The 57,671-nt window shown below is 71.9% G+C and carries 50 protein-coding genes (2 of these 50 cut by a window edge); 33 read left to right on the top strand and 17 right to left on the bottom strand.

Going from position 1 to position 57,671, the window contains the following annotated elements:
• Positions 1 to 967: the 5' portion of a 4-hydroxy-3-methylbut-2-enyl diphosphate reductase gene (locus CIB93_RS08600; RefSeq protein ID WP_096625700.1), read on the bottom strand. Its footprint begins 206 nt before the window's first position; the window shows 967 of its 1,173 coding nt (coding positions 1–967); it begins with the start codon at positions 965 to 967; its stop codon lies off the left edge, out of view.
• A 211-nt stretch (positions 968 to 1,178) separates the two neighbouring features.
• On the bottom strand, positions 1,179 to 2,552 hold the full coding sequence (locus CIB93_RS08595) for a hypothetical protein (protein WP_257002095.1): 1,374 nt from the start codon (positions 2,550 to 2,552) through the stop codon (positions 1,179 to 1,181).
• 341 nt (positions 2,553 to 2,893) lie between these two features.
• On the opposite strand from CIB93_RS08595, the gene CIB93_RS08590 reads away from it, so the two are divergent.
• The 8 genes from CIB93_RS08590 (at position 2,894) to CIB93_RS08555 (ending at position 12,370) form a co-directional block, all read left to right on the top strand.
• The gene (locus tag CIB93_RS08590) at positions 2,894 to 3,856 is read left to right on the top strand and encodes an ACP S-malonyltransferase (RefSeq protein WP_096625696.1); all 963 of its coding nucleotides are present in this window, start codon (positions 2,894 to 2,896) and stop codon (positions 3,854 to 3,856) included.
• A gap of 171 nt (positions 3,857 to 4,027) precedes the next feature.
• Positions 4,028 to 5,860 carry an acyl-CoA oxidase gene (locus CIB93_RS08585; RefSeq protein ID WP_096625694.1) on the top strand — a complete coding sequence of 611 codons (1,833 nt, stop codon included), beginning with the start codon at positions 4,028 to 4,030 and terminating at the stop codon, positions 5,858 to 5,860.
• Complete coding sequence (locus CIB93_RS08580; protein ID WP_096625692.1) at positions 5,857 to 6,930, top strand: 3-oxoacyl-ACP synthase III family protein; 1,074 nt, start codon at positions 5,857 to 5,859, stop codon at positions 6,928 to 6,930. The genes CIB93_RS08585 and CIB93_RS08580 overlap by 4 nt, the downstream gene beginning before the upstream one ends.
• A complete protein-coding gene (locus tag CIB93_RS08575) occupies positions 6,927 to 7,769 on the top strand; it encodes an SDR family NAD(P)-dependent oxidoreductase (RefSeq protein WP_096625690.1) in 843 nt (280 codons plus the stop codon). The genes CIB93_RS08580 and CIB93_RS08575 overlap by 4 nt, the downstream gene beginning before the upstream one ends.
• A 16-nt stretch (positions 7,770 to 7,785) precedes the next feature.
• Entirely contained in the window at positions 7,786 to 8,862 is a 1,077-nt protein-coding gene (locus CIB93_RS08570) for a beta-ketoacyl-ACP synthase 3 (RefSeq protein ID WP_096625688.1), read from the top strand.
• A gap of 10 nt (positions 8,863 to 8,872) precedes the next feature.
• Positions 8,873 to 9,133: an acyl carrier protein gene (locus tag CIB93_RS08565; RefSeq protein WP_096625686.1), complete on the top strand. Its 261-nt coding sequence runs from the start codon at positions 8,873 to 8,875 to the stop codon at positions 9,131 to 9,133.
• On the top strand, positions 9,130 to 10,353 hold the full coding sequence (locus CIB93_RS08560) for a beta-ketoacyl-[acyl-carrier-protein] synthase family protein (RefSeq protein WP_096625684.1): 1,224 nt from the start codon (positions 9,130 to 9,132) through the stop codon (positions 10,351 to 10,353). Before CIB93_RS08565 ends, CIB93_RS08560 begins: the two co-directional genes overlap by 4 nt.
• Before the next feature lie 145 nt (positions 10,354 to 10,498).
• Complete coding sequence (locus CIB93_RS08555; RefSeq protein WP_096625682.1) at positions 10,499 to 12,370, top strand: glycoside hydrolase family 3 protein; 1,872 nt, start codon at positions 10,499 to 10,501, stop codon at positions 12,368 to 12,370.
• A 111-nt stretch (positions 12,371 to 12,481) separates the two neighbouring features.
• On the opposite strand, the gene CIB93_RS08550 is transcribed toward CIB93_RS08555, so the two are convergent.
• The 3 genes from CIB93_RS08550 to CIB93_RS08540 all read right to left on the bottom strand — a co-directional run bounded on the left by CIB93_RS08550 (position 12,482) and on the right by CIB93_RS08540 (position 18,359).
• On the bottom strand, positions 12,482 to 13,966 hold the full coding sequence (locus CIB93_RS08550; RefSeq protein ID WP_096625680.1) for a S28 family serine protease: 1,485 nt from the start codon (positions 13,964 to 13,966) through the stop codon (positions 12,482 to 12,484).
• A 97-nt stretch (positions 13,967 to 14,063) separates the two neighbouring features.
• Positions 14,064 to 14,429 carry a hypothetical protein gene (locus CIB93_RS08545; RefSeq protein WP_096625750.1) on the bottom strand — a complete coding sequence of 122 codons (366 nt, stop codon included), beginning with the start codon at positions 14,427 to 14,429 and terminating at the stop codon, positions 14,064 to 14,066.
• A 150-nt stretch (positions 14,430 to 14,579) separates the two neighbouring features.
• Entirely contained in the window at positions 14,580 to 18,359 is a 3,780-nt protein-coding gene (locus CIB93_RS08540; protein WP_096625678.1) for an ABC transporter ATP-binding protein, read from the bottom strand.
• A gap of 183 nt (positions 18,360 to 18,542) precedes the next feature.
• Between CIB93_RS08540 and CIB93_RS08535 the strand changes: the two genes are divergently transcribed.
• Positions 18,543 to 18,911 carry a type II toxin-antitoxin system RelE/ParE family toxin gene (locus tag CIB93_RS08535; RefSeq protein WP_096625676.1) on the top strand — a complete coding sequence of 123 codons (369 nt, stop codon included), beginning with the start codon at positions 18,543 to 18,545 and terminating at the stop codon, positions 18,909 to 18,911.
• Positions 18,912 to 18,938: 27 nt separating this feature from the next.
• Entirely contained in the window at positions 18,939 to 19,391 is a 453-nt protein-coding gene (locus CIB93_RS08530; protein WP_096625674.1) for a helix-turn-helix domain-containing protein, read from the top strand.
• A gap of 11 nt (positions 19,392 to 19,402) precedes the next feature.
• Here CIB93_RS08530 and CIB93_RS08525 read toward each other — a convergent pair whose 3' ends face one another.
• Together CIB93_RS08525 and speB are read right to left on the bottom strand one after the other, a co-directional pair.
• Positions 19,403 to 21,085 (bottom strand): thiamine pyrophosphate-binding protein, encoded by a 1,683-nt coding sequence (locus tag CIB93_RS08525; RefSeq protein ID WP_096625672.1) that lies wholly within the window; start codon positions 21,083 to 21,085, stop codon positions 19,403 to 19,405.
• Positions 21,082 to 22,062, bottom strand: a complete 981-nt coding sequence (gene speB / locus CIB93_RS08520; protein ID WP_096625670.1) for an agmatinase — start codon at positions 22,060 to 22,062, stop codon at positions 21,082 to 21,084. The genes CIB93_RS08525 and speB overlap by 4 nt, the downstream gene beginning before the upstream one ends.
• 300 nt (positions 22,063 to 22,362) lie before the next feature.
• Here speB and CIB93_RS08515 point away from each other — a divergent pair, with 300 nt between their 5' ends.
• The 15 genes from CIB93_RS08515 to CIB93_RS37785 all read left to right on the top strand — a co-directional run bounded on the left by CIB93_RS08515 (position 22,363) and on the right by CIB93_RS37785 (position 41,348).
• Positions 22,363 to 23,988 (top strand): PucR family transcriptional regulator, encoded by a 1,626-nt coding sequence (locus CIB93_RS08515; RefSeq protein WP_096625668.1) that lies wholly within the window; start codon positions 22,363 to 22,365, stop codon positions 23,986 to 23,988.
• Positions 23,989 to 24,079: 91 nt separating this feature from the next.
• Positions 24,080 to 24,346 (top strand): hypothetical protein, encoded by a 267-nt coding sequence (locus CIB93_RS08510; protein WP_096625666.1) that lies wholly within the window; start codon positions 24,080 to 24,082, stop codon positions 24,344 to 24,346.
• A gap of 99 nt (positions 24,347 to 24,445) precedes the next feature.
• A complete protein-coding gene (eccD, locus tag CIB93_RS08505) occupies positions 24,446 to 25,789 on the top strand; it encodes a type VII secretion integral membrane protein EccD (RefSeq protein ID WP_096625748.1) in 1,344 nt (447 codons plus the stop codon).
• Between the two features lie 55 nt (positions 25,790 to 25,844).
• Positions 25,845 to 27,038, top strand: a complete 1,194-nt coding sequence (locus CIB93_RS08500; RefSeq protein WP_257002094.1) for a MinD/ParA family protein — start codon at positions 25,845 to 25,847, stop codon at positions 27,036 to 27,038.
• A 5-nt stretch (positions 27,039 to 27,043) separates the two neighbouring features.
• Entirely contained in the window at positions 27,044 to 31,036 is a 3,993-nt protein-coding gene (eccCa, locus tag CIB93_RS08495; protein WP_096625664.1) for a type VII secretion protein EccCa, read from the top strand.
• Between the two features lie 135 nt (positions 31,037 to 31,171).
• Positions 31,172 to 32,590 (top strand): DUF6177 family protein, encoded by a 1,419-nt coding sequence (locus CIB93_RS08490; protein WP_096625662.1) that lies wholly within the window; start codon positions 31,172 to 31,174, stop codon positions 32,588 to 32,590.
• Positions 32,591 to 32,731: 141 nt separating this feature from the next.
• A complete protein-coding gene (locus CIB93_RS08485; RefSeq protein WP_096625660.1) occupies positions 32,732 to 33,064 on the top strand; it encodes a hypothetical protein in 333 nt (110 codons plus the stop codon).
• Between the two features lie 55 nt (positions 33,065 to 33,119).
• Complete coding sequence (locus CIB93_RS08480) at positions 33,120 to 33,431, top strand: pore-forming ESAT-6 family protein (RefSeq protein WP_096625658.1); 312 nt, start codon at positions 33,120 to 33,122, stop codon at positions 33,429 to 33,431.
• Positions 33,432 to 33,489: 58 nt separating this feature from the next.
• Entirely contained in the window at positions 33,490 to 33,915 is a 426-nt protein-coding gene (locus CIB93_RS08475) for a DUF6507 family protein (protein WP_096625744.1), read from the top strand.
• Positions 33,912 to 36,884, top strand: a complete 2,973-nt coding sequence (locus CIB93_RS08470; protein WP_096625656.1) for a hypothetical protein — start codon at positions 33,912 to 33,914, stop codon at positions 36,882 to 36,884. The genes CIB93_RS08475 and CIB93_RS08470 overlap by 4 nt, the downstream gene beginning before the upstream one ends.
• Before the next feature lie 11 nt (positions 36,885 to 36,895).
• Positions 36,896 to 37,753 (top strand): immunity 49 family protein, encoded by an 858-nt coding sequence (locus tag CIB93_RS08465; protein WP_096625654.1) that lies wholly within the window; start codon positions 36,896 to 36,898, stop codon positions 37,751 to 37,753.
• Between the two features lie 230 nt (positions 37,754 to 37,983).
• Positions 37,984 to 38,694: an immunity 49 family protein gene (locus CIB93_RS08460; RefSeq protein ID WP_096625742.1), complete on the top strand. Its 711-nt coding sequence runs from the start codon at positions 37,984 to 37,986 to the stop codon at positions 38,692 to 38,694.
• Positions 38,695 to 38,757: 63 nt separating this feature from the next.
• Positions 38,758 to 39,399, top strand: coding sequence for a hypothetical protein (locus CIB93_RS08455; RefSeq protein ID WP_096625652.1), 642 nt, complete (start codon positions 38,758 to 38,760; stop codon positions 39,397 to 39,399).
• Positions 39,400 to 39,767: 368 nt separating this feature from the next.
• On the top strand, positions 39,768 to 40,685 hold the full coding sequence (locus tag CIB93_RS08445) for an alpha/beta hydrolase (protein WP_096625740.1): 918 nt from the start codon (positions 39,768 to 39,770) through the stop codon (positions 40,683 to 40,685).
• A gap of 510 nt (positions 40,686 to 41,195) precedes the next feature.
• Entirely contained in the window at positions 41,196 to 41,348 is a 153-nt protein-coding gene (locus tag CIB93_RS37785; RefSeq protein ID WP_179500028.1) for a hypothetical protein, read from the top strand.
• Between the two features lie 10 nt (positions 41,349 to 41,358).
• Here the strand turns inward: CIB93_RS37785 and CIB93_RS08430 are convergent, their stop codons facing one another.
• A complete protein-coding gene (locus CIB93_RS08430) occupies positions 41,359 to 41,703 on the bottom strand; it encodes a hypothetical protein (protein ID WP_096625650.1) in 345 nt (114 codons plus the stop codon).
• A gap of 133 nt (positions 41,704 to 41,836) precedes the next feature.
• Between CIB93_RS08430 and CIB93_RS08425 the strand changes: the two genes are divergently transcribed.
• Positions 41,837 to 42,697, top strand: coding sequence for a helix-turn-helix transcriptional regulator (locus CIB93_RS08425; RefSeq protein ID WP_096625738.1), 861 nt, complete (start codon positions 41,837 to 41,839; stop codon positions 42,695 to 42,697).
• A complete protein-coding gene (locus CIB93_RS08420) occupies positions 42,630 to 42,851 on the top strand; it encodes a DUF397 domain-containing protein (protein ID WP_096625648.1) in 222 nt (73 codons plus the stop codon). Before CIB93_RS08425 ends, CIB93_RS08420 begins: the two co-directional genes overlap by 68 nt.
• Positions 42,852 to 42,905: 54 nt before the next feature.
• On the opposite strand, the gene CIB93_RS08415 is transcribed toward CIB93_RS08420, so the two are convergent.
• From CIB93_RS08415 to CIB93_RS08400, 4 genes are all read right to left on the bottom strand, one after another.
• Complete coding sequence (locus CIB93_RS08415) at positions 42,906 to 45,293, bottom strand: excinuclease ABC subunit UvrA (RefSeq protein ID WP_096625646.1); 2,388 nt, start codon at positions 45,291 to 45,293, stop codon at positions 42,906 to 42,908.
• A 79-nt stretch (positions 45,294 to 45,372) separates the two neighbouring features.
• Positions 45,373 to 45,789 carry a VOC family protein gene (locus CIB93_RS08410; protein ID WP_096625736.1) on the bottom strand — a complete coding sequence of 139 codons (417 nt, stop codon included), beginning with the start codon at positions 45,787 to 45,789 and terminating at the stop codon, positions 45,373 to 45,375.
• 10 nt (positions 45,790 to 45,799) lie between these two features.
• On the bottom strand, positions 45,800 to 46,219 hold the full coding sequence (locus CIB93_RS08405; protein WP_096625644.1) for a helix-turn-helix transcriptional regulator: 420 nt from the start codon (positions 46,217 to 46,219) through the stop codon (positions 45,800 to 45,802).
• Positions 46,220 to 46,270: 51 nt separating this feature from the next.
• Positions 46,271 to 46,612 (bottom strand): DUF5713 family protein, encoded by a 342-nt coding sequence (locus CIB93_RS08400; RefSeq protein WP_096625642.1) that lies wholly within the window; start codon positions 46,610 to 46,612, stop codon positions 46,271 to 46,273.
• Positions 46,613 to 46,821: 209 nt separating this feature from the next.
• Between CIB93_RS08400 and CIB93_RS08395 the strand changes: the two genes are divergently transcribed.
• The 3 genes from CIB93_RS08395 (at position 46,822) to CIB93_RS08385 (ending at position 49,991) form a co-directional block, all read left to right on the top strand.
• Positions 46,822 to 47,979 carry an acyl-CoA dehydrogenase family protein gene (locus tag CIB93_RS08395; RefSeq protein WP_096625640.1) on the top strand — a complete coding sequence of 386 codons (1,158 nt, stop codon included), beginning with the start codon at positions 46,822 to 46,824 and terminating at the stop codon, positions 47,977 to 47,979.
• Positions 47,980 to 48,056: 77 nt separating this feature from the next.
• Positions 48,057 to 48,950 (top strand): acyl-CoA thioesterase II, encoded by an 894-nt coding sequence (locus CIB93_RS08390; protein ID WP_096625638.1) that lies wholly within the window; start codon positions 48,057 to 48,059, stop codon positions 48,948 to 48,950.
• A gap of 27 nt (positions 48,951 to 48,977) precedes the next feature.
• Positions 48,978 to 49,991 carry a cation diffusion facilitator family transporter gene (locus CIB93_RS08385; RefSeq protein ID WP_096625636.1) on the top strand — a complete coding sequence of 338 codons (1,014 nt, stop codon included), beginning with the start codon at positions 48,978 to 48,980 and terminating at the stop codon, positions 49,989 to 49,991.
• A 41-nt stretch (positions 49,992 to 50,032) separates the two neighbouring features.
• Here the strand turns inward: CIB93_RS08385 and CIB93_RS08380 are convergent, their stop codons facing one another.
• Positions 50,033 to 50,287, bottom strand: coding sequence for a YdeI/OmpD-associated family protein (locus tag CIB93_RS08380; protein ID WP_107470952.1), 255 nt, complete (start codon positions 50,285 to 50,287; stop codon positions 50,033 to 50,035).
• A gap of 40 nt (positions 50,288 to 50,327) precedes the next feature.
• Entirely contained in the window at positions 50,328 to 51,179 is an 852-nt protein-coding gene (locus CIB93_RS08375) for a phosphatase (RefSeq protein WP_096625634.1), read from the bottom strand.
• Between the two features lie 418 nt (positions 51,180 to 51,597).
• On the opposite strand from CIB93_RS08375, the gene CIB93_RS08370 reads away from it, so the two are divergent.
• Positions 51,598 to 53,283 carry a glycosyltransferase family 2 protein gene (locus CIB93_RS08370; protein ID WP_096625632.1) on the top strand — a complete coding sequence of 562 codons (1,686 nt, stop codon included), beginning with the start codon at positions 51,598 to 51,600 and terminating at the stop codon, positions 53,281 to 53,283.
• A 14-nt stretch (positions 53,284 to 53,297) separates the two neighbouring features.
• On the top strand, positions 53,298 to 55,472 hold the full coding sequence (locus tag CIB93_RS08365) for an acyltransferase family protein (RefSeq protein WP_096625630.1): 2,175 nt from the start codon (positions 53,298 to 53,300) through the stop codon (positions 55,470 to 55,472).
• Here CIB93_RS08365 and CIB93_RS38735 read toward each other — a convergent pair whose 3' ends face one another.
• The 3 genes from CIB93_RS38735 to CIB93_RS08350 form a co-directional block, all read right to left on the bottom strand.
• Positions 55,473 to 55,709, bottom strand: coding sequence for a hypothetical protein (locus tag CIB93_RS38735; RefSeq protein WP_096625628.1), 237 nt, complete (start codon positions 55,707 to 55,709; stop codon positions 55,473 to 55,475).
• A 149-nt stretch (positions 55,710 to 55,858) separates the two neighbouring features.
• Positions 55,859 to 56,524, bottom strand: coding sequence for a GPP34 family phosphoprotein (locus tag CIB93_RS08355; RefSeq protein ID WP_096625626.1), 666 nt, complete (start codon positions 56,522 to 56,524; stop codon positions 55,859 to 55,861).
• Between the two features lie 93 nt (positions 56,525 to 56,617).
• A complete protein-coding gene (locus CIB93_RS08350; RefSeq protein ID WP_096625624.1) occupies positions 56,618 to 57,238 on the bottom strand; it encodes a TetR/AcrR family transcriptional regulator in 621 nt (206 codons plus the stop codon).
• 123 nt (positions 57,239 to 57,361) lie between these two features.
• Here CIB93_RS08350 and CIB93_RS08345 point away from each other — a divergent pair, with 123 nt between their 5' ends.
• Positions 57,362 to 57,671: the start of a carboxyl transferase domain-containing protein gene (locus tag CIB93_RS08345; RefSeq protein WP_096625622.1), read on the top strand. The gene runs 1,313 nt beyond the window's last position; 310 of the gene's 1,623 nt are visible here — the first part of the coding sequence; its start codon is at positions 57,362 to 57,364; its stop codon lies off the right edge, out of view.

The following is a 57,671-nucleotide window of genomic DNA, read 5'->3' as shown; positions in this document are numbered from 1 at the left end:
TTCCCGGGCCCGTCTCCGGGGCCGCCGTGTCCAGGACCGTGACCGTAGCCCCGTCGATGTCCTGCGGGCCGAGGCGGTCCAGGCTGGTCAGCTCCCGCACCCTGACCCCCGTGCGGGCCGCCCGCACCAGGGCTGTGCTGGCCAGCGGGCCACCGCTCCGACCGGTGACGAGGAGCGCGTCGGACTGGGCGAGGACGGAGCCGACCGCCGTGTCCAGGTCGTCCATCGTGTAGCACCACTCCCCCGGGTGCTGTCCGCGCAGCCGCGGAAAGCGCCGGCGCAGCACTCCGAGGATCCCCACCGCCTCGGAGACCACCGCCCCGGGAGCGACGACGAACGCGAGCCGGTCCGGGTCCCTCACCCAAAGCGCCTCGGCCTGCCGTAAGGTCGCCGCCCGCATCACCTGGCCGGCGGGCATGCGGCGCGGCCACGTACCGGAGCCGGTGACCGGCTCGCCCACGACGACGACCTCGTCCCCCCGGTCCGCCGAGCGGTGGAGCGAGCGCTCCGCGTACCCGGCCGACGGGCAGTCCCGGCCGACGGGGCACCCGCACGCCAGCCGCCCGCCGTCACCGGCCGCCGCCTCACTGACGTGCAGAACCCGCCGGGTCCGCAGTACCGCGCCCCAGGACTCGATCTGGTGGCGCGCGAAGGCCAGGGCCGCGGCCTCGTCGCTGCGGGCCGCGACGGCGAGGCCGCGGTGTCCGCCCTCCGGGCTCGCGTAGGAGACCGCGAAGACCGTCGTCGGCGGTGCCGGCTCCTGCCGCCCGCCGGGTCCCGACGCGGGCCACGGCAGCGTCGCCACCGCGAACCCGGCCCGGAGGGCATGGGCCGAGAGCAACGGGTGGGCGGGGCAGTCCATCCAGCCTCGCCGGGGATGCCGCCATGTCGTCGCGACGGAGAGCGCCCCCGGGGCGATCCGGAGAGACGTGGAGGAGAAGACGTCGGAGCGTTTGCTTCGGTTCATACGATCCTGCCGATGGTCCGCGAGGTCTGCGGGAGAAGGGGCGAGAGGGGAGAGAGTGGTGATGGGGGTGATGGGGGTGATGGGGGTGATGGGGGTGATGGGGGAGGGAGGTAGATGAAGGTTGTGGGAGGCGGGGGACACAGCTTGACGAAGATCGTCAAGGCCATCCAACCGAGCGGCCCCGCCCCGGTATTCCTGCGACGCCCGCCACTCACTCCCCTGGCGCAGCGCTCCGCCCGCGCCGCAGCTCGTGCGCGCGTGCGTGGAGCGCGGCCACCGCCGCACTCGTGGTGTACGGACGGCTCTTGGCGATCATCAGGCGCACCCGGTCGTCGGCCCGCGCGCTGTGGATGCGAGGGTAGACGTCGAGGAACCTGTGCCAGGCATGGCACGCCTGTTCCAGGTGACCGATGGCCAGTCGGTTCTCCGCGAGCTCCGCGAGCCCCAGGGCGCGGGAGCGGCGCTCGTCGGCGGGGCGGTGGCGCAGGGAGATGTCGAGCGCCGCGGCCGCGGTGCGGCGGTCGCCCCTGCTCACCGCCACGGAGGCGCGCTGGAGCGCGAGCGAACCGGGGTGGAACGCGCCGACGGGTGAGTCACCGTTCGACGACCTCTCCAGGCAGCGGTCGGCCGCCGAGAGGTGACGGGTGTGCCGGACGTCCCCCCGGGCGGCCAGGGCGACGGCCAGCTGACCGTGGAAGAAGGCCTGTTGGTGGGGCGGGGCGTACCGGAGGCTTTCCTGTACGGCCTGTTCGGCGAGGTGGTGGGCCTCACCGAAGTGCCCCAACGCGTGTGCCTGCACGCTCAGTCCGCGCAGCGCGAGGCCGTGCCCGATCCGGTCACCCGCCTCCCGGGCGAGCTCGGCTGCGGTGAGGTAGAGGCGTTGGGCTGCGGCGTGGTGGTTCATGTCGAAGTGGGTGAACGCGCACAGGTAGGTGAGCCGGGAGGCGACGGTGAGCAGTTCGCGCCGGACTCCCGGGGTCATCTCGCGCTTCAGCCAGGGCAGCACGGTGACCGACAGGTACTGGCGCAGCGGCTCGTGGACCCGGCCCGCGCCGAAGACGACGTCCCCCTGGGAGAAGAGGGCGAGCATCTCCCGGGCGGACGTGACATGGACCGTGCCCACCTGCCTGGCCATGCCTACCTGCCTGACCGGGGCGGGCCCGGCGGGCGGGGTGACCGGCGGTCCGGCCGATGTCGCCAGGGCGGCGAGCGAGTAGGCGCCGACGAGAGTGACGCCGCGCCGGTCGACGGCGTTCAGCACGTGCTCCAGGCGTGCCACGGCGCCTTCCTCGTCGGCCGGCGCCACGGGGGCGCGGCCGGGGCTCCGGGGGGCGCTCAGCCCGGTGTCCTGCTCCCGCACCGTCCGGCCCAGTCGTCGGGAGAGGGCTTCGGCGACCAGGGAGGGCACGGGGCGGCGCGGGCGGCTGCCCGCGAGCCAGTGGGCCACCGCGGTGCGGTCGTAGTGCAGTACGTTCCCCTGCGCGGCGCCGAGCGCGTTGACCTCGCGCGCAAGCCGCGCACCGCTCCACCCGGCCTCGCCCAGGAGGATGCGCAGCGCCTGGTTCGGTGTACGGCGTGCTCGCACGCTCTCCACCCTCCCCCCATCGGCCGCCGAGGAGGCGCGGCCGTTCAACATCGTTCTGTTTTCAACATGCTGGCTGCCCGCCCCCGGCGGCACGGGCAGCCGTCTGCCGCAGACTCAGCGTGAAGGCCCTTCCCGGCCGCGCACAGTGCCCATCCGGGGCGCATGCCCTGCCGACCGTGCGCTCCTTCGCCCGGCGAACTCGCCGAACGGGGTTCCCGCCGCCCCTGTCACCGTCCCCTTCGTCGCCGTGCGCCCTCCGCGCCGGTCCGCGATCCGTCCTCTCCTTTCCGCTCCCCTTCCGTCCCCGAGCCTCATCGGCCGTCTCCGATCGGAGGAACGCCATGAACACCGGCCCGTCCGTCCGGCCCGTCCATCTGTTTCCGGGCCAGGGCGACTTCTCCGTCAGCGCGCTGGTGAACGCCGCCCGCGCCGGTGACGAGCTGCGCACCGCCGTCCGCGAGGTCTTCGAACAGGTCGACCCGGTCGCGGAGGAGTGCGGGCTGCCGCCCCTCGGCCCCCGGCTGCTGGGGCCTGAGCCACCGAGCGGGCGCGACCTGGCGCTCGCCGCGCCGGGGGTCTCCCAACTGGCCCAGTTCGGTGCCTCGGTGGCCGTGCACCGGGCGCTGTGCCGGGCGTACGGGGAGCCGGTCGCGGCGGTCGGGGTGAGCTTCGGCGAGATCGCCGCGCTGACCGCCGCCGGGGTGTTCTCGGTCGGCGACGGCGCGCGCGCCGCCCACGACCTCGCACTCGTCCTGACGTCGTGCCCCGGCGGGCTGACGGTCCTGGCCTGCTCGGAACGGTCCGCACACGTCCTGCTGGACCGGGCGGGGGCCGGGGACACGGTGGTGGCCGTGGTCAACGACGAGGCGTCGGTGGTGGTCTCGGGACCGGTGGCGGCGCTGGCCCGGGTCGAGAAGGCGGCCGCGGACCGGCAGGTGGCCGCGGTGCGTCTGCGGCTGCCGTTCTCCTCGCACCACCCGTCGCTCGGTGCGGCGGCCGGGTCCTTCACCGCCGCGCTCCGGGCCTACCCCCGGTCCGAGGCCCGCTTCCCGGTCCACTCGGCGGTGGCGGGCCGCCGCTACCGCCCCGGGGACGATCTGGCGGCGTGCCTGGCCGACTGCCTGATCCGACCGGCCGCCGTACCCGCCGTACTGCGCCAGCTGTCCGCGTACCGGCCGGGCGTCCTCTACGAGGCGGGCACGGGGGGCGCGCTCGCGTCCAGCGCCCGCAAGGTGCTGGACGCGCTGCCGTCCCCGGCTCCGCCGGTGCACGCCCCGCTCGCGGAACCCGGCTTCCCCTGGTGACCGGCCCCGCCACGGCCGTCCCCGGGCAGCAGCGCCCCGCCCGCCTGCCCGCACCGCAGGACCAGCACGACCGGCATCGCCCGCCCTCGAACCGGCCCATCCGCCCAGGCAACGAGCCCACCCGCGAACCGGCCCATCCGCCCAGGAAACCCCCCGCCCACCGGAGAACCCATGCCGCTGCTCACCTCCCTGCCCGACAGCGCCCGTGACGAAGTGCGCCGACTGATCGAGGGCTTCTGCGATCCGCCGTCCCTCGCCGCCCTGTCCGCTCTGCGCAAAGCGCTCGCCGACGACCCCGGTCCGGTCCACGGGCCCGGCCGGGGTGAGGTGCTGCTGCGGCGGCTGCGGGCGATGAGCGAGGCGCTGCCGCCCGGCGCGGGCATCCTCGACGACCCCGCCCGGCTCGCCGCCGTCCACGCCTGCGCCGCCGTCGCCGACCCGCCCCTCTGCCTGGCGGGCCTGGTCCACCATCTGCTCTGCCTGGGCTCGCTGACCGAGCTCTCCGACGACCCCGAGGGTCTGGAGCCCCGGCTGTCGGCGCTGCGGGAAGGGCGCGCCAAGGGCGTCTACCTGATCACCGAGGTGGGCCAGGCCAACAGCCACCTCGCCACCGGCACCCGCGCCGACTTCGAACCGGCCGACGGCTCGTTCGTCCTGCACACGCCCGAGCCGGGCGCCGCCAAGTTCGGGAGCGCGGGTACGGGGGGCGTCGAGCAGACGGGCGTGGTCCTGGCCCGGCTCTTCGTCGAGGGCGTCGACCGCGGGGTCTTCGCGTTCATGGTCGCCCTCACCGACGAGCGAGGTCCGCTCCCCGGGGTCGAGCTGTCCGCGCCGATCGCCCTGGACGCCCTGCCGCTCGACTACGTACAGGTACGGTTCCACCGCCTGCGGGTGCCCCCTGCCCACTGGCTCTCCGACGGGGCCCGGATCAGCCATGACGGCAGGACGACGTTCCACGATCCCGCCGGGTCCCCGGAGCAGCGCCTCCAACGGACCCTGCGGGTGGGGCAGGGGCTGTGGGCAGCCATGCCCGCCGTCGCCGCCGCCACCTCCCGCCGCTCCGCCGTCCGGGCCGTCGACTACGCCCGGCAGCGCCGTACTCAGAGCCGGCTCGCCCCCGGGGTGCCCCTGCTCGCGTACCGGAGCCAGCAGACCGTGGTCCTCGGCGCGCTGGCCGACGCGTTCGCCCTGACGTGCGCCGCCGACGGGGCCCTGTCCGCACGGACCGGAGCCGGCAGCGCCGCGTCATCCCCGCCGGGCGGCGAGGAGTCCATGGGGTTCACGCCGTGGGCGGCCGTCAGCCGACCGCTGGCCGCCTACAAGGCCGTCACCGTCCGGACCGCCGCCCGCCTCACCGCCGAGTGCCAGCACCGGTGCGGCTTCTCGGGCCAGCTGACCGCCAACCACCTCGCCGCCTACCAGGGCTTCCACCACGCCTTCGACACAGCGGGCGGCGACAGCCAGCTGATCTTCTACGACATAGGCCGCGCCCTCGTGGAGGAGGACCGAGGGAAGGAGCCGGAGCCGCAGGAGACCCCGGACCCCACCTCCCCGCACTGGTGGCCCACCCTCCTGCGACTCCACCAGGCCGCTCTCACAAGGGAGTTGATACGGCACGGCGCGACCGATGCCTCCCTGGACCCCTTCGAGCGGTGGAACCCGTTGCTGGAGCAGGCCGGCGTCCTGGGTGAGGTCCGGGCCGTGCTGCTCATGGCCGATGACGTCACCCGCGTACTGGAACGGCTCCACGACCCCGACCTCGTCCGGGCCCTGACTCCCCTGGCCGCCCTGCACGGCATCCTCTACGCCCGCCGCTGGGCCGGTCCACTGCTCGCACTCGGGACCCTGGAACCGGCGGAGTTCGAGGCGCTGCCCGGCGTCGTCCACCGGCTGTGCGATGCCGTGCTGGAGCAACTGCCACTGTTGGTCGAGATATTCGAGGAGCAGGGCGAGCGGGACGCCCTGGACGCCGCGCTCGTCTGGACGCACGGGGCCACCTCATGACCGCCGCCCGCCGCATCGGAGTCCTCGGCCTGGGCACCCACCTCCCGCCCGGCGTCCGCACCAACGAGGACGTGGCCCGCGATGCCGGAGTGTCCGCCCAGTGGATCGGCGAGCGCACCGGAGTCCTCACCCGTCATGTCGCGGGCCCCGACGAGGCGGCGTCCGACCTTGCCGCCCACGCGGTCCGGTCGGCGGTCCGGGCCGCGGGTATCGACGCCGCCGACATCGGCCTGCTGGTCTGCGCGACCTCGACCCCCGACGAGCTGGGGCCCGCCACCGCGTGCCGTGTCCAGGCCGCCGTGGGCGCGCACCGGGCCGTCGCCCTCGACGTCGGCGCGGCCTGCTCCGGCTGGCTGTTCGCGGCCAAGGTCGCCCACGACTGGCTGCGCAGTGCCGAACAGGACGGCTACGCGGTGGTGGTCGGGGTGGAGGCCTACTCCAAGTTCCTGGACCGCACCGACCGGGGCACCTCGGTGCTCTTCGCCGACGGGGCGGCCGCCGCCGTACTGGGGGCGGTGGACGAACCGTACGGGTTCGCGGACTTCCGGCTCGGCTCCGACGGGACGCAGGCCGGGCTCGTCCTGATCCCGGGCGGTGGCAGCCGACTGCCCGCCGCCCCGGCCACGCTCGCCGCCGGTAGCCACCACATCCGCATGGACGGGCGGAGCGTCAGCCGCTTCATCGTCGACGTGCTGCCCCGGCTGATCACCGAGGCACTCCACCGGGCCGGTCTCGGTGTGAGGGACATCGCGTGCTTCGTCTGCCACCAGCCCAACCCCGTACTGCTGCGGCGGCTCGGCGGCGAGCTCGGCATCCCCCCGGACCGGCTGGTCGTCGTCGGTGAGGAGGTCGGCAACATCGGGGCCGCCAGCGCCGCGTACGCGCTCGCCGCCGCTGCCGCCCGGCATGGGCTGCGGCCCGGGGACCGGGTGCTGCTCACCGTGTTCGGCGCCGGGATGACCTGGGGCAGCGCACTCCTCACCTGGAGCGGGGCCCGCGCGCTGATGCCCCCGCCCACACCCACCTCCGACCCCTCCGTATCGAACGTGTCAGAAAGGAACCTGCCATGAACGCTGTGGACCTCTTCCGCCTTGACGGCGCCCGCGCCCTGGTGACCGGCGGCTCGCGGGGCATCGGCCGGGCCGTAGCGGAAGGCCTCGCCGACGCGGGGTGCGACCTGGTGGTGACCGCCCGGACGCTGTCCGCCCTCGACTCCACCGTACGGGCGGTGGAGGACCGGGGCCGCAAGGCCGTCGCCCTCGACGGGGACCTCGCCGAACCGGGCGTGGCGGCAGCCCTGGTCGACCGGGCCGCCGCGGCGCTCGGCGGGCTCGACGTCGTCGTGCACAACGCGGGCACCCTGCCCACGGCCGAGGACGGCAGCCCGCTGCTTCTGCCGCTCCAGCACGCCGAGCAAGGGGACTGGGAGACGGTGATCACCGTCAACCTCAACGCCACGGCCGCCGTCTGCCGGGCGTCCCACCCCTATCTGCTGGAGTCGGCGCGGGCGAGCCTGGTCCTGATGTCCTCCGTCGCCGGGGTCGTCGGCACCCCGATGATGGAGGCGTACGCGGCCACCAAGGCCGCCCAGTTGTCGCTGGCGCGCAGCCTGGCCGTCGGCTGGGCCCGGCAGGGGATCCGCGTCAACGCGCTCTGCCCGGGATGGACGCGTACGGACATGACCACGTTCGCCAGCGAGGCCGACGTCCTGTCGGACTGGCTCACCAGCCATGTGCCGATGGGCCGTTGGGCCACGACGGACGAGGTGGTCGGCGCTGCCCTCTTCCTCGCCTCCCCCGCCGCGTCGTTCGTGACCGGCCACGCGCTGGTCGTCGACGGGGGGCTGGCCGTGCCGGACGGTGGTCTGGCCGGCCACCCGAAGCCGTCCTCGCCCTTCGCGGCGGCCTGAGGTCCGAGGCCTGAGCATGCAGACCACGCGCACCACCACCGCCGTCGTCTCCGGTGTCGGCTCCTGCCTCCCGCCGCCCGTGGTCGACAACGAGGCCGTCATCGCGCGCGGCGCGCTGCTGACCGACGCCGACTGGATCCGGGGCCGCACCGGGATCGAGCGCCGCCGCCATGCCCCGCCCGGTACGAGCACCGGCGACCTGGCGGTCGGCGCGGGCCGGGCGGCGCTCGCCTCGGCCGGGGGCGCCCGCCCGGACCTCGTCCTGCTGGCCACCTCCACCCCCGACCACCCCTGCCCGGCGACCGCCCCGGAGGTCGCCCACCGGCTCGGGCTCGCAACGGTGGCCGCGTTCAACGTGTCGGCGGTCTGCTCGGGATTCCTGTACGCGCTGGCCGTGGCGACCGGCCTGGTGCGCGGCAGGATGTGCGCCACGCCCCTGGTCATCGCGGCGGAGACCTACACCGCCATCGTCGACCCGTCCGACCGGACGACCGCCCCGATCTTCGGTGACGGGGCCGGTGCCGTGCTCCTGCGGTCCGGCGTACCGGACGAGCCCGGGGCCGTCGTCGCCACCGACCTCGGCGCGGACGGCAGTGGGCGGGCCGCGATCACGATCCCGGGCGGCGGCGCCCGTCACCCCCGCCATCTGCCGCCGCCCGCCCCGGACGCGCACTTCTTCCACATGGAGGGCCGTGCCGTCTACGCGCACGCCGTGCGCCGTATGACACGGTCCTCCGAGGCCGTGCTGCGGCGGGCGGGCTGGACGGCCGACTCCGTACGGGCGTTCATCGGCCACCAGGCCAACCAGCGCATCCTGGACTCCGTCGGCGACCGGCTGGGGATCGCGCCCGCGCACCGGTTCGGCAACATCCGCGAGCTCGGCAACACCGCCGCCGCTTCCATCCCCCTCGTCCTCGCCGACCCCGCCGTTCAGCGGGCGCCCGGTGAACGCTGCCTGCTCACCGCGTTCGGCGGCGGCTTCACCTGGGCGTCCGCCGCGCTGACCTGGCCCGGTGTCAGTCCGCTGGCCGAGGAGCCGGACGCGGCCACGTCTCTTGGTACAGCCCCTTCCGTACCGCCACGACCCCTGTGAGGAGCCCCCGATGGAACACGTCTACACCCGCCTCGTGACCCTGCTCGGCGACAAGTTCGAGGTCGCCGCCGATCTCATACGCCCCGACGCCACCCTCGGCGACCTGGAACTGGACTCCCTGGCCGTGGTGGAGCTCTACGTCACCCTCCAGGAGGAGTGGGGCGTCCCGCTCGACGACTCCGAGGCCGCCGCCGAACTGACCGTCGACGAGGTGGCCCGCTCGGTGGCGGAACTGCTCGACGCGGACCGGGCGTCCGGGGCCACACCGTGAGCGAGGACATCGCCGTCACCGGGATCGGCCTGGTGACACCCGGCGGCATCGGCACCGAAGAGACCTGGAGAGCGGTGTGCGCCGGGCGGGCGACGGCGCGCACCGACCCCCTTCTGGCGGACGCGGGCGCGCCGGTGCGGCTCTCGTGCCGGGTACCGCCGCAGGAGCGGGTACGGGGGCGGCTCTGGCGCTTCGACCCCGCCACCCGGTTCCTGCTCACCGCCGCCCGCGAGGCCCTCGCCTCGGCGCGGCTCGATCCGGCCGAGTGGACGCCGGGGCGGGTCGCGGTGGTCGTGGGCACGGCGGCGGGCGGCATCGGCACCCTGGAGACCCAGCACCGCAAACTGCTCACCTCCGGGCCCGGCGCGCTCTCCCCCATGACGCTGCCCGCGTTCCTGCCCAACATGGCCGCCGGGCAACTCGCCCTCGAACTCGGCTCCACCGGGCCCTCGTTGCAGACCTCGACGGCCTGTGCCTCGGGCACGACAGCGATCATCACGGCCTGTCTGCTGCTACGGGCGGGGGCGTGCGACATCGCCGTCGCGGGCGGCACGGACGCCATGGTCACACCCCTGTGCGCCTCGGCGTTCGCCAAGATGGGCGCACTGTCCCGGCGCGAGCGCGACCCCGGTGGCGCCTCGCGCCCGTTCGACCTGGACCGCGACGGTTTCGTGCTGGGCGAGGGCTGCGGGGTGCTCATCCTGGAGCGCGCGGACCACGCCGCCGCCCGGTCGGTCCGGCCGACGGCGCTCCTCGCCGGGTACGGGGCCACCGGCGACGCCCACCACCCCACCGCCCCGCACCCCGAGGGCGCAGGGCTGCGGGCGGCGACCGGGGAGGCGCTGGCCCGGGCGGGGCGCACCCCGGGCGAGGTCGACCACATCAACGCCCACGGCACGAGCACCGCGCTCAACGACGCGGTGGAGGCCACGGCGATCCGGAAGCTGTACGGCTGCGGGGGCGGCCCTTCGGTCACCTCGGCCAAGGGCGTCCTGGGGCACACCATGGGGGCGGCGGGCGCGATCGAGGCGGCACTGACCGTGCTGAGCATCGCCCGCGCGACCGTTCCCCCCACGGCCAACTTCACGACCCCTGACGACGCCACGGCAGGCATCGACATCGTCCGCACCGCCGCCCGGCCCCAGCGTGTCCGTCTCGCCCTCAGCCACTCCCTGGGCTTCGGCGGACACAACACGGTCCTCGCCCTCACGGGCGTCTGACGGGGTGCGCGGTGGGCACGGCGGCGGGCCGCCACTCGTTCGCGCGCGTATCGCTCCGCCTGCGGCCGGGACCCTTGACCGGAAGTTACTTTCCCTATAAGCGTACCTTCTTGGAAGTTTCTTTCACCCCCGGGAAGGAGCTCACGTGCCCCACCGCACCTCCAGACGCACCCTCCTCACCGCCACCGCGGCCGCCACCGCGGCGGCGGCCACCGGCGCCCTCGCCGCATCCGGCACCGCATCCGCGCACCCCGCGAACACCCACACCGACCGCCGGCTGCGGCGGATCATCGCCGGGATGAGCCTGGAGGAGAAGGTCGGCCAGCTCTTCGTGATGCGGGTGTACGGACACTCCGCCACCGACCCGGACCAGGCCGACATCGACGCGAACCTCAAAGAGATCGGGGTCCGCAACGCCGCCGAACTGATCTCCACGTACCACGTCGGCGGCATCATCTACTTCACCTGGGCGCGCAACACCCGCGACCCGCACCAGATCGCCGACCTCTCCAACGGCCTCCAGCGCGCCGCCCTCGCCGAGCGGCACCGCGTCCCGCTGATCGTCTCCACCGACCAGGAGCACGGCATCGTCTGCCGGGTCGGCGAACCCGCCACGCTACTGCCGGGCGCGATGGCCCTGGGCGCGGGCGGCTCGCCCTCCGACACCCGCCGGGCCGCCTGGATCGCGGGCACCGAACTGGCCGCTCTCGGCATCAACCAGAACTACGCCCCGGACGCCGACGTGAACGTCGACCCGGCCAACCCGGTCATCGGCGTACGGTCCTTCGGCTCCGAACCCGAAACGGTCGCCGCCCTGGTCGCGGCCCAGGTGAGGGGGTATCAGGGCGCCGGGATCGCGTCGACCGTCAAGCACTTCCCCGGGCACGGCGACACCAGCACCGACAGCCACACCGGACTGCCGGTCATCGAGCACACCCGCGCGCAGTGGGAGGAGCTGGACGCCCCGCCGTTCCGCGCCGCGATCCGCGCCCGTATCGACGCGGTCATGACCGCGCACATCGTGGTGCCCGCGCTCGACCCGGCCGAGGACCCGGCCACGCTCTCCCGGCCGATCCTCACCGGCGTCCTCCGCGAGGAACTGGGCTTCGACGGGGTCGTCGTCACGGACTCGCTCGGTATGGAGGCGGTGCGCATGAAGTACGGCGACGACCGCGTCCCGGTGCTCGCCCTGCTGGCGGGCGTGGACCAGCTGCTGAACCCGCCGAACCTCTCCGTCGCCTGGAACGCGGTGCTGGAGGCGGTCAGAAGTGGCGAGATCAGTGAGGCGCGGGTCGAGGAATCGATCCTGCGCATCCTGCGGCTCAAAAGCCGACTGGGCCTGTTCCGCGATCCGTTCGTCAGCCGCCGGGGCGTGGACCGTACCGTCGGAATCCGCGCCCACCTGGCTTCCGCCGACCGGATCGCCGAGCGCACGACGACCCTGCTGGAGGACCCCGGCTCCCTGCTTCCGCTCTCCCGCCGCTCCCACCGCGACCTCCTGGTGGTGGGGGCCGATCCCGCCTCCCCCTCCGGGACGACGGGCCCGCCGACCAGCACCCTGGCCCAGGCGTTCGGCGAACTGGGATTCACCGCACGGGCGCTGTCCACCGGAACGGCCCCGGACCGGGCGAAGACCGCCGAAGCCGTGGCCGCCGCACAGGGCAAGGACGCGGTGATCGTGGCGACGTACAACATCACGGCGGGCAACTCGCAGCGCACCCTCGTCACCGCCCTCGTGGCGACCGGTGTCCCGGTGATCACCATCGCGATCCGCAACCCGTACGACATCGCCCATCTCACCGGGACCGGGATCGCGGCCGCCCTCGCCGCGTACTCCTGGACGGACGTCGAACTGCGCGCCGCCGCCCGGGTGATCGCGGGCCACGCCGACCCGCGGGGCGGGCTGCCGGTTCCGGTACAGCGCGCGGACGACCCGACGCGGGTGCTGTACCCGGCGGGCCACGGGCTGTCGTACCAGCCCTACGCCCTCCGGACGGCGGCGGTCCCGCGCCGCTGACACCACGCACCCCGCGCACCGGCGCCGTCGCGCCGCTGCTGCCTGTGGGGTGCGCCGCCGGTCACCGGGAGAGGGAAGGTGACCGGCGGGCGCGCCCGCGGAACCGGGTTCCTACCGGCGCAGCACGGCCTCGTCGCGCTCGATCTCGCCGTTGCGCCGGTCCAGCTTCTTGTTGAACTTCGCCAGCGGCTTGGCCTTCGCCGGGTCCGCCTCGACGGCCGCCGGGGCGACGCCCGCCCAGCGCAGGATCGCGGCGGTGGCCTTCGCCCTCTGGGCTTCGGGGAGACCGGAGACCCGGGCACCGTGGTTGCCGCCGGGGACGGTGAAGACGTAGCTGTCCTTCGACCCGCGCCCGAGCCGGAAGGGCTCCGCGCTCCACGGGTCGTTCTCGCCGTTGACGTACATCATCTGCCGGGCGTTGCGCTTGACCCAGCGGTCGATGTCCCGCATCGCGCCCCGGTCGAACTTCATCGGGATGGAGCGGGGCACGAAGTTGCGCGGGGGCTGGTAGCCGTAGCGGCTCAGCTTGCGGAGCCAGGGCTGCTTGATGTCCGGCGAACCGAGTTCGGTGCCCGCCTGGTAGTAGTACGGGGTGTACGGCTCCAGGCCCTGGTCCGCGTAGAAGGAGAAGCCGGAGATGGCGTCGACGGAGTCCCAGATGTCGTCGTCGGTGGCCTTCTTGGCGTCGGCCGGAATGTCCGCGCAGTCGGCCAGCAGGCTGTACTGCCAGAACGCCCACCCGTAGTCCAGGACCGTGGCCTCGTAGGCGCGGTCGAGGGAGCCGGTGGTGTTGAAGGTCCAGCCGTTGGCGGCGGCCTGCTCCTTGTACTTCTTCTGGAGCGGGGCCCGACGGATCAGCGCCTCGCGCTGCACGCCTGCCAGCTTGTCGCGGCACTCCTTGGTGCCGACCGTGCGGAAGAACCGGTCGTACGCCGAGTCCGCGTTGTTCACGACGTCGTTGGGCGCGACGTAGGCGACGACGCCGTCCATGTCCTTCGGGTAGAAGCGCTCGTAGTACGTGGCGGTCATGCCGCCCTTGGACCCGCCGGTGGCCAGCCACTTCTTGCCGTAGATCTTCTTCAGCGCCGTGAACACCCGGTGCTGGTCGCCGGCGCCCTGCCGGATGTCCAGCTTGGACCAGTCGGCGGGGGCCGGGCGGGACGGGGTGAAGAAGCGGTACTCCAGGGAGACCTGGTTACCGTCGATGATCTGCGTCGGCTCGCTGCGTCTCGGGTTGGTCGAGACGTTGTAGCCGCTGGTGAAGAACACCGTCGGGCGGTTCACGTCCTTGTGCAGCAGGGTGAGGCGCTGCTGGAACGTACCCCTGGACGGATGCCGGTGGTCGACCGGCTGGGTGTAGTCGAGGACGAAGTAGCGGTACCCCTCGTACGGCTTCTCCTCGATCAGACTCATCCCCGGGATGGCCAGGATGCGGTCCTTGATGTCCTCGCTGCTCGCTTCGCCGCTTCCGGCAGCGCCGCTGCTCTGCTTCGCGGTCGGTTCAGCGGCGGTGGCCGCACCGGCCGAGGCCCCCGTCGCACCGGCCGTGCCTATGAGCACCGCGAGCGAGAGAACCCCTGTGAGCGCCTTGCGCATGCACCCTCCCCTTGATTCACAACAGTCGCCGTGAACTTATCGGGGCAACACACGCCACGCCAGACCCAGTTGTCCGTGACAGCTCGTCAGTCCACCGTCAGCACAGAATCCAGCCGGTGGACACCGACTTACCGGCGATCGAGCCGGTGGCCCGGACACACCGGTTCAGCGCGTTGACCGTGACCGGGCCCGCCATCTTCGTGAACGAGCCCTTGTCCGAGACGACGCGGCCGCCGCGCGGCTGGAGGGCGACGCTCATGACCCGCCGCTTTCCGGGCTTCTTGGCGACGGTGACGGCACAGACGTGGGCGCGGCTCTTGTAGACGCGCAGCTCGCCCGTGGAGAACCCGACCGTCTTCGCCGGGCGGCCGGAGCAGACGGAGGCGGCCTGCGCGGTGCCGGGTGCGCCGACCAGCAGCGCCGCCCCGGCCAGCAGCGGCAGAACGAGGAGCTGGACCAGCACCGGCCGCCGCACCGCTCCCCCGGGTCTCGCTGATCCCGTCGACCTCGCCACTCTTTCGAACACGCTTGCCCCCACCTGCCTGACATCCGTACGCACCGCTGCGCTCCTGGCTACGACGCAGCAGGCCTCCGGGTGGTTGCGTCGCGCCGCTCACACCCCCGCGGGCTCGTCCTCCCCTATGCCCTCGCCTATGAAGGCGCGCCACAAGCGGGCGTACTGCCCGTCCCGGGCCAGCAGCTCGGCGTGTGTGCCGTCCTCGACGACGCGCCCGTGGTCCATCACCACGACCCGGTCGGCGCGGGCCGCGGTGGTCAGCCGGTGGGCGACCACCAGCGTGGTGCGGCGGCCGGTGAGCCGGTCGGTGGCCTGGTTGACCAGGGCCTCGCTGGCGAGGTCCAGGGCGGCGGTGGCCTCGTCCAGGAGCAGGACGTCCGGGTCGACGAGCTCGGCGCGGGCCAGCGCGATGAGCTGGCGCTGTCCGGCGGAGAGGTTGCGGCCGCGCTCGGCGACCGCGTGGAGGTAGCCGTCCTCCAGCGTGGCGATCATCTCGTGCGCGCCGACCGCACGGGCCGCGGCCTCCACCCGGGCGTCGGTGGCGTCGGGCAGCCCGTAGGCGATGGCGTCGCGGACCGTACCGGCGAAGAGGTACGCCTCCTGGGGGACGACCCCGAGGCGGTGCCGGTAGGCGGTCATGTCGAGCTTGCGCAGATCGGTGCCGTCGGCGGTGACCCGGCCGCCCGTGGGGTCGTAGAACCGGGCGACCAGCTTCACCAGGGTCGACTTCCCGGCCCCCGTCTCGCCGACGAAGGCGACGGTCTGTCCGGCCGGGATGCGCAGGTCGATGCCGGTGAGGGCCTCTTCCTCCTTCCCGTACGCGAAGGAGACGTTCTCGAACGCGATCTCGCCGCGCAGGGAGGGCACGTCGAGCGGTTCGTCCGGGGCGGCGGTCGAAGTGCGCTCGCGCAGCAGTTCCTGGATGCGGCCGAGGGAGACGGCGGCCTGCTGGTAGCCGTCGAAGACCTGGGAGAGCTGCTGGACGGGGGCGAAGAAGAGGTCGATGTAGAGGAGGTAGGCGACCAGCGCACCGGTGGTGAGCGTGCCGTTGTCGACCCGGCCCGCGCCGACGATCAGCACGGCGGCCGCGGCGACGGAGGCCAGCAGCTGGACGAACGGGAAGTAGACGGAGATCAGCCACTGGCCGCGTACCCGGGCCTGGCGGTAGTGGTCGCTGCGCTCGGCGTAGCGGGCGGCCCCGTCGTGCTCGCGGCCGAAGGCCTGGACGATGCGGAGACCGGCGACGGACTCCTGGAGGTCGGCGTTGACGCCGCTGATGCGCTCGCGGGCCAGTTCGTACGCCTTGACGCTGCTGCGCCGGAAGAAGACCGTGCCGACGATCAGCACGGGCAGGGTCGCGAAGACGATCAGGGCGAGCTGGATGTCCAGGACGAGCAGGGCGACCATGATGCCGAAGAAGGTGACCACGGAGACGAACGCGGTGACCAGCCCGGTCTGGAGGAACGTGGAGAGCGCGTCCACGTCCGTCGTCATCCGGGTCATGATCCGGCCGGTCAGCTCGCGCTCGTAGTAGTCGAGGCCGAGCCGCTGGAGCTGGGCGAAGATCTTCAGGCGGAGCGAGTAGAGGACCCGCTCGCCGGTCCGGCCCGTCATCCGGGTCTCGCCGATCTGGGCGGCCCACTGGACGAGCACGACGGCCAGAGCGATCGCGGAGGCCGCCCACACCGCGCCGATCGAGACCTGGGTGACGCCCTCGTCGATGCCGTGCCGGATCAGGACCGGCAGGAGCAGGCCCATGCCCGCGTCGACGGCGACGAGCCCGAGGCTGAGGAGCAGGGCCCCGCCGAAGCCGCGCAGCAGCCGGCGCAGCCCGTAGGACTCCTCGGGCAGCACGGCGCGCGCCTCGTCGACGTCGGGGGTGTCCGTGGCGGGCGGCAGGGCCTCGACCTGGGCGAGCAGTTCGGGCGTGGCGGGCGTGCCGGCGACGGTGGTGTCCCGCTCCTCCTCCCTGCGGATCCACAGCTCGGGCGTGATGCCCCGCTCCGCGTCGAACTCGGCGTCCAGCTCCTCCTGGAGGGCGCGGTCGCCCCCGGGGTCCGCCTCGGGGTGCGGTGGCCGGTGGCCGGGCGAGGTGCCGCCGAGCTCGTCGGGGTCGGTGAGGAGGCGGCGGTAGAGGGCCGAGGTGCGCTCCAGCTCCTCGTGGGTGCCGAGGGCGGCGAGCTTCCCGCCGTCGAGGACGGCGATGCGGTCGGCGAGTTGGAGGGTGGAGCGGCGGTGGGCGATGAGGAGGGTGGTCCGCCCCTCCATCACCTGTTTCAACGCCTCGTGGATCTCGTGCTCGACGCGGGCGTCGACGGCGGAGGTCGCGTCGTCGAGGAGGAGCAGCCGGGGGTCGGTCAGGATGGCGCGGGCGAGGGCGACGCGCTGGCGCTGGCCGCCGGAGAGGGTGAGTCCGTGCTCGCCGACGGTGGTGTCGTAGCCGTTCGGCAGCTCGGCGATGAACCGGTCGGCCTGGGCGGCGCGGGCGGCCTGTTCGATCTGTTCCTGGGTGGCGTCGGGGAAGCCGTAGGCGATGTTGGCGCGGACGGTGTCGGAGAACAGGAAGCTGTCCTCGGGGACGAGCCCGATCGCGGAGCGCAGAGAGGCCTGGGTGAGCTCGCGGACGTCGTGGCCGCCGATCAGGACGGCCCCGTGCGACACGTCGTAGAAGCGGGGCAGCAGGAGGGAGAGGGTGGACTTGCCGCTGCCGGAGGCGCCGACGATCGCGACGGTCTCGCCCGGCTCGACGGTGAGCGAGAACCCGTCGAGGACCGTCCGCTCGGGGGCTCCGCTTCCGGCGTCGCCGTCAGCGGCGGAGGCGGAGCGCGGCGGAGCGTATCCGAAGCGGACGTCGTCGAACTCGATCCCGGCCGGGGCGTCGGCGGGCAGCTCCTTCGTGCCGTCCTTCAGGGAGGGCTCGGCGTCGATGAGCTCCAGGACGCGTTCCACACCGGCGCGGGCCTGCTGGCCGACGGTGAGGACCATGGCGAGCATCCGGACCGGGCCGACGAGCTGGGCGAGGTAGGTGGAGAAGGCGACGAACGTGCCGAGGGTGATCTCGCCCCGGGTGGCCAGCCAGCCGCCGATGGCCAGCATGGCGACCTGCCCGAGCGCGGGCACCGCCTGGAGGGCCGGGGTGTAGCGGGAGTTCAGCCGGATGGTGCGCAGCCGCCCGGCGAACAGCCTGCGCCCGACCTCGCGGAGCTTGCCGGTCTCCTGGTCCTCCTGGCCGAACCCCTTGACGACCCGGACCCCGGAGACGGCCCCGTCGACGACTCCGGCGACGGCGGCGGCCTGGCTCTGGGCGTACCAGGTGGCCGGGAAGAGGCGGGTACGGGAGCGGCGGGCGATGTACCAGAGCGCGGGGGCGACGGCGAGGGCGACGAGCGTCAGCGGCAGCGAGAGCCACGCCATGATCACCAGGGAGATGAGGAAGAGCAGGATGTTCCCGATGGTCATCGGGAGCATGAACAGCAGCCCCTGGATCAGCTGGAGGTCGCTGGTGGCCCGGCCGACGACCTGCCCGGTGGACAGCTCGTCCTGACGCTTCCCGTCGAGCCGGACGATGGACGCGTACATGTCCGTACGCAGGTCGTGCTGGACGTCCAGGGCGAGCCGGCCGCCGTAGTAGCGGCGGATGTAGGTGGCGATGTAGACGAGGACGGCGGCGGCGACCAGCAGCCCGGTCCAGACCGCGAGGGAGCGGGTGTGCTCGGTGACGACGTCGTCGATGATCACCTTGGTGATGAGCGGGACGAGGGCCATGACGGCCATCCCGGCGAGCGACGAGCCGAGGGCGAGCACGACATTGCGCCGGTACCGCCACGCGTACCCGGTCAGCCGCCGGCCCCACCCCTGTTGCTCTGCGCCCGTCACGCGTTGCCTCCCGTCCGGTTCGATCTTCCGGAAGGGACCAACGCGGCGGGGGGCTGATTTCATCCCTCCGCGACAAACCTCCGCCGAGCACCAGGTCAACGGAGCGCACCCCCGTCACTCGTCCGGCGGACTTCCTGCCCGCCCCAAGTGGATATACACTGTTGGATATATACGCTCTGCGATATGAAAGAACCCTTCATCATCGAGATCGAGCCGGAGGTCCGACTGTGGCTGACGAACCTGTCGGCGAGTGATTACGAGCGGGCGGCCCACGCGGCGGGCAGGCTGGCCCGGAGCGCGACCACACTGGGCGAACCGCACTCCCGGTTCATCGGGGACGGAGTGCGGGAGCTCAGGTTCGAGATGGGGCGCAATCGTGAGGCCGTACGGATCTCGTACTGGCTGGCGCCACAGCGCCGGGTCGTCCTGCTGACCGTCTTCCGCAAGACGCGGCAGCGCGAGAATGCGGAGATCGCCCGGGCCAGGCGCGCCAAGGCGATCTGCGAGACGGAACACGAGCCCGCCCACGACACATTCATCCGCGATGTCTAGACGCGACGTCGGGAAAGGAAGAGCCACATGGTGAGTCACGCGCAGTGGAAGCTTGCCCGGGACCGGAAGGTCGCCGAGAGCATCTCGGAGGGCGAGGACAGCGCCGAGAGCGCGGAGCGCGTACGGCGCCGCCGGGAGCTCGATCTGGCCTGGGATCTCGGGCAGGCGGTCTACGACCGGCGTACCGCGCTGGGCCTGGCCCAGACCGATCTGGCGCGTCGAGCGAACATGACCCAGCCGCAGGTCTCGAAGCTGGAGTTGGGCGGCTCCATGCCCACCGTGCCCCTGTTGGTCCGGCTCGCGCGGGCGATGGACGCGGACTTCAGCCTGCGGCCCGACGCGGAGGGTGTCGTCGGTGTCGCCTTCATTCCGCGCACAGCCGACGCAGAGGCAGGCGCGGAGCCGCCCTCCACGGAGCCCGCGTCCGCCACCGAAGCGGAGGCGGACACGAGCACGGAGAGGGCGGCGGCCACCGGCTGAGGAATGCGGACCTACAGATGCGTCGGCTCGAACATCCGCAGCAGGACCGGGAGCACGACGACGGACGGCCCCGGGGCCGCCAGGGCCTTCGACAGGTCGGCGGCGAGCGACTCCGGCGTCGTACGGACGGCCGGTACGCCGAAGGACTCGGCGAGGGCGACGAAGTCCGGGCGGGACAGTTCCGTGGCCGTGGCCTCGCCGAAAGCGCCCGTCATGTACTCGCGCAGGATGCCGTAGCCCCCGTCGTCGACGATCAGCCAGGTCAGCGGCAGGTCGTACTGACGGGCGGTGGCCAGCTCCGCGATGGAGTACATCGCGCCCCCGTCACCGGAGACCGCGAGCACCGGCTTCGTCGGGTCGGCGGTGGCAGCCCCGATGGCCGCCGGGAAGCCGTAACCGAGACCGCCCGCGCCCTGGGCGGAGTGCATGGTGTTGGGGTGCCGGGCATCGAACGCGGACCAGGCCCAGTACGCCAGGATCGTCATGTCCCAGAAGCTGGGCGCGGCGTCGGGCAGCGCCTCGCGGACGGCGGCGAGGACCTGCTGCTCCAGGGTGAGGTCCTGGGCGGCGATCCGGGACCGCACCTTCTCCAGCACCGTACGTACGCGCTCCGCGACGCCCGCGTCCTGCCGCGGCTCGACGGCCTCCAGGAGGTCGGCCAGCGCCTCGCGGGCGTCGGAGTGGATGCCGAGCGCGGGGTGGTTGGACTCCAGCTTCCCGGCGTCGGCCTCGATCTGGATGACCCGGCCGCGCGGGCGGAAGGTGTGGTAGTTCGAGGAGAGTTCGCCGAGGCCCGAGCCGACGACGAGCAGGACGTCCGCGTCCTCCAGGAAGTCGGTGGTGTGCCGGTCCTCCAGCCAGGAGCGCAGCGAGAGCGGGTGCTCCCAGGGGAAGGCGCCCTTGCCGCCGAAGGTCGTCACGACCGGGGCGTCGATCTTCTCGGCCAGCGCGAGGAGCTTGCCGGAGGCGTCGGAGCGGACGACTCCGCCCCCCGCGAGGATCACGGGCCGCTCGGCGTTCGACAGCAGGTGGGCGGCGGCGATCGTCAGCTCGGGGCGCGGGTGGAGCTCGCGCGGGGTGGCATCCATGGCGCTGACGACCGGCAAGGTCGTCTCGGTGAGCAGCACGTCCTGCGGGATCTCGACCCAGACCGGCCCATGCGGGGCGCTCAGCGCGGACTCCCAGGCGGCGGCGATCGCGGACGGGATCTGCGAGGCGGTCCGCACGGTGTGCACGGACTTCACGATGTCGCGGACGGAGGCCTGCTGGTCGCGCAACTCGTGGAGATAGCCGTGCCGCCCGCCGCCGAGCCCCGCCGCCGGGATCTGGCTGGAGATCGCGAGGACGGGCGCGGAGGCGGCGGCCGCCTCCTGGAGCGCGGCGAGCGAGGTGAGCGCACCGGGCCCGGTGGAGAGCAGCAGCGGCGCGACCTCACCGGTGATCCGGCCGTACGCGTCGGCGGCGAAGCCCGCGTTGTTCTCGACACGGAGCCCGACGTACGAGAGGGCGGAGCGGCGCAGCGCGTCGAACATGCCGAGCGCGTGCTGCCCGGGCAGGCCGAAGACGGTGGTCGCGCCGAGCCCCTGGAGGGACTCGACGACCAGGTCACCGCCGTTGCGGCCGGGCGGCGGGGTCAGCACGGCGGCGGCCTGCGCGGGAGTGAGCCGCGGCCGGTCGTCGTGATCGTGGCTCACTTGGCGTCCTTGGCTTCCTTCGCCGCCGCGATCTGGCGGGACATGATCGTCGTCAGCTCGTACGCGGCGTGCGAGGCGGCCACGGAGGTGATCTCGGCGTGGTCGTACGCCGGGGCGACCTCGACCAGGTCGGCGGAGACCAGGTGGCAGGAGGACAGCCCGCGCAGGATCTCCAGGAGCTCTCGGGAGGTGAGACCGCCCGCCTCGGGGGTGCCGGTGCCGGGGGCGTGCGCCGGGTCCAGGACGTCGATGTCGATGGAGATGTAGAGCGGCCGGTCGCCGATGCGCTGGCGCAGCTGGTCGGCGATCTCGTCGACGCCGCGTCGCATGACGTCGGCGGAGGTGACGATGCCGAAGCCCATCTTCTCGTCGTCGGTCAGGTCCTGCTTGCCGTAGAGCGGGCCGCGGGTGCCGACGTGGGAGAGCGCGGAGGTGTCGAGGATGCCCTCCTCGACGGCCCTGCGGAACGGGGTGCCGTGGGTGTACTCGGCCCCGAAGTAGGTGTCCCAGGTGTCCAGGTGCGCGTCGAAGTGGAGCAGCGCGACGGGCCCGTGCTTCTTGGCGACGGAGCGCAGGAGGGGCAGCGCGATGGTGTGGTCGCCGCCGAGCGTCATGAGGCGTGCGCCGGTGGACAGCAGGTCGTCGGCCGCGCCCTCGACGGTCTCGACGGCCTCGTTGATGTTGAACGGGTTCGCCGCGATGTCCCCGGCGTCCGCGACCTGCGCGAGGGCGAACGGCGACGCGTCCTGGGCCGGGTTGTACGGGCGCAGCAGCCGGGAGGCCTCACGGATCGCGTTGCCGCCGAAGCGGGCGCCGGGCCGGTAGGAGACCCCGGTGTCGAAGGGCACGCCGACCACGGCGACGTCGGTGCGGCCGACCTCGTCGAGCCGGGGCAGCCGGGCGAACGTCGCGGGCCCGGCGTACCGCGGGACGCGGGAGGAGTCGATGGGGCCGCGCGGCGCTTCGGTGCTGCTCATGGGGGTGTGCCTTTCCTTCGTTTTCGTACGGGTTTCGGATTTCGTACGGTGTCCAGTGTGCGGGGTGATCCGGCGCGCCCCGAATCCGGCCCGGGGGGGCCGTCCTCAGACGCCGGACGGGCTCGGTCCGGCGGGGGCCTCCGCCGCGGCTCCGGCGTCCGGGCCGCCCCGCCCCGCCCCGCCCCGCCAGCCGCTCGCACAGCTGGCAAAGGGCAGGTGGCAGATGCAGGTGCGAGGAAGACGGTAGGTGGCCGAACGGCGGCGCTGAAGTGTACGTTTCCTCCATTCTCGACGTGCTGAATGGAGGAAACGCCCATGCCGACTCCGCCCGCGGGGGCTTCCGCGTCTTCCGCAGGGGCTTCCGCGGGAGCCACGCCGGTGAGCGGGCCCCCCACCCCGCCCATCCCGCTCGGGGAACTCCTGGCGAGCAAGGGCCTGGGCCTGCGCCGGATCGCGGGCCCGGCCGAGGCCGACCTCCTCTGGGTGCACACCTCGGAGATGGCCGACCCGTACCCGTACCTGCTCGGCGGTGAGCTGCTGCTGAGCGCCGGGGTGCTGCTCACGGACCCGGACCACTATGTCGCCCGGCTGGTGGAGGCGGGGGCGGCGGCCCTCGGCTTCGGGGTGCGCCCGGTGCACGAGACGGTCCCCGAGGCACTGATCGAGGCGTGCGACCGGCACGGGCTGCCGCTGCTGGAGGTCCCGCCGGAGACCCCGTTCACCGCGATCGCGCGGGCGGTGTGGCGCCTGATGGCCGAAGCCCGCCACCGCGAGCTGCGCCGGGTGACCCGCGCCCAGCAGGCCCTGGCCTCGGCCGCGGCCCGCCCCGACCCCGTACCGGCGGTGCTCCACCAGCTGGCGACGCAGCTCGGCGGCCGGGCGGTGCTGCTGACGGCGAAGGGCGAGGAGGTACACGCGGCGGGGCGCCTCCCGGCCGAGGAGACCCACGCAGGGGGCCGCAGCCCGGTCGAGGAGACGTACACGGCAGGCCGCAGCCCGGCCGGGGAAACCCATGCGGCGAGGCGTCACGCACCCCAAGGGCCGACAGCGGAAGCGCTGGCCCGGCTGGCCCGGGTGGTCGCCCGCGTACGCCCCGGCTCCCCCGCCTCGGCCACCGACGCCCACGGCGGCACCCACCTCTCGGCGTACGCCCTGGGCGGCGGCGAGGGCCTGGTCCTGGCCCTCGCGACCCGGCGACGGGAGCCAGGCGACCACACGGTGGCGGGCATCGCGGTCGTCCTGCTCTCCCTCCTCGCCGCCCCTCACCAGGGCGCGGACGCGGCGGGCCGCTCGGCAGCCCTGGTCCGCATGCTCCTGGGCGCCTCCCCCGCCGAAGTGGCCCCGCTGGTCGGCCCCGAGGGCCCGTGGGCGGTGGTCCACGCCCGCCGCACGGACGGCACCCCCGCGGACGCCCTGACGGCGGGCACTCTGGGCGCCTCTCTGGGCTCGGCCCTGGTGGACGCGGGGCGGGGCGGCGGGGACGCGGTACGGGTGCTGGTGCCGGGAGGCGGTGAGCCCACCCGGGTCGCCCCCCAACCCGGCTGGACGCTCGGCGCATCGGCCCCCACCCCCCTCACCGCTCTCGACGCCGCCGACACCCTGGCCGCCCGCGCCCTGGCCCGCGCGGAGGCGACCCGCGCCCCGCTGGCGGTGGACTCCCTCGCGAGCGGCCTCGCCGCCCTGATCCCGCCCGACCAGGCGGCCGCCCACGCCCGCACCCTGCTCGCCCCGCTCACCGCGCCCCTGGCCGACACCCTGCGCTGCTGGCTCTCCCTCCACGGCAGCTGGGACCGCACGGCGGTGGCCCTCGGCGTCCACCGCAACACCGTCCGCCAACGCATCGGGCGGTGCGCGGCGTTGCTCGGCACGGACCTGGACGACATGGACGTACGGACGGAGTTGTGGTTCGCGCTGCGGCAGGGGTGACGTGTGTCGGACAGCGGTGCCCGGTCCCGGCGACCCTGGTGTGCACTCCACGCCCGCCCCTCGGTATGTTGCAGCGGCAAAGGGGGATCGCATGGCACGGGATTACGACAGTCAGCTGCTGGAATCGGTGGGGGTACGCCGACGCCGGATGCGGGACGCCCTGCTCTTCGGCGCCGGACGCGCACGGCGCACGGCCGACGAACGGCTCGGGAAGGTATTCGCGGGCATCGCCATCACCGCCGTGCTGTGCGCCGGGTGCGTCGGCTGGTCATTCCTCCAGCACACCCTGGACAAACAGAAGGCCGAGCAGGAAAAGCAACAGCAGCAACGGCAGGCGCAGCGGTACGAGCCCCGGTGAATTCCTCCCGAGAGGCCGGAATCACGGTGCACTTTGCCCAATTGGCCCGAAATTCCGGAAAGTCGCGATGATAGGTTGCCGTAAATGGCGAGAACAGCAATAACATCCCGGACGGAACTGAGCCGGGTGACCCTCGTCGGCGAGCGGCGGCGGGCCGACATCGTGCTGCCCTCCGATACTCCTATCGGCCAACTGCTTCCGGACATTCTTCAGTTGTTGGACGACCGGGCAGCCTCGCGGCCGCTGACCCGGCAGTTGATCACCTCCGACGGCTCGGCGCTGCCGCACGACAGCACCCTGGCCTCGGCCGGGGTCAGCGACGGCGCCGTGCTCCGCCTGGTCAGGACCCACGCCGCGCCGCCCGCCCCGGTGGTCCACGACGTCACGGACCAGGTGGCCGACAGCCTCGACCTACAGGCCTGGCGCTGGCGTCCGGCCGTGCGACGGGTCGGCGCGGGCGCGGCGACCGTGGTGTTCGCGGTGCTCGCCGCCCTGCTGGCCCGCCGCGAGTTCCCGCTCGACGCGCTGGCCGGCGCCCTCGCGGTCGTCACCGCCGTACTCCTGGTGGGCGGCGCGCTGATCTCCCGGCTCGGGTCCGGCAACCGCGGTCTGGCGACCGCGCTGCTGTTCGTCTCCGGCGGCCTCGGCGTTCTCACGGCCTGGACCGCCGCCGACGCGTACGGCTGGCCGGGCCCCGCCCGGCTCGCCGCGGTGGCGGCTGCGGTGGCCCTGGCGCTGACGCTGCTCGGCGTCTTCTCCCCGCTGGGCCGCGGGGGCCTCATCGGCGCCGGGGCCACGGCGGCCGTGACGGCGGTGTGGGAGGCCGTGGCCGCGGTGGAGTCCGATCCGGCCCGGATCGGCGCGGTGATGGCCGTGTTCTCCATGGTCCTGCTCGGCATGCTGCCCCGCCTCGCCCTGATGGCCTCCGGGCTCACGGCGCTCGACGACCGGCGCTCGGGCGGAATGCCCGTCAGCCGCCACGACGTGTCCAACGCGCTGGCCGCCACGCACCGCGGGCTGGCCCTCGCCACCGTCGTCACCGCGGTGTCGGCGGCAGCGGCGGGCTGGCTGCTCACCCTGGCCGCGCGGCCGACCGTGTGGACGGTGCTCCTGTCCTCGCTGGTCGCGGTGGTGCTGCTGTCGAGGGCACGCGCGTTTCCGCTGGTGGCCGAGGTGGTGGCCCTGTTCGCCGCCGCGGGGGTCCTGTTCGTACGTCTCGTGATGCTGTGGATGGAACAGGCGTCCGGGGCCGCGGGCCCCGTGGCCGTGCTCGGCGCGGCGGCGCTGCTGCCGCTGCTCGCCCTGGCGGTGGAGCCTCCCGAGCACGTACGGGTGCGGCTGCGGCGCACCGCCGACCTGGTCGAGTCGATCGGCATGGTGGGGATGTTCCCGCTCGCCATCGGCGTGTTCGGTATGTACGGCCAGCTGCTCAACAAGTTCTGACATCCATGCGCGGGCGGCTCCGGTCGGGGCGGCGGAGCGGAGAAGAAGGGCAGACATGCCGAACGCGGACAACTGGCAGGGCGATGTGCTGCGCGATCTGAGGGGTACGCCCCCGCGGCAGGCGGCGAGCTCCGGTGACCGGCACGCGGCGGGCCCTGACGGCGGCCCCCCGGCCCCTTCAGCACCCACCGGGCACCTCGCTGCCGCCCCCGTACCCACCGAGCACCTCGCTGCCGCCCCCGCCGGACAGAACCCCCCGGCCATCCCGCCCGCCCCGGCCCCGCGCTCCCCCGCCCCCCGTCCGGCAGGCCCCCGGCGCCCCTACCGGTCCCCCGACTCGCGGCCCGTGGTGGACGGCGCACTGAGCGGCACGGTACGCAAGCCGCTGCGGGGTGAACCGCTCGTCGTCCGGGCGTCGCGCGCCGTGCGCCGTATCGTTTCCTCCTCGGCGGCCCGCGAGGTCGCCGAACTCACCCGGACCGCCGGGACGCTCCAGCAGCCGGTCACGACCGGGCGGCAGATCGCCGTCACCTCCATCCGGGGCGGTGCGGGCAAGACGACCGTGGCGGCCCTGCTCGGCACGGCGTACGCGCACTACCGCCAGGACCCGGTCCTCCTCGTCGAGGCCGATCCGGCGCTCGGCTCACTGCCCCTGCGCGTCGGCGCGGAGACTCTGCGCTGGACCACGGCCGATCTGGCAGACCTCGTGGAACCACAGATGTCGCTGCTCGACGTCACCGGCTACCTCGTCCAGCTCCCCGACAACGCCTGGCTGCTGCCCGGCAGTCAGGGCCGCATCGGCGCGATGCTGGACGCCTCCGCCTACGAGCGGGTCATGGTGGCGCTGCGCCGGTACTTCGGCGTGACCGTGGTCGACTGCGAGACGCTGCCCGCCGAGGTCGCCCGAGTCGCGCTCTCCGCCGCCCAGGCCCGGGTACTGGTCGCCCCCGCCACGCTGGACGGCATCACCAGCACGTACGCGGTCCTCCAGTGGATGCAGGGGCTGCCCCGCCACATGATCGAGGGCACCGTGGTCGCCCTCACCGCTACGACGGCCCGCCCGGGGATCGACCTGGCGGCCGCCGCCGAGAAGCTCCGGTCCACCGGCGCGGCCGTGCACGTGCTGCCCCACGACCGGCACCTGGCGCAAGGCGGCGCCCTGCGCACCGAACTGCTCGCCCGGCCGACGCGGCTCGCCGCCACCCGGCTGGCCGCCGAGGTCTTCCAGCTCTCCCAGAAGCGCCGGTAACGCCCATGAGCACGCGTCTGATCCACCGCCCCGCCCGGACCACCCGCCCGCCGGCCGCCCCCGCGCCCCGCACCATCGAGGCCCCGCCCAACCTCCCCGAGGGCAAGGCGGGCAACATCGCGATGTCGCTGCTGCCCGTGGCCGGGGTCATGTCGTCGGTCGTGATGATGACGGTCGTCCGCAACAGCCAGTTCGCCGCACTCGGCGCACTCGTCCTCGTGGTCACCGTCATCGGTTCCGTCGCCCTGCTCTTCTCCCAGCGCGGCAAGGCCCAGCGCACCCGTCGCACCCAGCGCGAGGCCTACCTGGCCTACGTGGAGGACCTGCGCGAGGAGCTCTCGGCGGAGGAGCGCGAGCGGCGTGAACACGCCGACGTGCTGAACCCCCCGCCCTACGCCCTGTACGACATCGTGCGCGACCCGGCGCGCCTGTGGGAGCGGCGCAGGGTCGACGACGACTTCCTGCGGGTACGGGTCGGCACCGGCGAGATGCCCGTACGGGATCTCCAGATCGCCGAGCCGGGGTCGACGGTGCTCACGCCGCCCGACCTCTTCATGCTCAACGAGGCGTCGGCGCTGGTGAACCGGTTCCGCAACGGCACCGAGCTGCCGCTCACCGTCCCGCTGGACCGGATCGGCAACGTCAGCGTGATCGGCGCCCGCGAGGACTGCCTGCGGGTGGCCCGCGCGCTGCTCGTCCAGGCCGCCGCCCTGCACGCCCCCGACGACGTGGCGATCGCCCTCGCCGCGCCCGGCGACCGCATGGACGACTGGGAGTGGGCGAAGTGGCTGCCGCATCTGCTCGACACCGAGCGGTTCGACGGCCCGGTCGCCGCCCGCCGCATCGCCCCCTCCGCCCCTCAGCTCGCCCGGCAGCTCGGTCCGGAGCTGCGCCGCCGGGCCTCGTACGCCGCCGAGGTCCGGCGCGGGCTGGCCGGGCGGGACGCGCTGTCGATGAACTCCCGGCTGCTCGTCGTCACCGACGGGCACGGCGAGGACGCGGTCGACCTGCCGCGCCCGGACGACGCCGTGAGCCTGCACGAGATGGGCGTCACCGTCCTGCACCTGCTGGAGCGGCGGGTGCAGGAACCGGGGCACGTCTCCGTACGCATCACCGTCGAGGGCACGGACGTGACCATCGAGGACCTCCGGGCCCCGGAGCCCCTGGAGGCCCACGGCACGGTGGACGAGGCGGGCATCCCGTACGCCGAGGGCCTGGCCCGGATGCTCGCGCCGCTGCGGCTGTCCGCCGAGTCGCTCGCCGACGCCCCGCTGTCGGGGCCGGTCGAGTTCGCCACGATGCTCGGCATCGACGACGTGGCCCGGCTCGACCTGGACCGGCTGTGGGCACCGCGCGGCGAACGCGCCTTCCTCCGTGTCCCGATCGGCATCAGCGACTCGCACGAGCCGGTGCTCCTGGACCTCAAGGAGTCCTCGGAGCTGGGCATGGGCCCGCACGGACTGTGCGTGGGCGCGACCGGTTCGGGAAAATCGGAACTGCTGCGCACCCTCGTCCTCGCCCTGGTGGCCACGCACCCGCCGGAGGACCTGGCACTCGTCCTGGTCGACTACAAGGGCGGGGCGACGTTCGCCCCGTTCGCGGACCTGCCGCACGTGGCCGGGGTCATCACCAACCTGGAGAACCAGGCGGGGCTCGTCGAACGCGTCCACTCCTCCCTCGCCGGTGAGGTCAAGCGCCGCCAGCAGGCACTCAAAGACGCGGGGAACGTCGCCGACATCGGGGACTACGCGGCCCTCCGCGCCGAGAAGCGGCCGGATCTGGACCCGCTGCCGCATCTGTTCGTGGTGATCGACGAGTTCGGCGAACTACTCACCGCCAAGCCGGACTTCATCGACCTGTTCCTCTCCATAGGCCGTATCGGCCGCTCCATCGGCGTCCATCTGCTGCTCTCCAGCCAGCGCATCGAGGGCGGCAAGCTCAAGGGCCTGGACACCTATCTCTCCTACCGCCTCGGTCTGCGGACCTTCTCCGCCGACGAGTCCCGCACGGTCCTGGACACCACGGACGCCTTCCACCTGCCTCCGCTGCCCGGATTCGGCTATCTGAAGGTCGACACGAGCCACTACTCCCGCTTCAAGGCCGGTTACGTGTCCGGGGGTTACCGAGGCCCGGTCCGCACCGCCGACGAGGAGGAGGCCGGTCCGCTCGCCCTGCCGTACGAGGCGTTCAACACCCTGGCCGGACCGGACGAGACCCGGCACTCCCCGGAACCCGCGTCCCGCCGCCGCGAGACGGGCCCCACCGAACTCGGCGTCATGGTCGATCAGTTGACCGGTGCCGCGCCGCCCGTACGGAGCATCTGGCTGCCCCCGCTGCCCACCGCCACCGCCCTCGACACCGTCGCCGGTCCGCTGGACATCGGCCCGCACGGGATGCGGCTGGCCGGAGCCGGCACGGCGGGCGACCGCAGACCGCTGCGCGTCCCGGTCGGCCTGCTAGACGACCCGGCGCGGCAGTGGCAGGGCAGGTGGTTCCTGGACCTCACCGTGGCGGGCGGCCACGCGGCGGTGATCGGCGGACCGCAGTCGGGCAAGACGACGCTGCTGCGCACCCTCGTCCTCTCCCTCGCGCTCACCCACACCCCGCGCGAGGTCGGTGTCTACGGTCTCGACCTGGTCGGCGGCGGCCTCCAGGCGCTGTCGGGCCTGCCGCACGTGGGCGGCATCGCGGGCCGCGCGGACCGGGAGCGGGCGGCCCGCACCGTCGAGGAGGTCCGCACCATGCTCGCGCTGCGCGAGGACCTCTTCCGCGAGCACGGCATCGATTCGGTCGAGCAACTGCGCACCCTGCACGCGGCGGGCAGGCTGCCCGAACTGGCGTCGGCCGAGATCCTGCTCGTCATCGACGGATTCGGCGCGCTCCGCGACGACTTCGAGGAGCTGGACGACGCGATCGCCGACATCCTCAAGCGGGGCGGCGGTTACGGCATCCACGTGGTCGCGGGAATGCTGCGCTGGAACGACGTGCGCATCGCCATCCAGTCGAACTTCGGCACCCGCGTCGAGCTCCGGCTGAACGACCCCAGCGAGTCCAGCATCGACCGCAAGCTCGCCGAGACCCTGTCACCGGACGAGCCCGGCCGGATCCTCACCGACGGGAAGCTCTTCGCCCAGGTGGCCCTGCCGCGTACGGACGGGGTCGCCGACACGGTGGACCTGGGGACGGTCCTGGAACGCACGGCCCGCTCGGTCCGCGCCACCTGGAGCGGTGAAGTGGCGCAGCCGGTACGGGTTTTGCCGCACGTTCTGGAGCCGCACGCGCTGCCCGGCCCGGCGGCCGAGCCCACCCGCGTACCGATCGGGCTCGACCAGTCCGCCCTCGCACCCGTACTGCTCGACCTGTTCGAGCACGACCAGCATCTGCTGGTGCTGGGGGACAGCGAGTGCGGCAAGACGAACCTGCTGCGGACGATCGCGCACGGCCTGATCGACCGGTACCGCGAGGACGAGCTGGTGTTCGCCGTGATGGACCCCCGGCGCTCGCTGCGCGGTGCGGTGCCGGAGGAGTTCAACGGCGGCTACGCGTACAACTCCAAGCTGTGCGCGGGCCTTTCGGCAGGCATCGCCACCGAACTGGAGAAGCGGCTGCCCGACGAGAACGCCCGCCTGGACGACCTGGAGCCGGGCAACTGGGGGAAGGGCCCGCGCATCGTGGTCCTGGTCGACGACTACGACGTACTCACGACCGCCGGACAGTCTCCGCTGTCGGCCTTCCTCCCGTACATCCCCTCGGCGGTCGACATCGGCCTCCACTTCGTCCTGACGCGCCGGGTCGCCGGTGCGTCGCGGGGCATGTACGAGCCTTTGGTCCAGGGCCTGCGGGAGTCCGGGGCCTCGGCTCTGCTGATGACGGGCGACCGCAGCGAGGGCCAGCTGTTCCCCGGCGTGTACGCGTCCCAGCAGGCACCGGGACGCGGCGTGTTCATCCGCCGGGGCCAGCCGAACCGCCTGATCCAGACGGCGTACAGCCCAATGTGACCCGTATCCGTCTGACCGGACGGCGCACAGACCGCTGCGAGCCGCATCCGTCTGACCGGACGGCGCACAGACCGCTGCGACCCACGCACCCCCATTCATCTCCCGCCGACGCAGGAAGGCCAGGACGCCCCTCCCATGACCAAGGACGTCATCGCTCTCACCCCCCGGATGCCCGACCCCTGGGCCGTGTTGGCGGGCCTGCTCTCCGGCGGCCCGGACAAGCTGGTGGGCACGCGGGGCGAGGGGGCCGTGGTGCAGCTCTGCGACACCGAGGGCCGCCCTCTCGTCTCCGTGGAGGCCCCGCTGCTGGTCTCCGTCGAGGGCGAGGCGGAACGGCTGCTCGGGACCACGGCGCCCCCGGTGCCGTACTGGTGGACGGAGGCCCGCGCCACCACGGGCGTCGCGGAGGCGGAACAGCTCGCGGGTACGTTCGCGACCCGGCTGGTCTCGCTGATCGGCGGCTCGGCCTGGCCGCCGGACGCCACCGGCTCGCTCGCCGTGGTCAAGACGGACGGGGTGAGCGTGGCCCCGGAGCCGGCGGCGGCCCAGCCCGCGATCGACGTCCTGACGGAGAAGGTCGCGGTCGTCATCCAGGACCGCCCGGTGGTGGCGATGACAGCGTGGCTCTCGGACGCGTTCCGCGCGGCGGCGGAGGCCGGGATCGGCCTCCAGATCGTCAGCCCGGCGGGCACCTCGCTCTCCCCGGCCGTCCGGGACACGCTGGGCGGATGGCCGTCCCGCTGGATCGTCCAGGACGAGGAGGACGGCTACTACGACGGGCTGACCGGCGCCGTACTGCGCTGGCAGGACGGCATGTTCGCCCCGGTCGTCTCCCCCGAGGCGACGGAGGGCGACCCGAGCACTCCGGTCGCGGCCGCCTACCAGCGGGTCCGCGACACCGGTGAACGCCAGCTCGCCCTGACCTTCCGCATGGTGCACCCGGCGGACGAGCGGCTGGTGCTCGGCGGCGGCCTGGAGACGGTGTGGCGGGAGCTGACGGGCCGGCCGCCCGCGGGCTGGGGCACCTCCGAACCGGCGACCCTCCCGTGGTCCCCGGCTCGGCTGACCGACCTGGCGCACGAGCGGGCGCCCGAGCCGACCTGGTTCGTCGTGGTCGGCCACCGCGACCGCCCGGGGATCGCCACCGTACGCGTCACCCGGACGAAGGCGGGCGTGGAGGAGGAGGTCACGCTCGCGTTCGGCTACGGCAGCGACGAGAAGCCCCCACTGGACACCCTCCCCGCGGCCGCCGAGGCGCTCGCCACCCGCCACCGCCTCCAGTCGATGCTCGTACAACTTCGCAAAGCACGACGCGACCTGGCCGTACCGCCGCGCTTCGAGGGGCCGGGAGTCCCGCTGGCGTTCGTCCTGGGCCCGGAGGAGGTCCGCGCGATGCCGGACGACCGGGCCCGCCGCACTCCGTTGTCCGAGCCGCCGGTGCAGCTCGGCCCGAGGACCAGGCCTGCGCTGTACTACCCGCTGCCGGGGGACCCCTCGGACCTGTCGGGGTGGCAGGACTTCGAGAGGCTCGTACGGCATCTGAAGGGCGCTTAGGGCACGGGCGGCCTTCTGCCCGATGTCATGAGTTGGTCACCAATGACGATCGGTTCGATTGCTGATTGCAGTAGTGATGCTTGAGTTGATAGACATGAATCCGAACATTCATATGATCATTCGAGACGGTGGGGGAACCCGATGAAGTTCGACATGGGGTCGTCGGTCCTGTCGACGTTGGTGTCGCATTCGCAGGGTGCGAGTACGGACCTGGGCACGCTGATCCGGCAGTTGATCGCGGCGGCGGAACCGTTGGAGGGGAAGTTCAACGGGGCGGGAAAGGTCGCCTTCGACGATTTCAAGAACCGTGCGGACGAGATCACGGGCGCGCTGAACGCGTCGCTCTCCGGAATCCTGGGCGGCCAGTCCGGGATGGACGCGGCGTTCGGCTCGGGTGATCAGGAGCAGGGCGAGAACGCGAAGTCGCAGATGGCGTCGGCGAATTTCGACGCGGCGAGGTTCGGCGGCCGCTGACAGCGGCACAGCGACAGGCACGTACAGGTTTTCACTGACGGGGAGTTGATGGGTGATGGCGGGCAGCACGGACCGGCGGTCGTACGACACGAGTGCCTCGACCGAGGTACAGGGGAACATCCAGGCGGTGATCGCCCGGCTGGAGCAGGTGATCACGGCGCGGGACACGCAGGTCAAGGCGGCGATGAACGACTTCGCCGCTGACGGTGTGGCGGACGAGTACCACGGCAAGGAGCTGCGGTGGAACGCGACCTCGCAGGAGGTGCGGAACATCATTCAGCTGCTGCGTACGACGCTGGAGAAGAACGACGGCACGGCCACGCAGACGCTGGCGCGGGCGAAGGCGGCAGTGGACAACATCGGCTGACGCAAGAGCGGGTAAGGACAGCAGTTCAGGACTGGTTGGGCGTTTCGGGGGCTTGTCGGTGTCGGCGTGGGATATCAAACCGCAGGGTGTTCAGGGTCAGCTGAAGGTGGTCGGGGGGCATGCCGGTGACCTGGAGAAGGCGCTGACCGCGTTGATGAAGAACTTGTCGCAGGCAGCGCAGGCGGCGGGTACGGCGGTGCCGGGCACGGCGGCGAGCACTCCGTTGCAGGGCCCGGTGGCTCCGGGGCAGGCCCCCTTGTCGCGGGCGGCGACAGGTCCGGTGGCAGCGGCGCTGGGCCAGTACGCGCAGGCCCGGCAGTCGCAGCTGAAGTCGATGGCCGAGCGTATCCAGGCGGCGGTTCTGGGTGCGGCGACGGCGACGAACGAGTACGTGGAGGGCGACCTCGACACCGCGAAGCAGGCGCAGAACGCGGCGAAGTCGGTCCGCCTGGACGTGCTGAAGGACTTGGGGGCCGGCAAGTGAGCGAGAACCAGCCGGTGAATCTGGAGGGCATACCGGTCTTCACGGGTGACCTCGCGCTGCTGGACACCACGGTCACCGCGCTGAGCAAGGGCGGGGCGAAGATCGCCACGGCCGCGGGGGACATCCACAGCAGCTTCGGCGGACTCCAGGCCTTCTACAAGGCCCCGGAGGCGGAGCAGCTGTTCGCGGTGACGAAACCGGTCGCGGACCGGGGTGCGTCATTGAAGTCGGACGTGGCGACCATCGCGAGTGCGCTGAGTGCCTACTCGGACGACGCCTACCCGCTGGTCGAGAAGCTGAAGCAGCTCAAGCGGGATGCGGGGACGTTCCTCGCCAAGGCCAACGCGGACGACAAGTGGCGCGAGGACGGCGACCTGGTCGAGGAGAACAACAACCGCCGTAGCGAGATCGCCGAGACCTGGGCGGCGTTCCAGGCGGTGGAGCGGGCCTGCCACAACAAGATCATCGCCCTGGTTCCGGGCGGGCAGAAACTGAAGACCAACGACGGTTCCAACGGCAAGGGCATGTACGGCTACGACGCCGAGGCCATGAAGAACGCCAAGGGCCTGCCCTGGGGCGACCCGGTCCAGGAATCGAAGCCCTGGTGGCACCTGCACGAACACGCCTGGGACTTCGCCAAGGGCGTCTTCGTCGACGGCGTCTGGGGCACGATCAAGGGCCTGGGCACCCTGTTCGGCACCGAGGGCTGGGACGCCGCGAAGCAGGCCTGGACAGGCCTGGGCAAGCTGGTCACCGGTATCGCGATCTCCAGCACCCCGCTGGCGGGCGCGTTCTGGATGGCGCCGGAGGACCAACTCCCCTCCTGGCTCCGGGACTCACGCACCGCGATGAAGGAGACCGGCAAGGCCCTCCTGGCCTGGGACCAGTGGAGCGAGAACCCCTCGCGCGCCGCCGGCGCGGTCACCTTCAACGTCCTGACCACCGTCTTCACCGGCGGCACGGGCGGAGCCGCCGCCGGCGCGGGCAAGGCGGCGGCCGCGGCGAAGGCCCTGTCGTTCGCGGGCAAGGCGGGCCGGGCCATCGACCCGATGACGTACCTCTTCAAGGGCGCGGGGGCGGGCTTCACGAAGACCAGCGATGTGATGTCCGGTCTCAAGGGCATGGGCAACGTCGAGATCCCCACGGTCCCCGAGGGCGCGGTCACCCTCCCGGACGGCGGATTCAAGCTCGCCGACGGCACCCTGCACCTGCCCGAGGGCGCGGCGATCCCCGACGGCGCGTTCGCCGTCCCGAAGAACACGGTCAAGCTCCCGGACGGCATGGACATCCCCGCCGGAGCGCTCGACCTCGGCGACGGCGTGGTCCGCCTCCCCGAAGGCATGGCCCCACCGGCCGGTTCCCTGCCCATCGCGGAGGGTTCCCTCAAACTCCCCGAGGGCACCACGGCCCTGCCCGAGGGCACCATCAAGGACGTCGACGCCGACGGCAACGTCATCCACCTCGACCGCGAGGGCAATATCCTCACGGAGGACGGCACCCTCAAACAGCACCACACCGCAGCCCCCAAGGACACCCCCACCGACGGCGCCCCCATCAGAACCGACGCCGACAGCCCCCTGCCCCGCACCCCCGCCGAACAGTCGGCCCTCGTCGGCGCAGGCGCCCGCACCGGCGGCGACCCCATCCGCCTGAGCGCGGACCTGGGGGACACGGGCCGACTCGGCGACGACCTCGGCCGCACGGGCAACGGCGGCTCGCACCTCGACAGGACACCGGGCGGAACCGCGAACAACCTGCCGGGCGGTACGACGGCCGCGAACAACCTGCCGACCAACAGCCTGGACAACGGCACCCCGGGCGGCCCGGCCCACGGCGGCCGGGGTGACCACGTGCCGACGAACAACCTGGACAATGGAAGGCCCGGTCCACCCCGAACAGACAGTACGGGCGCGGGCGGCAGCTATCCCGAACCCCCTGCTACCGGAGTTGGCCACAACACGCCCGGCGGATCTGCGGTGGACGGCACCGTGCCGGGCCCGTCGGCAGCGGATACCGGTGGGCGTAACAACGATGTCCCCGCGCGATCCTCTGACGAGGCTGCGGCCATCGCGGAGTACGAGGCGGCTCGCGACGTTCCTCCCTCTGAACGGACTCCTGAGCAGCGTGCGGCGATCACTCGTGAACACGTGCGACTGGCGAACGAGGGTGGTCCTTGGTTCAAGGAGAACTACGACGAAATCGGCCGCCGTGAGAGCTCTCGCCGAAAGGTCGACGGCCAGCTCCTGCCAAAGCTGGCCAGGCGGGACGACGGTAGCTGGATGGCAGCGGACGATCTGCCGTACGCAAATGGTGAAAGCTACCGGCTGGAGCCCATGCACCGAGGGCGCGACACCGTCAGCCCTGAGGATCTCAAGCACTTGGACGACGTTTCAGCAAAGCGCCGGGCTGGAATGGAGCTCACTGCCGCAAGCAAGGGTTACCAAACCACTCCCTCCCTCGACAACGCCGACACGCTCGCCAAGGCACAGGCGAAGTACGATGCGACAGTCGGTGAGGGAGTACCGAACAACAGTAAGCTGGGGGAAGCCCTGGGCGAAGACGCGGCCCGTCGCCACCTCATGCTTCAGGGTGGGTTCGAAGGCTCCCGGGAGATCACGGATCTTCCCAACACGCCCAACGGCTCCAAGCGGTTCGACCAACTCTGGCGAACCAAGGACGGCAATCTGGTGATCGTCGAGGCAAAGGGCCCCAACGCCAACCTGGACTGGCGCCGGGGTAACGGAATCCTCGACAGTGGCACCATGGTGAAGCAGGGCACTCTGGAGTACGTGCGCACCATCGTCGCCGATATGGAGTCGCGCGCGCTGACATCGCCGCTCGACGCCAAATATGCACAGGAGATCCGTGCCGCAATCGAGAACAAAACTCTGCAATACGTTCTCGTTCAAGCCTCGGAGAATCCAGGCACGTACGCTGGAGCTCATATGAAGCATTTCAAGATTTTCTGAGGAGAATCAAGTTGACGGTCACCATTTCCCGCCATCCCTTTCCAAGGGAGAACGCTGCGGCAGGCATTTCCGTACTGGAGAAAAATGCGGAGGGATTGATCGAGAGCCTGGAAACCAGCTCCACCCGGCTGGGTGACGCCTTCGAGCTGACGCTCACGCTCGCGAAGTCCCACTGCCTCCTGGACACCGAGGCATCCCGCCTTGCCACCTGGAAGGCGTGGGTCAACGCCATGCAGGTCGGCTCGGCAACGTTCGCCACGGCGACCATGGTTGAAGGAGAGGTCCGCTGCCGCATCGCGGAGAGGGACCGGGCACTCCACGCCACGGGCCCGCAGTACTACGCGCATGCAGGTGCATGGCTGACGGCCTTCTACCTCGCCGTGGCCTGTCGGGAGAAGAACCGGCTGACCGCCCTGTGCCAGGTTCCCGTGTCTCTGCTCAGGCAGTCGAGCGCACCCTTTGACGAGTTCATCTACGCCTGGATCGAAACACTTCAGGACTACTGGCTCGGGGGCCCTGATCTGGGCGCCAAGCTGGTGGCGGCGATCGATGGAACGGATCCGTCTCGGGATCACATCAGCGACCCCGAGACGACGGCGAAGATCCTCTACCCACCGATGGAAATGTTCCACCGCCTGGTTCGCGAGGATCACTCCGGTTTCAACCAGGCCCTCGCCGACGCCCTCCAGTGGCACAAGGAGTACTGGAGCACAGAGGACAACTCTCTTCAAGCCACCGGTTTGGTTGCCCTCCCTGCTCTCGCGGTGGCATGCCTCGCCTACGACGCGGGCTTCCCCATCGAGGTCGAATCCGAGTACCTTCCGATCGCCCTTCTGGAGCGGGACTGGCCGGGGGAGTTCCCAACCTGATCAACGCTTCGCCGGGCCGCTTGCGCTTGCCCTGCGGGCCCCCGGAATTCTTTCCGTCTCATAGGGGGAGCTCTGGCATGGATGAGGCTTTCAACCGACATACTCCGCCTTCAGGATCCGATGCCGAGTAATCCGCGGGACGTCTGAGCAAGCACACTGTCCGGCGCATCGAAGATCTGGAGGATTCCACAGAGTTGATCGACTTCGCTTTCAGTACTGCTGTTTCGGCCATGCTTGCACATTGCGCGGCCGACCCCAGGGCAGCGGCGGTGGAGACGTGGGAGTCGACAGTCAATTCGATGCAACTGGGATCAGCACTCTTCGCTGTTGCCCATTCGACCGAAGGTGCCGTCGAGTGCCGCATCAACCGGAAGCTGCGGACTCTATCGATCGCTGAGTCTCGCCCAACCGCCGATGCGGGTATGTGGCTGTCGGCGTTCTGGCTGGCCGTCATCTGCCGTGACCAGGACCGGATGACCCAGCTCAGCGAGATCCCCCTGGAACGGCTGCGCTCACCCGAAGGGTCCTACGACGAGTACATCTACCACTGGGTCGACACCCTCCAGAGCTGGTGGCTCCGACGCCCCGACCTCGCGGACAAACTCATCGCCACCATTGAGGCGTCCGACCCCGCCGTCGCCCGCATTGCCCCACAGGACCTGCTCCAAGGCGTGCTCTACCCACCGATCAACCTCTTCTACCACTACGTCCGCAACGACCGTGAAGGCTTCGTTCCCGCCCTCGCCGACGCCCTCAAAGTCCACAAGGCCTACTGGACCCACAACGAAGAACGCGCCACGGACATCGACGGCAGCATCGCCCTCGGCCCCCTCGCCATCGCCTGCCTCGCCTACGACGCCGAATTCCCCCTCGACATCGAATCCGACTACCTCCCCAAACACCTCCTCCAGCGCTCCTGGCTCGGCGAATTCCCAACCTGAGCCGACGGACCTGATCCCCCAAGGGCCGCGATCGGTGCCGCCGGCCTTCTACCCTCTATCGTCATGGGCATATGCATGGACGTGCTGGTCGTCGACTGGGATCACCTCATGGCGGTACCGGAGGATCAGCACTACGCGATGCTGCACGAGGCCGGAACCTCGGTGGACGAGGAAGGGTGGGACGCCGGGCCGGACTGTCCGCCGTCCGCCGGGCCTCAGTGGTCCTGGCCCTCTCCCCCGACCTTGGGCTGGTTCGGGAAGTTCGACTTCGGGGACGTCGGGTGCTCGTACAAGGATCACTTCTGGGCGGGTGAGCGGTGGGAGGAGATCCGGTCGTTCGTCGAGCCGGGACTACGCTCGGCCGTGGACCGGTTCGTCGATCCTCTCTTCTGGGGTGGGCTTGAGTACATGCCTGATCGGGAGGACGCCCAGGAGGCATCGGCGCTCGTGTCGGTGGACGAGTCCCCTGCGCCCTCGGACCATCTTCTGTGGTGTCGTCCTGCGGCTGTTTCCTCGCTGAAGGGTCTCTGGGACTCCGTCGGCCCTGAACTGAACCTGCTGCGAGGCCCGTTCGACCAGCACTCCCGGGCCGACTTCGGACGGATCAACGACTTCGACACGTTCGTCGGGCTGCTCCAGGGGTGGGGCGACGTCATCGGCCAAGCCGAGCTGCGCGGTTGGGGTGTCGTCGGGCTGCGCTGCTGAAGCCGGGCGTGGAACGGTGCCCGACGTGAGCGGATGGACGAGTCGCAGACGTACGCCCCGGTCGGCGGTGCCCGCCGGGGTCGGACAGGGCCACGGTGTGACCGGCCGGGCAGGTCACGGCGACATTGGCGGTGTCGATGGCGAAGTCGTCGAGGGTGAAGCCGCCGGGAACCGCGGGCCGCAGCGTGGCGGGCTTGAGGAATAGCCGGTGTCCTTCCCGGTCCATGGCCTGGCGGGCGTCACCAGTGGAGTAGGCGGTGTCGCCGAAGGCGTCCACCGCCCCGAGGCGAGGCCGCCCGGCCTCGCGGCAGCGCCGATAGCATCCGGGTGATACCCGAATGGATGAGATGGACGAGGAGGAGCGACGCGTGCGATTCGCCCTGGAAACACTGTTCGCCGACGTGCCCGCCGAGCAGATCGCCGAAGCTCGTGCCTTCTACCGGTCGAGGCCGGCAGGCCGGGGCGCAAGCACCTTCGAGGAGCTCAAGGAGGCGCGAGCGAAGAAGCCCGCACCGCGTGCCGCCGTTCCGCCTGCCGTCGAGAAGACGATCGAGGCCGCCGGAGTGCGCGTCCCGGTCCGGATCTTCCTGCCGGCCGGCGGTCCGCCCCAGGGTGTCTACCTGGGCATCCACGGCGGCGGCTTCTACTCCGGCTCCGCGGCACGGGGCGACGAACGCCACCGCGAGCTCGCCAACGCCCTGGACATCGCCGTCGTCAGTGTCGACTACCGGCTCGCGCCCGAGCACCCCTGGCCGGCCGCGCCCGACGACTGCGAAGCGGCGGCGCTCTGGCTCTTGGAGGAGGCCGAAGCCCGCTTCGGGACCTCCCGGCTCGCGATCGGCGGCAGCTCCGCGGGAGCCAACCTCGCCCTGACGACCCTGCTCCGGCTGAGGGACAGAGGCGTCGTCGATCCGTTCGCCGCTGCCGCACTCCGCTACGGCGCCTACGACTTGAGCGCGCAGACCCCGGGCGGCCGTCTCTACGCGGACGAATACTTCATCCAGGCGTACGCCGGCCACGTCGCGGACCGCACCGCTCCCGATATCTCCCCGCTCTACGGCGACCTGCGCGGACTGCCCCCGACGCTGCTGGTCGTGGGCAGCAACGACGTGCTGCTGGAGGACAACCTTGCGCTGGCAGGCCGGTTGTCGGCGGCGGGTAACGACGTCGAGGTGCGCGTCTACCCCGAGTCGCCTCACGGCTTCACGGGCCACCCCACCGCCATGGCCGCAACGGCGCTCAGCGGCATCAGCTCCTGGCTGCACGACCGGCTCAGTCAGCCCTGATACGAGCGAGCAGGTGCATGTCGTGCCGACCGTCGTCGTGCACGGCGGCGCCGCACTTGGTGCCTTCGAGGCGGTAACCGGTCTCTACGGCAACTCCGCGAGGTCGCCGTCCCGCTCTGCACGCGGATGATCGGAGGTCGGCCTCCTTCCTCTCCTACTCTCGGGGCATGAACCTGTTCGGCGGCGGTGACGGTCGCCACCTGGAGATGACCAACGGCGGCACGGCCGTGTTCGTGGACGTGCTCATGCTCGCCGTCTCCACGATGGCCCGCGAGCCGTGGGACTTCCGCTTCGCCGCCCTGCTGACCCTCCAGGACCAGAACGTAATAGGGCGCGGGGCAGTCGGTTTCGACCTGGCGGAGCTCGACTGGGGGGGACACGCCGCAGGAGCGGGCGGGGGCCGAGGACTTCCTGCTGCGCGTCCTCGATCTGGCGCTGACCCGCCACCGGTGGGAGGAACTGACCTACGAGGCACCTCGGGCCGAGAGTTACCTGCGCACGTACCGGGCGATGGTGGAGGCGTTCGACCCCGCGACCGCGAAGGCCGACGCGGATGTCCTGCCCGGGCCGCAGGAGGCCGCGATGGCCTCGTGCGTACGTCACCGGGTGCTGGGCGCGCTGCCGTTCTGGGAGGCGTGCGTGTTCTGCACGGCCGGGGTCTGAGGTCCCCGCCTCACGGCCCCAGACGGACCAGTCCCGGTCCCGTCGGGTGGTCGGGCTCGAAGGCGTCGGGAATCCCCAGCCTCAGGCCTCGACTCCGGGCGACCCGGTGAACGTCCCGCAGCGAGTACGCCAGGGCCGCCGCGAGGTGGCGTAGCTGGACGGACGTGGACCGGTCGTCGTCCACCATGTCGTCGGCGTGGTCGAGGAGTTCGTACGCCATGCCCAGCTGCATGGCCTCGACCCGGTCGGCCGCACGCGAGACCTGTCCATCGCCGTTGCCGACGACGTAACAGGGTTTGCCGTCCGCTCCGGCCCAGGGAAGCAACCGTGCGGAATTCGGTGCCTGTTCGCTCATGGGTGCGTCAACTCCGTCGCAATAGGGGGTGGGTTCTTCGCTGAGTAGCGATCCACTCACAGAGTGCGGTCGGCGTGGCTAGGCTCGCCAGGGGGTTCGGAGTGACATCGTGCTCGTCGCACAGGAGTTGGCTGTGAGTAATACCTATGGCACATGGTTGAAGGCTCAGCGGGAAGCGGCTGGGCTGACACAGCAGCAGCTTGCGGACCTGGCCCTGATGACCCGGTCGCATATCTCGCACATCGAGGCGGGGCGCCGAATGCCTAGCGAAGAGGATGCCCGTCGGCTGGATTTGGCGCTGGGCACGGGCAATGTCCTGACGAGTTTCCGGCCGGGAGCGGAGGACGACGGAGTCCTCGCGGACTACTTCGGCGCGGCGCGGCATCTCGAACAGCAGGCGACGATGATCCGCGAGTTCGCTCTGTCATTTCTCCCGGGTATCCTCCAGACCAAGGCGTACGCACGTGCCGTCCTCGGCATGGCGTTCCCACCGTTGAGCCCGACGGAGTGTGACAAAGCCGTCGTCGCACGGCTGAACCGCGCAAAGATCTTCCAGGGCACCAAGCCGCCTGTGGTCTGGGCGATCTTGGACGAGGCATCGCTCCGACGTCCGATCGGTGGCCCGAAGGTCATGGCGGCGCAGCTGGACCACATCGTTGAGCTCACCGAAGCGAAGCTCATCCGCACGCACGTGCTCCCCATGTCGCTCGGTTTCCACTCGTTGCTGGAAAGCATGCTGACGTTGATGTGGTTCGATGACCAGCCGCCAGTCGCCTACAGCGAAGGAGTGCGGGTAGGGAAGTTGCACGACTCGCCAGCCGTAGTCGAGGCACTCCAGAGCCGTTACGCTCTTGCACTGAGCGACTCCCTGTCACGAGACGACTCTTTGGCAGTGGTGAAGGCAACAGCGAAGGGCTACAGAGAACATGGCCAGGCGGAGCACCCAGACCGACTTCCCGCCCACCCGCTGGCGCAAGTCCTCCTACAGCGGTAGCGAGTCGGGCAGCTGCCTCGAAGTCCAGGACCACCACCCCACCGCCGTCCCCGTCCGCGACTCCAAGGTCCCCGGCGGGCCGACCCTGCTCATCCCCGCCGCCGGGTGGACCTCCTTCGTGGACGCGGTCAAGGGCGGGACCCTCTCCGTCTGATCCGGCAGTGCGACGGGGCGGACGGAGAGGGCACCGGGGCCATACGGCCCCGCCTCACTCCCCCACGTACTCCGCCAAGTGCTCCCCCGTCAGTGTCGTGCGGGCTTCCACCAGTTCGGCCGGCGTGCCCTCGAAGACGATCCGGCCGCCGTCGTGGCCCGCGCCGGGGCCGAGGTCGATGATCCAGTCCGCGTGGGCCATGACCGCCTGGTGGTGCTCGATGACGATCACCGACTTTCCGGAGTCGACCAGGCGGTCCAGCAGGCCGAGAAGCTGCTCGACGTCCGCGAGGTGCAGGCCGGTGGTCGGCTCGTCCAGGATGTAGACGCCGCCCTTGTCGCCCATGTGCGTTGCCAGCTTCAGGCGTTGGCGCTCGCCGCCGGACAGCGTGGTGAGCGGCTGGCCGAGGCTGAGGTAGCCGAGGCCTACGTCCGCGAGGCGTTGGAGGATCTTGTGCGCGGCCGGGGTGCTCGCCTCGCCGGAGCCGAAGAACTCCTCGGCCTCGGCGACCGACATCGCCAGCACCTCGCTGATGTCGCGGCCGCCGAGGTGGTAGTCCAGTACCGAGGCCTGGAAGCGCTTGCCCTCGCAGTCCTCGCAGGGGCTGGAGACGCTGGCCATCATGCCCAGGTCGGTGAAGATGACGCCCGCGCCGTTGCACGTGGGGCAGGCGCCCTCGGAGTTGGCGCTGAACAGGGCGGGCTTCACTCCGTTGACCTTGGCGAAGGCCTTGCGGATCGGGTCGAGCAGGCCCGTGTACGTCGCCGGGTTGCTGCGGCGCGAACCCCGGATGGGGCTCTGGTCGACCGAGATCACGCCCTCGCCCGCCGGGATCGACCCGTGCACGAGCGAGCTCTTTCCGGAGCCGGCGACCCCGGTGACGACGGTGAGCACGCCGAGCGGGATGTCGACGTCGACGTTCCGGAGATTGTGCGCCGTCGCGCCGCGAATCTCCAGCGCGCCGGTGGGCTTGCGGACCTCGTCCTTGAGGACGGCACGGTCGTCGAGGTGGCGGCCGGTGACGGTGCCGGAGGACCGGAGGCCTTCCAGCGTTCCTTCGAAGCAGACGGTGCCGCCTGCCGTACCGGCCCCGGGGCCGAGGTCGACCACGTGGTCGGCGATGGCGATGGCCTCCGGCTTGTGCTCCACGACGAGCACCGTGTTGCCCTTGTCGCGGAGGCGGAGCAGCAGGTCGTTCATCCGCTGGATGTCGTGCGGGTGCAGGCCGATGGTGGGCTCGTCGAAGACATACGTGACGTCGGTGAGAGAGGAGCCGAGGTGGCGGATCATCTTGACGCGCTGTGCCTCGCCGCCGGAGAGCGTGCCCGAGGGGCGGTCGAGCGCGAGGTAGCCGAGGCCGATCTCCACGAACGAGTCCAGGGTCTGCTGGAGAGCGGTCAGGAGCGGGGCCACGGAGGGCTCCTCCAGGGTGCGGACCCATTCCGCGAGGTCCCGGATCTCCATCGCGCAGGCGTCCGCGATGCTGATCTTCTTGATCTTCGAGGAGCGGGCGCCCTCGGTCAGCCGGGTCCCCTCGCACTCGGGGCAGGTGGTGAAGGTGACCGCCCGGTCCACGAAGTCCCGGATGTGGGGCTGCATCGACTCGCGGTCCTTGGACAGGAACGACTTCTGGATCTTGGGGATCAGCCCTTCGAAGGTGAGGTTCGCGCCCTCCACCTTCACCTTGGTCGGCTCCCGGTAGAGGAAGTCCTGCATCTCCCTCTTCGTGAACTTGGCGATCGGCTTGTCCGGGTCGAGGAAGCCGGACTCCGCGTACGTCCGTACGGTCCACCAGCTGTCCGACTTCCAGCCGGGGATGGTGAACGCGCCCTCGGCGATGGACTTGGAGTCGTCGTAGAGCTGGGTGAGGTCGATGTCGGAGACCGTGCCCCGGCCCTCGCAGCGGGGGCACATCCCGCCGGTGCGGCTGAAGGTGGCCTTCACCGCCTTCTTGTTGCCGCGCTCGACGGTGATCGCGCCGCTCGCCGTGACCGAGGGGACGTTGAAGGCGAATGCGCCGGGCGGGCCGATGTGCGGCTTGCCGAGCCGGCTGAAGAGGATGCGCAGCATGGCGTTGGCGTCGGTGGCGGTGCCGACCGTGGAGCGGGGGTCGCTGCCCATCCGCTGCTGGTCGACGATGATCGCGGTCGTCAGCCCGTCGAGCACATCGACGTCGGGCCGCGCCTGCGTGGGCATGAAGCCCTGCACGAAGGCGCTGTACGTCTCGTTGATCAGCCGCTGGGACTCCGCGGCGATGGTGCTGAACACCAGGGAGCTCTTGCCCGACCCGGAGACGCCGGTGAACACCGTCAGCCGGCGCTTCGGCAGCTCGATGCTGACGTCCTTGAGGTTGTTCTCCCGCGCGCCGTGCACGCGGATCAGGTCGTGGCTGTCGGCGGCGTGCGGCGCGGGCGGCTGCGTGGTCTTCGTTCTCGGAGCCATGCTCGTCGTTTCTCCGTAACTGGGGCCTGGTGCACGGGGGCCGGGGCCCGGCGGGGCCCCGGCCCTCATCGGGCGGGTGTTACTTCTTGCTGGACTGGGTGATGCGCAGCATGTTGCCGGAAGGGTCCCGGAAGGCACAGTCCCGAACGCCGTACGGCTGGTCGATCGGCTCCTGGAGCACCTCGCCACCCGCGGCCCGGACTTGCTCGAAGGCGGCGTCAACGTCCTCGGCGGAGAGGATCACACCGCGCAGCATGCCCTTGGCGAGCAGCTCGGCCATGGTCTGCCGGTCGGCTGCCGGGGCGTTCGGGTCCGCGAGCGGGGGTTCGAGGACGATCTCCACGTCCGGCTGAGCGGGGGACCCGACGGTCACCCAGCGCATGCCTTCGAATCCGACGTCGTTGCGCACTTCCATTCCCAGGGCGTCGCGGTAGAAGGCGAGCGCCTTGTCGTGGTCGTCGACGGCGATGAAACACTGCGAGAGGTTGATGTCCATGCGTTTCACGCTACGGGCGGGGTGCGGGATTTGCTTCTCCATTCCTGACCGGTCGCGTGAGCATCTTGGCGACGCACGCCGGGATGGTCTCCCCGGCGTCGTGGGGTCGGGCCCGGTAGGCACTCGGGGTCTCCCCCACCAGCTCGGTGAAGCGGGAGCTGAACGAGCCCAGCGACGTACAGCCGACGGCGAAGCAGACCTCCGTGACCGACAGGTCGCCCCGGCGCAGCAGCGCTTTGGCCCGCTCGATGCGGCGGGTCATGAGATAGCTGTACGGGGTCTCGCCGAAGGCGGCACGGAAGCTGCGGGAGAAGTGGCCGGGCGACATCAGGGCGGCGCGGGCCAGCGAGGGGACGTCGAGTGGTTCGGCGTACTCGCGGTCCATGCGGTCACGGGCCCGACGCAGCCGGGCCAGATCCTCCAGCCTCACTCCCTCACCCTCCCACGGTCCCCGACGCCCGGCCCGTCATCCAGAAACGGGTCACCACTCGCGCTCGGCGGTCAGTTCCTCCGGGTCCGCGTCCGCGAAGCCGTACGCCGTCGCGATGGTCCAGAAGGCCTCGCCTATCTCCTCGCGTGCGACGGTCTCGATCTCGCTGCCCGCCGCCTCGAACTCGGCCTCCAGGTCGTTGAAGGCCTCGGTCGCCACCGCCGTCAGCGCGTACAGGGCGGTGAGGTCCGTGGGGTCCTCGGCCTCGATCCGCTCGCACAGGGCGCGCAACACCGCCGTGCCCTTGTCCAGGAGGTGGTCCGGGAAATAGTCGTCCTCGTACAGCAGGGCCAGGAACGCGTGCCCCGCCAGCTGCTCGTTCGTGATCGTCATGGTGGTCCCCCGATACGTCCGACGGCGTTGTTCCGATACTCCCCCACAGGACTGACAATCGGGCCCTGACGCCGGACCCGCCCGTCTCCGCGTGCCGAGCATCACCCTGGACAGCACACCCGACTGGCGGGTAACTTCGAAGGGAGTCTGAGCAAGCGCTTAGCCACGTACGACCTGTATCAACCGACTGCCGACCTAGGAGGCATCCCGTGCGCCGTACGGTATTCAACGAGGACCACGAGGCGTTCCGGGAGACCATCCGCGCCTTCATCGCGGCCGAGGTCGTGCCGGTCTACGACGAGTGGTTCGCCGCCGGTCAGGTGCCGCGCGACTTCTACCTCAAGCTCGGTGAGCTGGGCATCTTCGGCATCGAGGTCGACGAGGAGTACGGCGGCGCGGGCATCGACTCGCACAAGTACGAGGCCGTCATCTACGAGGAGACCGCGCGGGCGGGTGTCACCTTCGGCGGCTCCGGCGTCCACACGCTGCTCGGCCTGCCCTACGTGAAGATGCTCGCCTCCGACGAGCAGAAGAAGCGCTGGCTTCCGAAGTTCGCGACCGGCGAGGAGATGTGGGCCCTCGCGATGACCGAGCCGGGCACCGGTTCCGACGTCGCGGGCATGAAGACCACCGCCAAGCTCTCCGAGGACGGCACGCACTACGTCCTCAACGGCGCCAAGACCTTCATCACCGGCGGCGTGCACGCCGACCGCGTGATCGTCTGCGCCCGTACCGCCGCCCCGCGCGAGGACGACCGCCGCTTCGGTATCTCCCTCTTCGCCGTCGACACCAAGTCCGCGGGCTACTCGGTCGGCCGCAAGCTCGACAAGCTCGGCCTGAAGACCTCCGACACCGCCGAGCTGGCGTTCGTCGACGTCAAGGTCCCGGCCGAGGACCTCCTCGGTGAGGAGAACAAGGGCTTCGGCTACCTCGGCACCAACCTGGCCTCCGAGCGCTGGGGCATCGCCTTCGGCGCGTACGCCCAGGCCGCGGCCGCCGTCCGGTTCGCCAAGGAGTACGTGCAGGAGCGCACGGTCTTCGGCAAGACCGTCGCCTCGTTCCAGAACACCAAGTTCGAGCTGGCCGCCTGCCAGGCTGAGGTGGACGCCGCCCAGGCCGTCGCCGACCGCGCGCTGGAGGCCCTGGACGCCGGTGAGCTGACGGCGGCGGAGGCCGCGTCCGCCAAGCTGTTCTGCACCGAGGTCGCCCACCGCGTCATCGACCGCTGCCTCCAGCTGCACGGCGGCTACGGCTTCATGAACGAGTACCCGATCGCCCGCCTGTACGCGGACAACCGCGTCAACCGCATCTACGGCGGCACCAGCGAGGTCATGAAGTCGATCATCGCGAAGTCGATGGGGCTCTGAACACTGCCGATGGGGCTGTGACACTTCAGCAGCCGGTTCGGTGAGGACCACGTTTCCGTAAGGACCACGTTCCCTTCATGAGCGCAGCACTCGATTCCCTGCTCGATCTGCTCGACCTGGAGCAGATCGAGCGGGACATCTTCCGGGGCATGAGCCGCAGCGCGGTCGTGCCCCGGGTGTTCGGCGGGCAGGTCGCGGCCCAGGCGCTGGTCGCCGCGGGCCGTACCGTCCCGGCCGAGCGGGCGGCCCACTCCCTGCACGCGTACTTCCTGCGGGCGGGCGACCCGGGCGCGCCGATCGTCTACAGCGTCGACCGCATCCGCGACGGGAAGTCCTTCACCACCCGGCGGGTCGTCGCCGTCCAGCACGGGCAGCCCATCTTCCACCTCTCCGCGTCCTTCCAGACGTACGAGGACGGCATGGAGCACCAGGCGGACATGCCGCCCTCGCCCGATCCGGAGACCCTGCCCACGGCCGCCGAGATGCTGCCCCGGTACGCGGACCGCTTCAGCGATCCGGGGATGGTGGACCGGCTGATCGAGGCGCGGGACGCGGTGGACCTGCGGTACGTGGACGCGCCGCCCTTCGGCACGGTGGGCGAGGCGCGCGAGCCGCGTTCGCAGGTGTGGTTCCGGACGAACGGCAAGCTGGCCGACGACCCCCTGCTGCACGTCTGCATGGCCACCTATGTCTCCGACATGACCCTGCTCGACTCGGTGCTGCTCGCCCACGGGCGGGGCGGCTGGGCGGTCGGGGACGTAGTGGGGGCGAGCCTGGACCACGCCATGTGGTTCCACCGGCCGTTCCGGGCCGACGAGTGGCTGCTCTACGACCAGGAGTCGCCGTCGGCCTCCGGTGGGCGGGGACTGGGCCAGGCCCGTATCTACACAGCCGACGGACGCCTGGCGATCACCGTCATCCAGGAGGGTGTCGTCCGGGTTCCGCGTGCCCCCGGGATGAGCACCATCTGAAGGTCCATTTCGGACATACTCCCCTCCATGAGCGACTCCACGAGCGACGCCACGAGCGACGCCACGAGCGACTCAACGAGCGGCACGGCGGCAAAGAGCACAGCTGATGGCGGGGAGTCCACGTTCACGGTGGTCGTGGCGGCCGTCGCCAACCTCGGCATCGCCGTGGCGAAAGCCGTCGCCGGGCTGATCAGCGGCTCCAGCGCGATGCTCTCCGAGGCCGCCCACTCGGTCGCGGACACCGTCACCGAGGTCATGCTCCTCACCGCACTGAAGCGGAGCGGGAAGCCGGCCGACGAGGCCCACCCCCTCGGTCACGGCCCCGAGCGCTACATCTGGGCGCTGCTCGCCTCCATCGCCACCTTCGTCGGCGGGGCCGTCTTCTCCGTCTACCACGGGGTGCACACGCTGATCGCGGGCGAGGAGCCGGGCGATCCGCTCGTCTCCTACATCGTCCTCGGCGTCGCGTTCCTGCTGGAGGGCTACTCGCTGCGGACCGGCGTCAAGCAGGTGCGGCGCGAGGCGTCACGGCTGCGGGTACCGGACGCGTACTACCTGCGCCACACCCCCGACACCGCCGTGAAGGCCGTCGTCATGGAGGACTCGGCGGCCCTGGTCGGGCTCCTGCTGGCGGCGGGCGGGCTGCTCGGCGGGCAGCTGACGGGTTCGGGGGTCTGGGACGCGATCGCGTCCTGTCTGATCGGCCTGTTGCTCGTGTACGTGGCCTGGGTGCTCGGCCGGTCCAACGCGCAGCTGCTCATCGGGCGGCCGCTGCCCGCCGCGATGCGGTCCGCGGTGCGCGAGGAGCTGCTTTCGGTGCCGCACATCGTGGACGTACTGGAGCTGACCACGCTGATCCAGGGGCCGAGCGAGATCCTGATCGCCGCGAAGATCGACTTCCGGGACATGGCCACCGCGGAGGAGGTCGAGTGGGCGTGCGACGAGGCGGAGGACCAGTTGCGGGAGCGGTTCCCGTCGGTCCGGCGGGTCTATCTGGACCCGACACCGGGACGCTCGCAGCGGCGGCGCCCCGGCCTCTGACGTTCCTGATGCGCCCTCATACGCCCCGGCCCTGACCCGCCTTACGGCGTCAGCTCCGCGACCGCCTTCGCTCCCTCGATCGACGTCACGTGCGCCTTCTGGCGGCTGGGCGACAGGGCGCGGTACGCCTCCGCGGCCCCCGGCACGGCCGCGAGCGCCGCCGCGAGGTCCTCGGGCGGCTCCACCGTGCGGGGCGCGGTGTCGAGGGTCGGTTCCACCTCGATGGCCTGCCCGCCGCCGATGCCGGTCTCCTTGCGCTTGTCGGCGCTGAACGGGATCAGGTACCGGCCGCCCATCGGGCGATCGTCGAGCGGTACGAGAACCCGTCCACGGCCGCTACACGGCGGACCCCTCCGCGACCGCCCCCTCAAGCTCGGTCTCCTCGGGCCCGGTCCCCTCGGGCTCCGCCTCCAGCAGCCCCGCCGCGTGCAGCAGGTAGTCCGTCATCGGGTCGTAGAAGCGCGGGTCGGTCACGTGGTCGTCCAGCGGGACCGTGACCTGAAGGGTGCCCTCCGCCTCCCCGAGGAACAGGGCCGGGTCGTTGCAGTCCGCGTAACCGATCGCGTCCAGCCCCCGCTGTCCCGCGCATCCCGCCCAGCCGTGGTCCGCGACGACCAGGTCGGGCAGCGGGCGGCCCAGCTGGGCCATGGCGTCCAGGATGGCGGCCATCGGGGCCGGGGAGTGGGTGTGCCAGAGCGTCGCCCCGCGTTCCAGCATCGCGACGTCGGCGAACTGGAAGACCATGCCCTCGTCCGCGGTCAGCCCCGAGGGAATCCGGACGATCTCGCAGCCGGCCCTGCGCAGGGCGTCCGCCGTCTGCCGGTGCACGTCCAGCAGGCCGCCCGGGTGGCCGGTGGCGAACAGGACCCGCTCGCGCCCGGCGGCGGCCTTGCGCAGCCGGGCGGCCATCCGCTCCAGGGCGTCGACGGTCAGCTCGGGGTCGATGGTGTCCTGGCCCTGCCGGTGCGCGGGGTCGTCGATCACCCCGCAGCGCTCGGCCATCACGGCCAGCACGTCCTGCTCGTCGCTCCACCGGTCCCCCAGCTCCAGGCCCAGCCAGTAGTGGCGGTCGCCGTTGGCGAGCTTGCGGTAGTGGGAGAGGTTGTTGTCGCGGGGTGTGGCGACGTCTCCCGCGATACGCGAACGGACGAGGTGGTCGACGAGGGCGGCGCGGCTGGGTATCGGCATGGACCCATTGTGCCGTCCGGTGCGCGGGCTGTGCCGGGTGTCTTGCCCGGTGGACCGCCCCACGCGAAGTCCGTGGACCGCCCCGCGAGGTCCGTGGACCGCCCCGCTAAGTCTTTCGGGACTGTTCACCGTGGCGTGACCTGCTCCTCCCTCCGGCGGGCGGGCGCCGGGCTCGAATGGGATCACCAAGAGGTCTGGACCAGAGGTCTGGACCAATCGAGTTGCGCCAATCCTCGTCGATCCCCTGTCTCATTCCGCTCATCGCGGCACTTTTGCACAAGTGGTCTATACCTATGGCGCTAGGGTGCCAGCGGAATCAGGCACGCCGGGACCAGGCGCTCCGGGACCAGGTACGCCGATCAGCCATGCCGGGGCCAGGCGCGCCGAAACGGGCACATTCGTAGCCGTGGGGGGCTTCATGACCGTGCATCACCTTCCGCAACCACCGTCCGACGAAGAGCTGTACTGGTACTTCGGGCCGCAGCGCCGCTGGGTCCTGGTGAGCAGCTCCCTGGCCTTCGTGTTCACGGCGGCGACGATGTTCACCTTCGCGCTGCGGACCCCGGCCCTGTGGGCGTTCCTCGCGGTCCTCGGGCTCAACGTCGTGGCCCTGCTGCTCTCCTCCGTGAACAGCCTGCGTCAGCGGCGGCTGACCCGGGCCTCCCACGAGGTGCTCGTCCGCGCCTGGCGACCCGCCCGGCTGCCGACCGTCGACCTCTACCTGCCGACCTGCGGCGAACCGCTCCCGGTCCTCGCCAACGCCTACCGCGCGGTCGCCGCCCTCGACTGGCCCGGCGCGCTGACCGTCTGGGTGCTGGACGACGCGGACCGGGGCGAGGTGGCGGCCCTGGCGGCCGAGTACGGCTACCGCTACGTCGTCCGCCCCGACCGGGGGCGTCTGAAGAAGGCGGGGAACCTCAACCACGCGCTCACCCTGTCGGGCGCCGAGTTCATCGCGATCCTGGACGCGGACTTCGCGCCCCGGCCGGACTTCCTGCGGCATCTGGTCCCGTATCTCGCGGACCCCGCCGTCGGCATCGTGCAGAGCCCGCAGTGCTTCGACACCGACGCGGGCATGGACTGGATCCAGCGCGCCGCCGGTTCCGCGCAGGAGTGGTTCTTCCGCTGGATCCAGCCCTCCCGGGACGCCAGCGACGCCGCGATCTGCTGCGGCAGCAACGCCGTCTACCGGCGGAGCGCGATCGACCTCGCGGGCGGCTTCGCCCGGCTCGACCACAGCGAGGACCTGTACACCGGACTGGCCCTGCACGAGCGGGGGTTCCGCACCCAGTACGTGCCCGTCCTCGTCGCCAAGGGCACCTCGCCCGACACGGTCACCTCGTTCGTCAACCAGCAGTACCGGTGGGCGATGGGCAATCTGCACCTGCTCGGCGCCCCGGTCCTGAAGCGGATGCGCGCACCCTGGCGGATGCGGCTCTGCTTCTACGAGGGTGTCCTCGGCTATCTGACCACGGCCGTGAACACCTTCGCCGCGCCGCTGCCGCCGCTGGTGATGATGTTCTGGTACCCGGACCACATCCGGCCCTGGCACGTGCTGCCGCTGCTCGCCCCGCTGTGGCTGTGGCACGTGCTGCTGCCCCGGATCAGCCGCACCCGGTGGCGGGTGGAGGTGATCCGGGCGGGCGTCCTCACCAGCGTGGCCGCCGCGACCGCGTTCTGGCACACCCTGCGCGGCCGCAGCGCCGCCTGGGTACCCACCGGGGCCCGTACGACGCGGAGTTCGGGCTCGATGGCCCGGCGGGTGGTGGGCGTCTCACTGGTCTGGCTGGTGCTGTCCAACGGGGCCGCGTCGGCGGGCCTCGCGCTGGCCGTGGCCCGTAACGGCTGGGAGCCCACCTGGGGGCTCGGCCTCTACGTCCTGGTCCAGTTGCAGATCAACGTCCCCCTGATCCGCGACCTGCTGACCGAGCTGCGCCCGCCCGCGAAGGCGGCGGAGCCGCTCGCCGCACCGCCGCGGCCGCGGACCCGGACGGGCGTGCTGCCCCGCCGCTGGCCCGAGTCCCTCGCCGCGTCCGCGGTCCTCCTGCTCACCGGTCTGATCGCCTCGGGGTGGGTCAACCCGATGCTTCCGTGGTCAAGTTGAAAGGCCCTGTCACCATGCCCTCCCTTCCCCTCGCTCCCGGCCCGCACCGGAAGCGGTCCACTCACCCACCCGCGGCACCGCCCTCCCCCGGGGGCGCCGAGTCGGGCCCCAGCCCGCACCGGTCCGCGTTCCGGCCCGACATCGAGGGGCTGCGCGCGGTCGCCGTCCTCGCGGTGCTCGCCTTCCACGCCCAGATCCCCGGCACGGCGGGCGGCTTCGTCGGCGTGGACGTCTTCTTCGTCATCTCCGGCTATCTGATCACCGGGCTCCTGGTCCGGGAGGCGATCACCACCGGGCGCATCCGGCTCGGGGACTTCTTCTCCCGCCGGGCCCGGCGGCTGCTGCCCTCCGCCGCCGTGGTGCTCGCGGCGGTGGCGGTGGCCGGGGCCTGGCTGACCGTACCGCTGCTCCGCACCGACCTGGAGCACGACGTCCTCGCGGCGGCGCTCTCAGTCGCCAACTGGCGTTTCGTGGCCCAGCAGACGGACTACCTGGCCGCCGGGCACGACCAGAGTCCGCTGCTGCACTTCTGGTCGCTCGCGGTCGAGGAGCAGTTCTATCTGTTCTGGGCCCCGCTGCTGGCGGTCATCGTCCTGGTCACCGCCCGCGCGGTCCGCCGGGGCCGGGCCGTGCGCGCGGTCGTGGCGCTCGTGACGGCAGCGGTGGCCGTCGCCTCGTTCGCCCTGTCCCTGCACTGGACGCGGGAATCGGTCTCCCTCGCCTACCTGGGAACGCCCTCCCGGGTCTGGCAGTTCGCCGTCGGCGCGCTGCTGGCGCTGCTGCCGTGGCACCTGCTGCGCGGACCGCGGCCGCTGCGGCTGGTGTGCGGGTGGGCGGGGGCCGCCGCGATCGTCTGGTGCGTCGTGTCGTACGACGCCTCGACCCCGTACCCCGGTTGGGCGGCGCTCGTCCCGACCCTGGGCACGGCCGCCGTCGTCCTCGCCGCGATACCGGGGCGGGGCGAGCGTGAGGTCCAAGGCGCCTACGGGGTGGGCAGGTTTCTGGCGATGCGGGCTCCCCGCGCGATCGGGCGGCTCTCCTACACCCTCTACCTGTGGCACTGGCCGGTGCTCGTTCTGGCCGAGGCACGCCTCGGCCCGCTCGACTGGCCCGCGAGGACGGCGCTGACGCTGGCGGCCGCGCTGCCCGCCCTCGCCACCCTGCGCTGGGTGGAACAGCCGCTGCGCCGCAGCCGCACGGTCTCCGAACTGCCGCGCCGGGGACTGTCGGTGGGGATCTCCGCGATCGTCCTGCCGGTGGTGCTCGCGCTGGTGGTCGGCACGACGACGCTGCATCTGATGGGCCCGACCACGCCGGTCGACCCGAAGGGCCTCCCGCCGGGCGCGGCGTCCGGCCCCTCCCTGCTGGCCCGGCCAGACGGCGCCCCGCTCGCGGGCGGGCCGCTGGTCCCGGGCCCCGCCCAGGCGCGCAAGGACTTCCCGCCGGACGGGTCCTGCCAGGTCGCCCCGGCGGTGACGCGCAGTCCGGAGTGCCTGTTCGGCGCGACCGACAGCCCGGACCGGATCGTGCTGCTCGGCGACTCGCACGCCGGGCAGTGGTTCTCCCCGATGCTCGCGATCGCCTCGCAGCGCGGCTGGGCGCTCCAGGAACTGGTGAAGCAAGGCTGCCCACTGCCGGAACTGACGGTGAAGAGCCCACAGTTGGGGCGCGCCTACCGGGAGTGCGACACCTGGCGGGCCGACGCCCTGGACCGGCTGCGGAACGGCCCGAAGCCCCGGCTCATCGTGATCGCCTCGCTCAACCACTACACGGACGATGACGAACTCCTCGCCTCCGCCTGGGAGAAGACCCTGAGGCGGCTACGGGCGACCGGGGCGCCGATCGTCCACATCGAGGGAACCCCCGTCCCCGGCACGGACGTCCCGGCATGCGTCTCCGGCAGCGTGGCCGACCCCGCGCCCTGCGCGTTCAGCCGCGCGGACGCCATCCCGCCGGACCCGCTGGCGCGCCGGATCGCGGCGGGCGCGGTACCGGGCGTACGGTCCATCGGCGTGAACCCGGTGCTGTGCCCGGGAGACGGCCCCTCCTGCCCGGCGGTACGGGAGCGAATCCTGCTCTACCGGGACGACGCGCACCTGACGAACGTGGCGGCCGTCGTGCTGACCCCGCGCCTGGAGCGGCTGCTGACGGACTCCGGCGCACTGCCGCCGGCCGGACGGAGCGACTGATCAGCTCGCGGTGCCGGACGACCTTCTCCACAACGTCACCGCGCGCAGCAGCGTTTCGACCGGGCCGAGCCGGTGGCGGCCCATCAGCCGGGCGGAGGCTGCGAGTTGGCATCCGTAGAACCCGCAAAGCGCGACGCCGCGCAGCGCGTCGACCTCCACGATCCGGCGCGGCGGCCGGGCTGTCCGGGGCCCGGCGGACCGGGTGTCGTGCTCGATCGTTTCCCTGCGCTGTGACACGCGGTCCCCCCCTGGCTGGTGGCGCCGGCGAAGGCCGCCCCCTTCTGGTCAGGACCGGGGCGGCCGGGCGGTTCTCTGTCGGAGGTCGCGGCAGAGGCGACAGCAGTGGTGGTGGCGGCGGCGCTTCAGGCAGCGGCTACGGCAGCGGCTCAGGGCACCGCGGAGAGCACGGTCACGACGGTGACCATGCTGATCGCCGCCTGGAGGTCGCGGATCGCCTCCCGTACGCTCACGCCCGCCCAGTGGCCGTCGGCGATCTCCGCCATGCGCGGGGCCACCTGCTTCTTCGGCAGACCGGGGAACGCCTGCGGGTGCATCCCCGTGGCGTGCAGCAGGGCGATCAGCGCGCTGGTGCGGGCGTCCGGCTCGGCCCCGTGCAGCACGACGGCGGCCAGCCGGGCGCGCAGCTCGCGTTCGACCGAGCCGTCGGCCTCCGGGTAGCGGCGGACCGGGAAGACACCGAGCACCCGGTGCTTCTCCTCGACCACCAGGCCGCGGGCGACGAGGCTGTCCACGACGTCCTGGGAGCCCTTGGCATGGTCCCGGGTGAGCCAGGCGACCACCTTGCGGCTGCTGGAGGTCCCGTGGACCCAGCGCGCCAGCCGGTCGAGCCGCCCGTCCAGGAGCGGGTCCCCGGTCGGGGACGGGTCGAAGACCTCGACGCGGCCGCCCTTGACCGTGACGCGGCCCGCCATGACCAGCTCCAGGAGCATGCCCGCGGCCACACCCCAGCGCGCCGCGGTCTCTCCCTTCGCCGCGCCGGTCGTGTCGTCCAGCGACAGCAGCATGATCTCTTCGCCCAGCAAGACGGCCATGGTCAGGCTCCCCGTTCCTCTTCGTCCTGATCGGACAGACGCGAAGAGCCCTTCCCGGGTTGCCCAGGGCCGCCCAGGCGATGGAGCTCCTGCTCAGGAGGGTTCCGCGGCAGCCGCGAACGCGCCTCGCGCCAGCCGGTGCAGCAGCGCGGCGGTGGCCTCGCGGCCCGGTCGGGCCTCGGGCCGGGCCAGGTGCGGGGTGGAGTTCAGCAGGCCGAAGACGGCGTGCACGGTGACCCGGGCATGGTTCTCGGCCAGCGACGGGTAGAGGGCGCGGACGACGCCGACCCAGACCTCCACGTACTCGCGCTGGAGCCGGCGCACCCGCTTACGGTCCGTGTCGCGCAGCCGGTCCAGCTCGCGGTCGTGGAGGGTGATGAGGGGGCGGTCGTCCAGGGCGAAGTCGATGTGGCCCTCGATGAGCGCGTCCAGCAGGGCCTCCGGGGAGCCGTCGCCGCCCGCGGCGTCCTCCGTGACCCGCAGCAGTCCGCCCTCCAGCAGGCGTTCGCTGATGCCGACCAGCAGCTCGGCGAGCATCGCGTCCTTGCCGGGGAAGTGCCGGTAGAGGCCGGGGCCGCTGATCCCGACGGCGGCGCCTATCTCGTCGACGCCGACACCGTGGAAGCCGCGCTCGGCGAAGAGGCGGGCGGCCTCCCGGAGGATCTGCTCGCGGCGGGTGGGGGCCGCGACGCGGGCGGCGGCATGGGTGCTCATGAGGATTCATTCTAGACAGGGTCGTTAGCGGTCGTTAACCTGAGGGAAACGCGTTAACGATCATTAACAGCCGACCATCGTCAACGGCTAACTATCGCGGTACGGGCAAGGGGGCTCGACACGATGCAGCAGGCACCGGTCCTGGCGAGCGCGGCCGATCCCGCCTCGGAGGCCTGGCAGGCCAACGAGGCGGCGCATCACGCGCTCTCCGACGAGCTGGCGGGGCGCCTCGCCACGGCACGGCTGGGCGGGGGTGAGAAGGCGCGGGCCCGCCACGAGGCGCGCGGCAAGCTGCTCCCCCGGGACCGGGTGGACACCCTCCTCGACCCGGGCTCCCCGTTCCTGGAGCTGGCCCCGCTGGCGGCGAACGGGATGTACGGGGACCAGGCCCCGGCCGCGGGCGTCATCGCGGGCATCGGGAGGGTCTCCGGCC

It is taken from the genome of Streptomyces sp. WZ.A104 (assembly GCF_002382885.1).
In the GTDB taxonomy this organism is placed as follows: Bacteria; Actinomycetota; Actinomycetes; order Streptomycetales; family Streptomycetaceae; genus Streptomyces.
This window is presented reverse-complemented; position numbering and strand designations above follow the sequence as displayed.

Coding starts and splice junctions, on each gene's coding strand:
- CIB93_RS08590 (WP_096625696.1), top strand. CDS start 2,894: ATGAACACCGGCCCGTCCGTCCGGCCCGTCCATCTGTTTCCGGGCCAG.
- CIB93_RS08585 (WP_096625694.1), top strand. CDS start 4,028: ATGCCGCTGCTCACCTCCCTGCCCGACAGCGCCCGTGACGAAGTGCGC.
- CIB93_RS08580 (WP_096625692.1), top strand. CDS start 5,857: ATGACCGCCGCCCGCCGCATCGGAGTCCTCGGCCTGGGCACCCACCTC.
- CIB93_RS08575 (WP_096625690.1), top strand. CDS start 6,927: ATGAACGCTGTGGACCTCTTCCGCCTTGACGGCGCCCGCGCCCTGGTG.
- CIB93_RS08570 (WP_096625688.1), top strand. CDS start 7,786: ATGCAGACCACGCGCACCACCACCGCCGTCGTCTCCGGTGTCGGCTCC.
- CIB93_RS08565 (WP_096625686.1), top strand. CDS start 8,873: ATGGAACACGTCTACACCCGCCTCGTGACCCTGCTCGGCGACAAGTTC.
- CIB93_RS08550 (WP_096625680.1), bottom strand. CDS start 13,966: ATGCGCAAGGCGCTCACAGGGGTTCTCTCGCTCGCGGTGCTCATAGGC.
- CIB93_RS08535 (WP_096625676.1), top strand. CDS start 18,543: ATGAAAGAACCCTTCATCATCGAGATCGAGCCGGAGGTCCGACTGTGG.
- CIB93_RS08530 (WP_096625674.1), top strand. CDS start 18,939: ATGGTGAGTCACGCGCAGTGGAAGCTTGCCCGGGACCGGAAGGTCGCC.
- speB (WP_096625670.1), bottom strand. CDS start 22,062: ATGAGCAGCACCGAAGCGCCGCGCGGCCCCATCGACTCCTCCCGCGTC.
- CIB93_RS08515 (WP_096625668.1), top strand. CDS start 22,363: ATGGAGGAAACGCCCATGCCGACTCCGCCCGCGGGGGCTTCCGCGTCT.
- CIB93_RS08510 (WP_096625666.1), top strand. CDS start 24,080: ATGGCACGGGATTACGACAGTCAGCTGCTGGAATCGGTGGGGGTACGC.
- CIB93_RS08500 (WP_257002094.1), top strand. CDS start 25,845: ATGCCGAACGCGGACAACTGGCAGGGCGATGTGCTGCGCGATCTGAGG.
- eccCa (WP_096625664.1), top strand. CDS start 27,044: ATGAGCACGCGTCTGATCCACCGCCCCGCCCGGACCACCCGCCCGCCG.
- CIB93_RS08490 (WP_096625662.1), top strand. CDS start 31,172: ATGACCAAGGACGTCATCGCTCTCACCCCCCGGATGCCCGACCCCTGG.
- CIB93_RS08485 (WP_096625660.1), top strand. CDS start 32,732: ATGAAGTTCGACATGGGGTCGTCGGTCCTGTCGACGTTGGTGTCGCAT.
- CIB93_RS08480 (WP_096625658.1), top strand. CDS start 33,120: ATGGCGGGCAGCACGGACCGGCGGTCGTACGACACGAGTGCCTCGACC.
- CIB93_RS08460 (WP_096625742.1), top strand. CDS start 37,984: ATGCTTGCACATTGCGCGGCCGACCCCAGGGCAGCGGCGGTGGAGACG.
- CIB93_RS08455 (WP_096625652.1), top strand. CDS start 38,758: ATGGGCATATGCATGGACGTGCTGGTCGTCGACTGGGATCACCTCATG.
- CIB93_RS37785 (WP_179500028.1), top strand. CDS start 41,196: ATGGTGGAGGCGTTCGACCCCGCGACCGCGAAGGCCGACGCGGATGTC.
- CIB93_RS08430 (WP_096625650.1), bottom strand. CDS start 41,703: ATGAGCGAACAGGCACCGAATTCCGCACGGTTGCTTCCCTGGGCCGGA.
- CIB93_RS08420 (WP_096625648.1), top strand. CDS start 42,630: ATGGCCAGGCGGAGCACCCAGACCGACTTCCCGCCCACCCGCTGGCGC.
- CIB93_RS08415 (WP_096625646.1), bottom strand. CDS start 45,293: ATGGCTCCGAGAACGAAGACCACGCAGCCGCCCGCGCCGCACGCCGCC.
- CIB93_RS08410 (WP_096625736.1), bottom strand. CDS start 45,789: ATGGACATCAACCTCTCGCAGTGTTTCATCGCCGTCGACGACCACGAC.
- CIB93_RS08400 (WP_096625642.1), bottom strand. CDS start 46,612: ATGACGATCACGAACGAGCAGCTGGCGGGGCACGCGTTCCTGGCCCTG.
- CIB93_RS08390 (WP_096625638.1), top strand. CDS start 48,057: ATGAGCGCAGCACTCGATTCCCTGCTCGATCTGCTCGACCTGGAGCAG.
- CIB93_RS08385 (WP_096625636.1), top strand. CDS start 48,978: ATGAGCGACTCCACGAGCGACGCCACGAGCGACGCCACGAGCGACTCA.
- CIB93_RS08380 (WP_107470952.1), bottom strand. CDS start 50,287: ATGGGCGGCCGGTACCTGATCCCGTTCAGCGCCGACAAGCGCAAGGAG.
- CIB93_RS08375 (WP_096625634.1), bottom strand. CDS start 51,179: ATGCCGATACCCAGCCGCGCCGCCCTCGTCGACCACCTCGTCCGTTCG.
- CIB93_RS08370 (WP_096625632.1), top strand. CDS start 51,598: ATGACCGTGCATCACCTTCCGCAACCACCGTCCGACGAAGAGCTGTAC.
- CIB93_RS08365 (WP_096625630.1), top strand. CDS start 53,298: ATGCCCTCCCTTCCCCTCGCTCCCGGCCCGCACCGGAAGCGGTCCACT.
- CIB93_RS08355 (WP_096625626.1), bottom strand. CDS start 56,524: ATGGCCGTCTTGCTGGGCGAAGAGATCATGCTGCTGTCGCTGGACGAC.
- CIB93_RS08350 (WP_096625624.1), bottom strand. CDS start 57,238: ATGAGCACCCATGCCGCCGCCCGCGTCGCGGCCCCCACCCGCCGCGAG.